This window comes from Sporosarcina sp. So3-204 (assembly GCF_058068165.1).
In genome coordinates this window covers 1,787,815-1,845,485 of record NZ_CM176485.1, presented here as the reverse complement: position 1 = coordinate 1,845,485, position 57,671 = coordinate 1,787,815, and the positions used below count along the sequence as shown (strand labels likewise).

The following is a 57,671-nucleotide window of genomic DNA, read 5'->3' as shown; positions in this document are numbered from 1 at the left end:
GAAAAGGTCTTCCTTTTTGCATTTATTCATTTACACAAGATATTTTACACTCTCTTTGACTTTCACTATATAAATATAAAATAATATTTGTATATTATTAAAGCATATTTTGTGATAGAGTAATATAGTTCATTTATTAATAGTGAAATGATTGCTTTATCTGTTTTCGGCACTATTTAAACTAGTTCTTTTTTATAGATTAAGTTTCGCAATTATATGCTACTAAAATCATAATTAAGTCACTTTAAAAACTACATAATACGTTTTTAAAATCAGTTTAATTAATAACAGCGTTGGGGATAATAGGTACACGCTTTGATTTCAACAATTTTTATTAGGAGGAATGCTGAATGACAAATAACCCATCAAATCCAGATACTAAAAAAGGCTTAAGCCGCCGTCAATTTCTTAAAAACAGTGGTCTTGTAGCTGGTGGCGTTGTAGGTGGAGGTCTTTTTGGAGGATTACTAACAAACCAGTTACAAAAACCCGGAGTAGTCGATACAGCAGCTGTTCCAGTTTTAACTGAAGCCCGTATGTTTTTTAGTCGGAGAGCAGATTTTGATGTTCTTTCTGCAGCGACAGAACGTTTTTTGCCGAAAGATAAGAATGGCCCAGGTGCAATTGAATTAGGTGTTCCTTATTTCATCGACAAACAATTAGCTGGACCATATGGTATGAACGCTAAGGAATATACGAAAGGTCCTTTTATTTCAAATGGTGGAATCGCAATCAATGCAACACCACAAGATAAAACGGGTCCGGGTTCGGAGGTTCAAGTTCCTACTCCATCAACGAGGTACCAAACAAAACTGAAGAGAAGCGAAATTATTATGCAAGGGCTTCGTAAAATTGATGCAACAGCACAAGAAAAATTCAAAATGAAGTTTATTGATGCAACCGAAGAACAGCAAGATGAAATTCTTACAATGTTCGAAGAAAATAAAGTTGCGATGAACGGAATAGATTCTCCAGCATTTTTCTATTTACTATTAAAGCTAACAATAGAGGGCGCATATTCAGATCCTGTATACGGCGGTAATAAAGATATGGCGGGCTGGATAATGAAAGAATATCCAGGTCCTGTTATGGGTTATATGGATCAGATTGAAACAAAAGAGTTCGTTAAAATGGCTCCAGTAAGTTTGAAAGATTACCAAAAGTTTAGTTAATCGGAGGTGGACTATATGGCTAAGAAGTTAGATAAAGTACAAGTACTTATTGTCGGAACAGGATGGGCAGGCGGAACAATCGCTGCCGAACTATCTAAAGCAGGTTATCAAGTTCTAGGATTAGAGCGTGGGGTATCTGCAGATAGAGAAGATTATACGGGTGTTAAAGATGAGCTACGGTTCGCAAATCGATTTGAAATGATGCAAAACCTTTCCACTGAAACAATTACTTCTCGTGTAAATATTGAGGATACAGCATTACCAGTTCGAAATCAAAATGAATTCATGGCTGGAACCGACCTTGGTGGTGGTAGTGTTCACTGGGCTGGAGCTACTTACCGTTACCATCCTTATGATTTTGAAATCTACAGTAAAACTGTTGAACGTTATGGTAAAGGTAAGATTCCTGAAGGTATGATGTTACAGGACTGGGGTATTACATATTCTGAATTTGAAAAGTATTATGACCGTTGGGAAAAAACTGCGGGAATTTCGGGTGAACCTGATCCACTTGGTGATGAGCGTTCAAGCGATTATCCAAATCCCCCACTTAAGGAATCACCTGCAATTGCTTTATTCAAAAAAGCTACAGCAGAACTAGGCTATCATCCTTATCAAGTACCTGCCGGTAACATGTCACAAACGTATACAAATCCAGACGGAGAAACACTGAATGAATGTATGTATTGTTCATTCTGTACGAACTACGGATGTGACTTCTCTGCAAAATCAGATCCTTTGGCTACAGTAATTCCGACTGCACAAAAGACTGGTAACTACGAGGTTAGAACTGGTGCTTATGTTAGCCGCGTCGTGTATGACGGTAAAAAAGCAACAGGTGTAATTTACATTGATGATGCTACGGGGATTGAATACGAGCAGCCTGCTGATGTAGTTGTTCTAGCGGCATTCTCAATAACAAATAACCGATTATTATTGCTTTCTAAAATTGGTATTCCGTATGATCCTAAGACTAGAAAAGGTGTAATCGGTAGAAACTTTAATGCCCAAACTGACATAACTTTTTTAGGCGCACGTGGATACTTTAAAGAGAAAAAGTTCAATCTATTTATGGGTGCTGGTGCACTAGGTGGCGCTCTTGGTGATTTTAACGCTGACAATTTTGACCATACAGATTTAGATTTCATTAATGGTGGCGGTATCGAACTTAGACAATATGGTGACGCAGCGATTGCTACAAATCATGTTCCTAGAGGTACAAAAAAATGGGGAGCTGAATTTAAAGAGAATTCACTTTTCTATGCTAACCGTAATCTTGTTACATGGTTTACACCGGCAATCATGTCTTGGTGGCACAACTATTTAGATTTAGATCCTACTTATACAGATGTTAATGGAGATCCACTTCTTCGTGTAACATTTAAATATACGGATCAAGACCGTAATATAGCCAAATTCGGTATTGAGAAGTGTGTAGGTATTATGGAGCAAATGGGTGCTGATATCGTTGATGCTGATATCCCTCCTGACGAATTTAACCATGTCTATCAAGGTGGACATTATGCAGGTGGCGTAGTAATGGGTGCTGACCCTGAAACGTCTGCAGTAAACAACTACCTACAAATGTGGGATGTTGATAATCTATTCGTTGTCGGCGGATCTGCATTCCCTCACTTCGGTGGACATCACCCTACAGCAACAATCGGAGCTTTAGGTTACCGTGCTGCTGAAGGTATTGACTTGTTCCTTAAAAACGGCGGACAACTAGCTGAAGCAAAAAAAGCTAGCGTTAATTCTTAATAAAAACGAGCCCGATATAGGATATCTTCTTTACAATAAATCCAAAACACTTAAAAAAGGGATTAAAACCATTACGGTTTTAATCCCTTTTTCTTTTATATCAACTATATTATTAACTTTATTCTTGATTAGTATATAAATTCCAAAATAAGTAGCTGTGTTACATTATTTGTTGTAACTTTAAATTAATTAATTAATTATTTATTTATAAAAGATTTAATTTCTTCTTCTGACATTGATGAATCGCATTTCACATTTACATTGTCACCCTTAGTAAAGATGAAACCTGGAACCGTTGGAATGTTGTATTCTTTACGGAAGGCCGAAATACCTTTCATATCAGAACTTTCTATACTATTTACATAATAGATATGTGTATCAGTGTTCTCAGCAACTCTTTTTAGCTTTTCAACAAATATTTGACAAAAGGGACATACTGACTTGCCAATATAGATTACAGCTTCGGCTTCCCCTTTTACCAATTCCTGTATTTTTGCGGAATCCACTTTATCAAAACCAGCTACATTTTCTTCATAGGTATTAATCATCGCTCATTCTCCATTCTTTTATGTAATTATTATACAACAATGTATAAGTTTTCGACTAAATTGTATTTGAATGTACAATCTTATCAAAAATAGTTGTAAAAGACAAAAATTAAACTTCATTAAAGGTGATGAGTTCATTTGACATATAAATCCCTCCAAAATAATAAGAAATGGGTGCCCAACAATAAAACCATTCGAAATGATTCTACTACTGGACACCCAAACTTTATCCTCTATTTTTTATCGTTAAACCTTTTAATAAATTTCTCGCATATCTATCGCCGCACACTCTATAATTACTATGTCCTTCTTTTCTTAATACAGCGCTTAATTCGCCTTTTGTTATGATGACGCCTGCGTCTTCCAAAATATTAAGCATATCTTCACTCGTTAATGAAAGTGCAATTTTCAATTTCTTCATAAGGATATTGTTTACACTCTCATGACTTTTGCCACTAGGTACTTGTCTTTTGGCCTCTCCAGGTTTTGGTTCTTGTACGCCCCTTTTGTAAATAATAAAACCATTTAAAAAAGCATCAATCATCTCATTGGTACAAATGATACTTTCTTCATTTCCCTCAATATCATGATTTATTTTCTTGAGTAATTCTTGTACATCTTCTTTCGTTATTTCTATGCCACCCAGTTTAAATATCTCCTGCATCTCTACATCTTTTAAATCTAACGCATACCTAAGTCTAATTAATATATCGTTGTTATTCATCGTTAAACCTCCTGTAACCTAACAATTTGTATTTCTTAAACGCTTCAAAACTTAGTACTTTAAATCCATCTTCATTGATCCTTAAACTTTTGTAAACAGTTTTCACAAATACATTTTTTTCTTAATAGCTCTGCTGGTACAAGCTCAAAAATACCGTTCGGAAAGACTTCATCATTACACCAACAAGTGCCTAATGACTTATCAAGTGAGTTGCAGCAGTTATTACTTCTATTGCAAAGCGGACAGTTCTCAGCTTCCTCTGTTCTAGTTGTCACTAATAAATCCCCTTTAAAAATCCGTCAATAACATTATACCTTGTTACAACAGTTTTTATATATATTTTTTCGCTTGCAATAAACATTGTTCATGAATGTATAGCAAATCTTTCATAGAAAAATCAAACGAGAACTAAATCTAATCTTAACACTGTTTAAACGAATACTTATAGAATTCTAGGTAATCCTTATTATTAAAAGTTTACTATAAACAATTAGATTTTAATAGTTGATTAAATTGAATGAGTTTTCATAATTAATTTCTATTTTTAGTTCTTTTGCATTTAATAAGTTTTATTGATATAGTTAATAACCGCAAAACTAAAATGTACAACAGGGGGAATTATGAGAAAAGTATCGAATGTATTTTACATCACAATTGGATTAATCATTTTGGCAGTTGGATACGGTGTACTCGCGCCGGACAGCTTTGCTGAACAAACAGGAACAATTAAAAATCTCGTTGCATCAGGATTCGGCTGGTTCTACTTATTATTATTAACTTTTTTAGTCATTATTAGTGTGTTTTTGATTTTCAGTCCTTTTGGCAAAATTCGATTAGGAAAAGACACTGATAGACCAGAGTTTTCTACAATCTCTTGGATAGCCATGTTATTCTCCGCAGGAATGGGTATAGGACTTGTTTTCTACGGCGCTGCTGAACCACTATCACATTATGCTGTTATGTCAGCTTCCGAGGAATTGAACACACCAGCAGCCTATAAAGAGGCATTAAGGGAGTCATTTTTCCACTGGGGCTTCCACGTATGGGCAATGTATGGTTTTGTCGGTTTGTCTCTTGCCTTCTTCCAATTTCGTAAAGGCGAACCTGGATTAATTTCAGCAACATTGAAGCCGATATTTGGCAATAAAATGAACGGTCCTTGGGGCGTTCTCGTTGATGTGCTCGCTGTCTTTGCAACTGCTTTTGGTGTAGCGACCACGCTCGGCTTCGGCGCTGTTCAAATTAATGCAGGACTTCATTATTTATTTGGCGTAACGATTGGGGCAAAGTCTCAATTCATTATTATAGCAGTCGTTACAATTCTATTTATTCTTTCTGCTCGTAGTGGACTTAGTAAAGGAATGAAATACTTATCTAACACAAACTTGGTGCTAGCCGTTCTGCTGCTCATTTTTGTTGTTATCTTAGGGCCAACGCTACTTATATTTAATATGTATACTGATTCACTTGGCGGATATCTAACTAACTTTATCAAGATGAGCTTTTCAACTTCACCGTTAAACGATGAAAATCGTCAATGGCTAGATGCATGGACCATTTTCTATTGGGCATGGTGGATTTCTTGGGCGCCATTCGTTAGTATGTTCATCGCCAGAGTTTCAAAAGGTAGAACAATCCGAGAATTTATGGTTGGTGTGATGATTGCCCCAACTATACTTTGTACGTTCTGGTTCACGACTTTCGGTACTACTGCTATTGAACTTCAGAAAACTGGATTAACTGATTTATCAAAGGTAGCGACAGAGTTAGTTGTGTTTGAAGTATTTAGTTCCCTACCTATGGGATCATTTATTTCATTCATCGCAATTTTATTGATCGCATCGTTTTTCATCACATCTGCAGATTCAGCAACATTTGTACTTGGAATGCAATCGACATATGGATCTTTGACGCCACCGAATAGTATTAAACTAATATGGGGAATCTTACAATCTGCTATTGCAGTTATTTTACTTTCAGTTAACGGACTGACAGCTTTACAAAACACAATCATAATTGCGGCGCTTCCATTTTCCTTCATTATATTACTGATGATTTTCTCTTTATTGAAGGCACTGAATGAAGAACTCGTTTTGATTCGTAAGAAACAGAAATAACAAAAAAAGACCAACTACTACGATGTGAATATCATAGTGGTTGGTCTCTTTTCATATGAATAATACAAAACCAATAATAAATGGAATTAACTACTTCATTTAAATCGCTCTATTTCTACATGTAATCAACTACTTACTCAACTTCCCCTGTCCAAGTCGACATACCTTCTGAGACATTTACAACTTGATACCCTTCACTAATCAATATTTCACTCGCTTCTTTGGATCGATTGCCACTTTGACAAATAATAATATAGTTTTGATTTTGATCAAGACCAACGAAATCACTATTTTTCATTACTGATAAAGGCTTATTTATCGCACCAATAATGTGGCCATTATTAAATTCATCAATTTCACGTACATCCACAACAACATAGCCCTCTTCAACCTTGGATTCAATGTCATCAAGGTTAATCGTTTCATATTTCTCGCTCGAAGATGGATTACATGCGGTTAACAAAAAGATTAATATAATTAATATCGAACTTACTTTATGCATATTAATAACTCCTTTTCAAAAATACTTTTCATGTCACTATTTAAATATAACAGAGATTGGGTAAACTTATCTTATATAAATGATATATTCATATGACTAGCGAGGGGGATTAATAATGAAATTAAGAATTGAATGGACTTATAAAACACCTAAAGGAATGGAAACTAAATTTCATTCAGATGAGTTACCTGCTGCACAAGCTTTACTTTATGCAGAGGATATAGAGAGAACTGGTCGTTTGAAGAGTTTATGGTTTATTGACAATTTAGATAATAAATGGACCGTTAAAGAGTTAAAAAGTTATTTAAAAGAAATCGAAACAGAACCACATAATATAACCGTTTATTTTGACGGTGGTTTTGATCGTCAAACAAAGAAAGCTGGTTTAGGATGCGTCATCTATTATGAACAAAGCGGTAAATCATTTCGGTTGCGAAGAAATGCGCCATCGGTTGAGCTTACATCGAATAATGAAGCTGAGTATGCAGCCCTTTATTTATGTATTCAAGAGCTCGAAATTTTAAATGTTCATCATATACCAGTACTATTTATTGGCGATTCCCAGGTTGTCATTAACCAAATAACGGACGAATGGCCTGTACTTGAAATTGTTTTAGCAGGTTGGGCCGATAGAATTGACGGTAAGCTAAAAGACTTGGACATCGACCCAGAATACAAAAGAATTCCACGTAAATTGAATACAGAAGCAGATCGACTAGCAACTCAAGCGTTAAACGGCGTAGAAATCACTGCTACGAGTGAAGTAAATTAAATAAAAACGGTTGAATGCTTATTCAACTTACATTTTATTTAGTCTGTTTATTGAAAAAATAGTTTATACTTCTTCTTCAAGAATATCCGATAAAAAGAATGGCTCAAGCCCTGTTTCAATAAAAAAGTCTTTCATGGATGGCGTTTCAATCGTCTTATTCGGCACTAAGACCTCTTCTCTTAAACGCTTAACCCAATTAGGATCCAATTCTGGAAATTCTTCCTCGTATGACAATAACCACTCATTTTCTATGTGAATGAAAAACCAAACAATGAATTCATAAAGAATCGGAAAATCTTTTTTGAATGCTTGGTGATGTGTAACGAATGCTTTAATATAATGATGCAATTCTTGAGATTTCCAATCCTCATCATTAAAACCACCATCAAATTTTCTTAAATGCTGTGGTGTGAAACTGAAACAACTCCCTGCATGCCATGTACCAAGCATCATTGTAAAAGCCGTAAGTGCAGCACGTCTCACTTCTTTATCTTCAACATTAAAATACAAATCATAACGGTCGTATCGACAACAAATTCCCGTATCGAAATAACCTACCCCGACACCATCCAAATCCGCCTGTACATTTTCAATAACCGCTTTATCTTTGCACATAATACATTAGCTCCTTGCGGTATTTCCTTATTTCTTTACTTATCGTTGGTTCTAGTAGTAGGCCCATAAGATCAACCATCGCTTCCTTTGAATGACCCAGCTTATAGTCTATAATCGTTAACATTGAACGAACAGCACCGAAATCATCGAATTCGTAAAAAGCTTTATTGAGTAGTTGTTCCGCCTTTTTAAATTCCATCTCTTCAAAGTAATTAAAAGCAAGATCCATATAGGCTTTTCGTTTCAACTCTTTTGATAAACTTTGTGCAATTGCTAGTTCATAATGATAGATTGCTTGCTGTACATTCGCCTGAATACTATAATTCCACGCACACTCAAAATGAACACGTCCATCCTTGGTTTCAATTGTTTTTAATAATACTGTAGATGCAGTAATTTGCCCATCCCGTCTCAACTCTATTGCTTGATTTATTCTTTGCAAAAATATACCTCCTTTTTAATTCGAAGTTGAATGTATGTCTTCTTTAATATTTTCAATTATAACATATAGGTCATATTACCAATCGTTACAAAAGATAGCTTCTAAAATCTATACCCCTGCGAAAAATATCGTAAGTTTAAACACTTTCTCGAATCCTGTAATAACACCGTATATCAAGTCTATTTTGCCAGATAAATATTGACTTAGTAATCTGTTATGCTATGGTTTAAGTAGTTCGAATATTCTCTCAATAATTATAAGACCAAATAGTTATAACTTACTATCTTTAAAATCGAATGAGTCAAAACGACATCAAGAGAACTGTTTTTACAACAGAAATTAAAAAAAGCTTCATTGGACAAGCTATCTATATTATTGGTTTTGAATAGTTGAGATGATTGAAAGTTTTTGTTGATCTTACTAGGCTATTTGCCTATTAATGATAAATACTGCTGAAGAAGGAGTGTTTTGATTGACTTTATCTGTTCGAGAATTGCTTGAGAACAAAGGGATTAAAGCGAAAGAAAAACATTTGGAAATACTTGAAGCCCGTTGGAAAGGAATGCAAGAATTAAGAGGTAATCTGGAAGATGTAAATATTGACGACGCAGATATTGCATTACGTAATATTCCAGGAGGCGATCATATTGAGTAAGGAACTTATTGACAAATCCGTTGAGGAACTTGCACCTTTACTTGAGAGTAAATCTCTTTCTCCTGTTGAATTAACAAGCGCAATTCTAGATCATGCGGAGGAAACGCAAGAAACACTTAATGCATATATGGCATTTTATCGTGAAGATGCTGAAGCCGCTGCAAAAAAAGCGGAAGAGGAAATTTCAAACGGTAATTACCGAGGTATGTATCATGGTATCCCGATAGCCTTAAAAGATAATTTATATTTCAAAAATAAAGTAACGACAATGTCCTCGAAAATTCATAAGGACTTTGTTTCGGATTACGACGCAACTGTAGTAGAAAGAATGAGAGATGCAGGCGTCGTCTTTACTGGAAAACTTAGTATGCATGAATACGCTTGGGGCATTACGAATAATAACCCTCACTATGGTGCTGTTAAAAACCCATGGGATCTTGATAAAATACCAGGCGGATCAAGTGGTGGTTCCGGCGCAGCAGTCGCAGCAGGATCTAGTGTTGCCTCTCTTGGGACAGACACAGCAGGTTCAATCCGTATTCCTTCATCGGCATGCGGTATTGTCGGTTTAAAACCAACGCACGGAAGAGTAAGTAAGTACGGCTGTTACCCACTTGCATGGTCACTTGATCATATTGGTCCAATGACTAAAACGGTAAAAGATGCTGCTGGGTTACTAGAAGTAATTTCGGGTTTTGATAAAAATGATCCAACTTCAGCAAATACACCTGTAGATAACTACCTCTCTCAAATTACTGGCGATGTTAAGGATTTAGTTATTGGTGTTAATGAAGAATTCTTCTTTAATCAAGTTGATTCGGATATTGATAAACTTGTTCGCGTTGGAATACAAAGTCTGGTGGACCGCGGTGCAAGAGTTGAAACAGTTAAAATTCCTACGCTGCGATATGCTGAATGGGCAGAGTTAGTCACATCTTTATCAGAAGCCGCTGCTATTCATCACTCTGATATGTTAAAGAGACCGGATGATTTTGGTGATGACATTCGACTACTATTTGAGTTAGGTGAACTCCCATCAGCTGTTGATTATTTACAAGCACAACAAGTTAGAAGACAGCTTAAGCAAGAATTCCAAAAAGCATTTGAAAAAGTTGATGTCCTCATTACGCCGACACTACCTGTTGCGCCTAATTCAATTGGTAACGATTTTGTAGATTTAAATGGCAAACAAGTAGATTTGATTGATAACATCATTAGATTTACAGGACCTGCAAATTTGACGGGACTACCTGCCCTTTCGGTACCGTGTGGATTTAAGGGGAATTTACCAATTGGTCTTCAGATTATGGGGCCAGCATTTAATGAAGGTCTACTCCTTAACACTGGTTTTGCAATTGAACAAACACAGCCTTTAAAAGGAAGAAAACCTAATTTTCTCGTTAAATCATAATATTAATTTATAAAAAACTTGTCTGCATACTTAATGCGGACAAGTTTTTTAAGTTCTTAATTTTTTTAAATAAACATTAATATTATATATATATACTTGGATATTGAAGTATACTTTTTTATGAAAAATTGTAATATTAATCTAGTGAAACATAGACGCTTTTTACTTCTGTGTAGTTATTAAGTGCATATGAACCTAGTTCGCGACCAATTCCTGATTGTTTGAAGCCACCAAATGGTGCTGCAACGTCGAAGACTTGGTAGCAGTTTATCCAAACAGTACCCGCTTTACGTTTTTTAGCTAAACTATGGGTTTTGGTAACGCCTTTTGTCCACGCACCAGCTAATAACTATTCGAAAGAATTTTAATTCCTCACACAATTTATTGAATACATATTTATATAACCAATATCTTTGCTAACATTGTAAAAAAAATAATACTTTTACATTTTGGAAAAGGTGATTTTATAATTAAGTTTTTCTCATTGACAACTACTTTCGCTCTAATACAATGGTTCTTTTTTATTTTCGCTAATATTGTTGTAGTTCCTATCTCTATTGGCTTTGCTTTCGATTTACAAGCAGATCAAATCGCTACAATTTTACGAAGTGCGCTTATCGTGACTGGTGGTGCGTGTATTTTACAAGGGATTATCGGACATCGCTTCCCTTTGTTGGAAGGCCCTTCTGGAATTGTATGGGGTTTAATTTTAAATCTATGTTTATCGGCACCATCTCTCGGGTTAAGTTTAGAAACAATCGGCGGTGGCGTTGCTACTGGAATATTATTAGGCGCATTAGTTACGATTCTTCTAGTTGTATTTAATTTAATTTCTCTAGTTCAAAGAATATTCAGTCCAATGGTCATGAGTGTTTACTTGTTTCTTCTAACATTTCAGCTCACATTTATATTTTTCAATATTAATTGGCATGATTGGCGGATGGATTATATTTGCTGTTCTTTTCCCAATTACAAAACCAGATTTGAGTGGATCCGTAGCTGCATTTTCTCTTTTCCCCCTAGGAACTCCTAATTTAGAATACGGAATTATAGCGATAACCTTTTTAGGTTGTCTAATTAATCTAAGCAATACTGTTGCATCAGTTTCAGCTGCCGCTAAGTTATTTAATGTTTCAGTATCAATGAAGCGTTATAAATTCTCATATTTTTTGACAGGAATTTATTCTATTCTTGCAGCCCTTTTTGGTTTAGTCGTATTCGCGCCATTTGCTTCTTCTATTGGATTTTTAGAAAGTACCCAAATATTTAATCGAAAACCTTTTTTAATTGGTGGGGCACTAATCATGCTGATAGGAATTATTCCTCCGTTGGGTCTTATTCTGGCTACACTGCCTATGCCTGTTGGTAATGCTGTTTTATTAGTGGCTTACTCTCAATTAATGGGAACTACATTTAGAAGTTTCAATAGCTATGTATTTAATTCAGTTACGATTTATCGAATAGTTGCCCCTGTTCTAATCGGGATTAGTATAATGACTGTAGATCAAATGTTATTTACTTTCTTACCTGCTATTATTCAACCGTTAATTACAAACGGATTTATTATGGGATTTTTAATTTCTTTACTTATGGAAAGCTTTATTAATTGGGATCGGTTGGCCATTACCTAAAAATAGGTTAGCCTGTTTCCAAATATGCCGTTTAGCTAAACGGGTCATTTTCTTAAATTAATGCACAAAAAAAGACCCTATATATAGGGTCTTTTTTTAGCTATTATTAAGCTTTTTCAACGTTTGTAGCTTGTAGTCCACGTTGACCTTGCTCGATTTCAAACGTTACACTTTGACCTTCGTCTAAAGATTTGAAACCTTCGCTTTGGATTGCTGAGAAATGTACGAATACGTCTTCTCCTTCTTCACGTTCGATGAAACCAAAACCTTTTTCTGCATTAAACCATTTAACTGTACCTTGTTCCATAATTATTGCCTCCTAGTGCGGATATCCACACATATATGTTACTATACTTGCTCAAATACCTTAGACGAATAACAAAATCTATTCTCAATCTGAAAACGAACAAAGATAATACTTCCTTAGAATAACAGATATATAATGAAATAGCAAGCATTATGATTCTTATTTAAAAAGAAAACACTAATATCTACTTTGTAACATCAATAAAAAAAACTTGTTTCCTATGTTTCAAATCAACTTCTGTAATCCTTTCCTTCTACAATAATTGGTTAAGTTTGTTGAACAATTAATATCTGCTTACTCTAATGCTAAGATTCAAATCACCTACGAACATTCATTTTTTCTTCAAAATCTTTTTTTCTGTTTAAAACTTCTTGTTTCGTAGGTGCTAGCATGACAGGTATCTCAAAACCAATGTATGATTCAATTGATTTAAGTGTTTTTCTGTCATTAAGTGTTGTAAACATAATGGCTTTTCCGAGTTGACCAGCACGTCCAGTTCTCCCTGTACGGTGCACAAAACTTTCCTTCTCTGACGGTGCATCATAGTTTATTATTAACGATAAATTAGCAACATCAATTCCTCTTGCTGCAATATCCGTTGCTACAAGATAACGAAAATTCCCCATTTTAAAGCCATCCATAATAGAGAACCGATCTTCTTGATTAATTCCACTATGGATTTTCTCGCAAGTGTAATTAAAGCTTTCTAGTTCAGCAAATACCTTATCAACTTGTCTTTTAGTTTTACAGAATATGATACAACTGTCAGGGTTTTCTACTATAGACACGTCTTTTAGCAACGCCATTTTTTCAGACTCTTTCACTTCAATTATATAATGCTCAATTTCGGCCTTTGAAATTGAAGTCGAATCCACATTAATATTTATTGGATTTCTCATATATTGCCGACAAAGGTTTTCAACTTTGTTAGGAAATGTAGCAGAAAAAACCATTGTTACCCTATTTGATGGAAGTCTTTTAATAATCGCCTCCACTTGTTTTACAAATCCCCTTGATAGCATTTCATCTGCTTCATCTATAATTAAATATTTTATTTCATCCAAAATCAGGGTTTCCCTTTCAATATGGTCCATCACACGACCAGGTGTACCAACGATGACATGTGTCCGTTCCTCTAATGCTTCTTCTTGTATATAAAAAGGTTCTTTACCGTAAACGGATACGACCCTAACTTTTTTAATGCGACCGATTTGAGCACAAGTCTCACCAACTTGAACAGCAAGTTCTCGGGTTGGTGTCAAGATTAAGGCTTGCGGTTTTTCTATATTCAAATCAATCATTTCGCAAAGCGGTATGCAAAACGACGCTGTCTTACCAGTCCCTGTTTGAGATTCCACAATAAGGTCCAGATTTCCCAATGCTTTAGGGATGACTTCACTTTGAACCTCTGTTGGCATCCCAAACTTCAATATTGCAATTGCTCTCATTATTTCTTTGCTTAAATGATAATCTTCGAAATTACTTTCATACATATAAATTACCTCATTTTCTTGATTTGAACAAACTGATCCTTTCATCTAAGTATATCCTATTTCGTAGTGAATAAATAAAAATAATGCTACCTAATAAAAGGTAGCATCTAGTATGGCCTGAATCATTTTAAATAATACAATCCACCATTAATAACGTCAATTTTGATTCTTGCCTCATATTGTTCTTGCATTGCTTTTTTTTCTACTTCATAGCTTTCCGGCTTACTTTCTAGTCCTTCATAGAAGTATTCTAAAACTTGGCTATCCTTTTGCCACCTTTTCTTCGCTTCTTCCGCCCAAGTGTGGTCATCATCTTGTATAAAGTTATCAATAACTCTATCCAATCGATCTAAGGCGCGTACAGGAGTAATGACGTATGGTAATTGAAATGTATTTCCTGTCGACTGTTCACTTAAATGGAGATTACTTAACGATTCATGAAAACCAAGCGTAACATTTCCTGTCATTAAATTAATTCCTAATGCGTACAAGACTTCCTTCGTTTGATCGCTATAATACGAAATTTTATAATTAACTGCCAACCATGGCGTTAAAATGGTTTTCTCAACTTGATTCTCGACTACTTGCTCAAACATTAGTACATATGAACCTAGCTCCCTTGTCACTTGAAACAGTTGTGTAAGTCGCGCTGAGCCAATGTGAACTACTTCTCCCCTGATGCTTTTATCTACTTTATTGTAATCTGTGATAAAAGTGACTTGTGCTGGATTTGGCTCTTCATTTATACTTTCGATATACTGCCAGTAATACGGCCGATTCATAATTCTTTTATCCATTTCAACGGTTAATTGTATTTGTATATAATGTGCTTGATCCTTTAAAATTCGGCATTTGTTTTCAGTAAAAAAGCGTCGTAAATAACTATGGATTTGTTGCGGTTGCATCTACATTCTCCTTTAAATCGATTCTTTATAAGGGGATAATATATCATCTAACTCCCCAACCACTTTTTCAAAAACACCGATTTTAACTTTTAGTAAATCTAATATATGATCTTCTATCGTATTTTGAATTGCCAAATTGTAAATATGAACGTCATGTTCTTGCCCTAATCTGTGAACACGCCCAATTCGTTGCTCTAATTTCATAGGATTCCATGGTAAATCATAATTAATGACATGGTGACAAAACTGTAGGTTAATTCCTTCACTTCCAGATTCCGTAGCAATTAACACTTGCGCATTTTGTCGGAAAAGCTGTTTAATCCAGTCTCGACTACTTTTGCTTAATTTTCCATTATATATAACGCTTCCAATCCCCTTTGAATATAAATATTCCTGTAAATAGGTCTGGCTTGCTTTGTATTCCGTGAAGATAATAACCTTATCATTTGCCTTTAATATAAGCTCATAGGCTTTCTCTGCTTTCGAGTGTATCGCTAAATTCGATAATTTTCGAATAACATGGTCTACATGATTGACTTCTTCTCCCAAAGAACAGTTCTTCCGCATTTTAGTTAGTGTTAAAAGCGTAGCTTCCTTACTGCTACACATCTCTCTTTGTAATGTAATCATTGAGAATGCACCTGAGAACACGGACGAAATATGCTTGAGCTCCGTAATTAGATCGTATACTTCTTTTTCTTCTGCCGTAAAATCAATTGGAATGATTTGTACATGTCGATTTGTCCAAGCAATTCCGGTATCTTGTCTTCTATTTCTCACCATCACTTGATTGACCAATTCTTTTAAGAACTCTTCATATTCTAAATCATGTTTACTAACGGAAAATGCAGATTTAAAAGTATCGTAATTTCCTAAATGCCCCGGTTTTAATAAAGATATTAGATAGAAGAGTTCAAAAATATTATTTTGTATTGGTGTAGCTGTTAATAATAGACAAAACTTCTTTTTTAAATTTTGTACAAAAGCATAGCTTTGTGTTTTATGATTTTTTAATTTATGAGCTTCATCAATAATGACTAAATCGTAATCTTGTTCATAAATCCTTTCTATATGTGGACTTTTCTTCGCTGTATCCATGCTCATTACGACAATTGTACAATAGTTCAAATCATAATTTTTCTTATATTGCATAGCTGGTATATGAAACTTAAAGTTGAGTTCTTCTATCCATTGATTAACAAGTGATGCTGGAACTAAAATAAGTGCTTTTTTCACAAGACCTCTCATTAGGTATTCTTTTAAGATTAAACCAGCCTCAATCGTTTTTCCAAGGCCAACTTCATCGGCTAGTATCGCTTTCCCATTCATTCTTTCAATAACGGTTTCCGCAGCTTTCAACTGATGTTCTAAAGGGGTAACATTCGGTAAATATTTTAGTGACTGAAGACCGTTAAAATTGGTAATTAAATTCTTCTTAACAATATCATAACTCATATTGTATAAAGCGCAATTATCCCATGGTTCACGATTCTCAAGTTTTTCAATAAAGCCATCTTTCCACGCTGATGAATTTTCAATTTTCATTCAAATCACCTCAGACAATATATTCTTTATTATTAGAATGTCCAATAAAGAAGTTTCTATGTAAGTTTTTTCTTATCAAGAAAACTTTACGGAAATTAAACACTTATATTGCTAAAATCAAAATCTAGATTTCGTCATAAAAAAGGACTAAATAACCACAATACACCATATTTATTCTTAGCTTTAATAATTAAGTATTTATTAATAAATAAAAGTTATGTACAAATGCAGAAAAAATTGTTGTATATAAAATACTAAATCTTTATTATATATAAAGCATTTGTGTTGTCATAACAGCATTCATTTTCTAAATATACTTTAACAAAATAATGATTTCGCAGCTTTACTTATTAGTAAATAAAGTTATAATTAAGTAGGATGAAAGTTTAATATAATAAGAACATTACTTATATATCAGAATGAAATATTTATTTACATAGGAGCATAAATAATGCAAGTACACAAAAATACTGCAATTAAAAAAATATATATGAAGAATATCGAACTTTCATTATTAGCTTCTGGGGATGGAACTGAAGTCATTCACCACAAATTATATAAAGGTTCAAGGTGGGCAATGATTCCCGATGAAGACTGGACAGCATTAGAACATTTAACCGTCTTATCCGGAAAACTAATTTATCATTCTAACAGTGGTGAAATTATTTTAGAAGCAGGAGATTCCATAAATGCCTGTCCTGTTGAAGAACATGCAATTTTCATTGCTGATACAGAAGTAGAGTTTTTATACGTAACTTCACAACCCCAATTTCATTTTTACAGCAACACAGTTAAAGATATGATGGATTTAGCTATGCAAATCGAGGAAAAAGATGGATATACAGCGGATCATTGTGACCGAATTAAAGAACTATCTATGATGGTAGGAGCTTTTATGGGATTATCAACTGAGGAACTTTATATTTTAAATTTAGCAGCCTTTCTTCATGACATTGGAAAAATAAAAGTGCCTGGTAAAATATTGAATAAACCCGGTAAGTTAACCGATGAGGAATACGAAATAATGAAAAAGCACACAACTTGGGGTAACGAGATTTTGACTGGAACAAATTTTGTCGATTTGATTAAAGCTGGTGAAATTGTTGAACAACACCATGAACGATACGATGGTAAGGGTTATCCTAATAACCTTAAACAGGAAGATATAAAAATTGAGGCAGCAATTATTTCAGTAGTTGATGCATTTGACGCGATGACGACTGACAGAGTTTATCGCAAAGGTATGGATGTGATGATTGCTCTGGAGGAATTAGAAAGAAATAAAGGTACAATGTTTAATCCTATTGTTGTCGAAGCATTTTTCACAATCAAAGATGAACTTTTTTCTGAAAAGGAGGAGAAATCATGAAAAAAATCTTATTTATATTCGCAACTGTTATTGCATTACAATCTTTTATCATCGGTAAAGCCGGTGCTGAATATGTACCAGAAGCAGACAAAACAGTATCAATTAACACTGGATTAAATTTATCCCTTCCATTTAATACTGCTAAAAAGTCTTTTAAACTTCAGGAAGCTGTCCATAATGAATTAAAGCAATCAACAGGACTAGAAATAGATTACTTTTACATCTGGATTGAAGTTGATGGACAAAAAGTTTTAGCTGTTGACCCTGCAAGAGTTATGTTTTAACATTTTTTAGACAAGAATATAAAGATGCTGAATCATTTTATCTATTCTGGCTTTTGACCAAATACTTAGAATTTCAGAGTAAGCAATACCAAGGTTAAAGAGCCAATTCGTTCAAATTCGAACGAATTGGCTCTTTTTGTTATAACCCATACTACAAATTTAAAAACCAAAAGATTTTCAGTGGTCTTCTATTTCAAAGGTTAGCTTCTTGTCATTTTCGTAGTAGAGATTTTTACTTGGCAATTATAATATCTTTCACTAAACTTAGCAACATTTTATTTTCAATGCTTTCAGTCCGAATTATTTGTTCATTTAATTCACTCATTAATTCGTCAGATGAGCTAGAATCTAAAATGTTTTCAATTCTAGTTGCCAAAAAATCAGATAAACTTTCTGGGATTTCTCGTTTCTCAATCCACATCGCCATTTCATAAATAGACATTGCTCGTGCTCGCATAGGAGCTAACCACAGTGCATCTAATTGTTTTTCATCGCTTTGCAAATTCATCTTCACTCGATCTTCAATCATAGTAGTTGCCATAAACTGATTTCGGATACTATCGCTACCCTTTTTATGCTGCAGCATATCTCGAATACTAATTAACATTTCATTAATATTGATTTGAGCCATTATTTCTAAATCATTATTTGCTTCTTCAGTATGGTATGGAAAAACAAATTTATTAAGTAATAAGGCTAATATCGTACCGATAATTACAAATAAAACTCTGTTAATTGTTAAGATTTCTGTTGTATCTGAAAGTAATGTTGCCGCTCCAATCGCTGAAAAAGTCACAATGATTGTACTATATCGATATACTTTAACGTACATCATAATATAGCCACCAACCATCAAACTTAAACTTCTAGCTGTTGTCGATTCAACAATTGAAAACACAATTAGTACTAAAACAGAACCGACAATTGTTGCGAAAATACGGTCACGTAACCTTTTGTGCGATCGTTCATAAATAGGGATTACTAATGATAAAAGCGTAAACATGATCCAACGGCCTTCGTGAATTTCAAACAAATCGACAACAAAGCTAACTAAAGTCATTCCGATTGCAATTCTTATCGCATAGGAGAATTTTATAGAATTTGTTTGATGCTTGCGATGACCAAAAGTTACTTCTTTAAACTTTTTAGGTATTCGTTCAATTTTTTTCACAAAGTTATATTTTTTATCCGTTTCGACAATCAGATCTATTAAGTTTTCTTTTAAAAAGTCAATATTACTCAACATTTCTAATGTCTGGGGCTTAATATCTTTATTTTGTCCGTATAAATTGATAAGCTCATCAACTGATTGATTTAATTCTTCTATAAATCCTTCTTTATTTAAGTTATTAGATATCAACCTCAGACAATCAGATAAATCTTTTAAAATTTCTTCATTAACTTCAGCTGGGCTTATCCTATTTATAAGCGTATAAATTTTTTCTAGTGCTGCAGATATATTTAATCTTATTTTACCTTCTTCAGTAAGATAGAAATTATCTGCGCGACGGTCAAAAATCATATTTCGGATGTTACTAATTTCCTTTGAAATTTTTTCACTCGTTTCTTCATCCATATTACCTGTTAACAGTTCATCAATTTTATCGCAAATTGCTGTACATGTTTCTTGAATACTTTTATTGCCGCCTTTTGTAATTTTCTTCTTATTAACTAACATTTGTAAAAGCATAATTGCAAATGCACCAAATACTAATGACCCAAGTCTTAAAGGTAAAAGATCTAAAGATACTGGAAATGCTAGTACGAATAAATATTGTAAAGAAAAAGGGAAAAAAAGTGGGTTTCTTAAATTGTACATGAGCGTATAACTAATGAGGAACATTATGAAGAATGTGATTGGAATGCCTGCCCACATATTTCCAGAAGCAATAAAGGCACCAATTCCGATTAGTAAATTGAGACCGACCAGCTTAACAGTATTGCTAACTGGATGAATCGTTAAATCTCTTTCTAATAACATAAGCATTGCAGTTACTGTTGAAACACCAATTAAAGTATTCTCTACGCCAAAAAGCGCATTGAAGCCTATGATGAAACCCACAATAGCAATGAACAAGATGGTATTTGAGATAATGCTTTTTTTATTCATAAAAGTCCTCCAAACCTTAAATATATCTGGTCGCACTATGCACATCATTAACTTTCTGAATTATATTTGTTTTAATAAGTATTTCCTAATTACACAAAGAGTAATCCTACTTTTATTCAAACTCTTTTAATTAATTCTTATTAGAGAAAAATAACTCCTCAAGACGAAAATTGTCTGAGGAGTTGTTTCTTATCGTGTGTATGACAATATCGCATTTTGCTCAAATTTTTCAAGCGCCTTTGTTGCTTCATTTTTATCTTCATATTCAAAAGTTCGAATATCCTTGTTGTCAAATACTGTAATAACCCACATTACGCATTCTCCTTTTAATTTATATTGTTAGATATTTATTAAAATGGTTTACTCGTTCGTTTCTTAATTCTTATACTACACCTATTCCCGATGGTAATACGAACTATGTGAAACATTTCACAATTTATTCAAATTCAAAACGCTTACATAAGAACAATTTGTGAAAATGGATAATATCATGTTTGAAATATGCTACCTGATTCAATTTCATAATTACTTTAACTTGCTACAACGACACAAGATATTGTTCGAGAACGTTCTAACTCGACTATATGTTGTGTCGGTGTAGCAATAAAACACTATTATGAAATTGATTGACCCTATAAAGTTTCAACATTTACTGATTCGAATATATAAAAAAGGATGCCCGTCGCTACTGTCTTTTATGTAATACTCAGACAGTAACAAAAGGCATCCATATTTTAATCGTCATTGAAATTTGTTTTTACAAAAATACAATCATCGAAAGCACGAACATAAACACTACTCCGGCAACCATCGGCACAGAAGTTCTTTTCACAATTTCAATTGGATCAACTTTAACAGTTGCCGCCACAATTAAGACAACTGCTGCAACCGGTGAAACAGCTCTAAATAGATTACCTGCTAATCCCATCGGAATCGAGATTGCAATTGGGTTAATTCCTGCAGCTTCAGCAAGAGGTATCATCAATGGGACCATTGCAAAGAATAACGCAATTCCACTACCACTTAATAATACGATAATCGCAGTGAATACTACAAGAATTAATGGTAAGACAAAATCTGAACCAGATCCCTGTATAGATTGCATCGTGTTTTGTAGTGAATCAATCAATCCGATTGATTTTAAGCCAGTAACAAATACGGATGCTGCTACTAAGAGGGCTACAATTGAAATTGCCCCGCCCATACCTTTAAAAAAGCTTTCCGTATCTTCAAGAACTTTTTTATTACCCTTATATCTAATAAGCTCACAAATAATCGCTACGATTAAAGAAAATAGTGTTGCGATTTCAACACTTATTGTGATTGATGTATCTGTGAAAAGTTGTATACCATAAGCGCCCAATAATAAAATAATCGGGAACACCGGCAGGATTGCATAAACTGTTTTATAAAGTTTACCACCAACAATCTCAACTTTAGCTTCAACATCATTTATTTCTTCAGTAGTTTCTGTAGTTATGAGTTGAGCTCTTTTATCCATTCGTCTTTGCCAAAAGAAATGCACTATTGCAATGAAAATTAATGTCGGTATTGATATCATTGCATGATAACTAAATACGTAATCCGTAACACTCATATTCGCAAAAGCTGAGTGTTTCGCTAATTCCTCAGCAATGGCAACATTGTCGCTTCCAAGCGGCGTCGGAATAATTGTTGCTGATGTAGCAATGATTGCTGCTGCAGTTAAAGCTGACATGCCCGCTTTTCTAAGTACAGGATACAAAGTAGCAAGTAAAATGATTGCTAAATTTGAAGCACTTGGAATGACAAGTGATAGTAAATTACCGATTAAAAATACCACTGGCACCAAGAAGTACACAGACTTTATTTTCGAAATCGGCTTTGTTAATACATTGACCGTTACATCATTTGCACCAATTGCAGACATATATGCTGTATAACCACCCAGCATCAATATAACTAATCCTGCTGAAGTTAAAGTCGATTTAAATTGTTCTACTATAACTTGGAGTGCATCTAAAACTGAAGAACCAGTTGTAACAAAATCTTTAATTGCAATGTCTTTTCCCATGGCTATTGCAATCCATATAAGAATTATACCCATTAAAAATAAGCTGATTTTTATATCCATTTTTTTGATTAGCATATATACGACAACTACTACAGAAAGGAAAGCCGCTATATATGTTATTATATCTAAGTTCATGACGTTATTCTCCCTCTATTAGCTGAATAGCTTAGATTATTCAAGCAGATTATTCTGCCAAATTAATTGCACTTAGATAAACTTTCCAAGAACCATTCTTTGAACATAACTGGGTCAATATCTATACAGACTTTAGCATTGCTTGGTTGTCCTAAATAGCCATTAAGATCAATAACAGTACATCCAGAAGTTAATGCTCCAGTAATTTCAACGTCTACAAAAGTGTCAACTACTTCAAACATCTCCGGTTTTAATAAATATGCAATCGCACAACTATCATACATTTTCAAGCCTTTTTTCAAGCCGCCGCCTCTGTATTTTTGAAATAACTGATACAACATACTTCCTGTTTCATTCATAACTTTTAATTTCGCACTATCTTCTGGATAGACAAGTGCTTTTAATCCAACATCTAATCCGACCATCACAATGGGAACATTACTCTTGAATACTATTTTAGCCGCTTCTGGGTCAGCAAATATATTGAATTCGGCCATGACACCAGCATTTCCTCGATTTGCAGATCCGCCCATTAAAACTATTTCAGCAATATTTGCTTTCACCTCTGGATAAACTTGTAATAAAAGTGCAATATTTGTTAATGGACCAATCGGTACAATAGTCATTGGTTCTTCGCTTGCCATGATGACTCGGTACATCGCATTGACGGCGTTTTCTTCTAAGATCAGATCCCTTGAAGGCTCTCCAAAATCATAACCATCCATGCCGCTTTCCCCGTGAATATCGCTTGCATCAATTGCGTCTTTTATCAAAGGCTGATTTGCACCAATTGCGACTGGAACGTCTTTCTTATAAAATTCCAATAAACGTAAAATATTCTTTGTCACCTTATCAACGTTCACATTCCCTGCAACTGTCGTAAATAACTTAACATCTAATTCATCACTATAAAGAGCAATTGCTATAGCAACTGCATCATCAATTCCTGGATCAGTATCAATAATAATCGGCTTTTTCGTCATGTTTATTCCCCCTATTTTTATGTGATCTTTGTTAAGTTCATTACCTCAAATTCTCTTGCCGGATTTATGAATAAACTCATCTAATTCTTCCTTATTCGGCATGCCGGTTTGTGCACCAAGCTTTGTTGTCGCTAATGCACCCACTGCATTTCCAAATGCGCAAGCCTCACTTAAAGAAATATCATTACTAAGCGCAAACGCAAGTCCGCCATTAAAAGAATCGCCAGCGCCGGTTGTATCTACGACTTTTACTTCATAGGCAGGTATATTCACTTCTTGTCCTTGATCAAAAAACGAAACCCCTTCGCTACCTTTTGTTAATATAACTTTCGCTAATAAATTTTGATTGTGGTCTTGCATTAATAGATTGAATTCATGTTCATTAGGTGTTAAATAATCGACTTGTTGCAGTAAATCCTCTGGAAGCTTACAAATTGGTGCTGGATTTAATATAATAGTGACGCCGTTTTCTTTTGCAATTTCAACTGCTTTTTGTACACCTTCCAGCGGAATTTCAAGTTGCAGAATAAGCACATCGCAGTTCTTAATGACTTCCCGCTTTGATTCAACAAAAGAAGCAGTGACGTAATTATTCGCTCCTGATACAATAATGATTTGATTATCATTATCTGAAACAGTAATTGAAGCTGTTCCAGTCGACTCTGTTACAGATTCAACATGACTGACATCGACACCCTTAAGTTCAAGATGCTTAAGTAAATCCTGACCAAAAAGATCTTGACCGACACAGCCTATCATCTGGACGTCCGCACCGAGCATCGCTGCTGCCACAGCTTGATTTGCACCTTTACCACCGGGATTTGTTTGGAAATACTGCCCGATGATTGTTTCACCAACTTTTGGAAGTTGATTCGTAATTGTAACCAAATCCATGTTGATACTGCCAACAACAGTTATTTTTTTGGCTTGACCCATATATAGTACACTCCTTATGTAGATTGTCTTTCTATTAATTTTACATCAAATTTCACGTAATGCTTTTCAGGTTGATTACCTTCAATCAGCTTTATTAGCATACTCGCCGCCATTTCACCTAATTCATACATTGGTTGTACAATTGTTGTCAGTTCTGGTGTGATTGCTTTCGACAATGCGATACCGTCAAATCCTATGATTGCAATATCTTCAGGTATTTTTAGACCTAATTGATGAGCGGCTTTCATTACACCAATCGCCATCGTATCATTGGCTGCAAATATGCCATCTATTTCCGGATGCAACTTTAATAATTGAAGCGTCACATTTGTCGCAGTCTCCATATCATAGTTCCCATTGACGATCAATTCTTCTCCAAACCACGGCTCCATAGAAACAACTTCCCTATAACCTTCACATCGTTCACGGGCATTTATTACATGATCCGGACCACTTATATGGGCAATTTTTTGGCATCCCTTCTCTTTCAAAAAAAGAGTAGCCATTTTTGCACCTTTTATATTTTCAACAACAATTGTCGGAATATCTTTACTTATTTCTCTATCAATACTGACAAAAGGGATATTCAGTCCAAGAATTGTTTTTTCTTTTAATGTATTAGAAGAAATAATAATGCCGTCTATATATTTTTGAAGTAAAACGTCTAAATAACGTTGTTCTTTTTCTGCATTCCCATCCGAATTGCATAGTATTACATTATATCCAAGTCTTAAAGCTGTATCTTCCACAGCTCGTGCTAATTCTGGAAAATAAGGATTCATAATATCTGGAACGATTAAACCAATTGATTTAGATTGCTTTTTAAATAGACTTCTAGCAATTTCATTTGGAATATATTTTAAGTTTTCAATTGAATTTTCTACTGTTTTTCTTGTAGCGACACCAACATATCCTTTGTTATTCAGCACTCGAGACACAGTTGCAACAGATACACCTGCATGTTTTGCTACATCTTTAATCGTTACTATTTGTCTCACCCCATCATAATGAGTAACCGGTTACACAATTTTAACTTTTTTAGTTTTCATAGTCAAGCCATAATTAAGCGTAATATTGACAATATGTAATACTACAAAGTTTTCTATAACCACAGAAAAAATCAACCACTTATAAATTGGTTGATTTCCTCTCTTTCTCTATCGGATACGGTATTTAATTTTCATATATCTTATGAACATATTTTGACGTGAAGGCCCTTAACGTTGAAAAATAACCAAGTTCAAATTTGATAATGTCTCCGACTATGTATGATTCTTCACAATCCGTCACATCTAACATAAGATGATCTGAACTTGCGCCTAATACAATGATACTAGAATCAATCGGCGTTGATGTCTCAAGATCAAAATCTTGTTTACCAAGTGCGCAAATAGCCTTTAACCGCATTCCCCTATCTGTAAATATCGGGGTTTTACCATATGAATCAACCCCGATGCTCCCCCATGGTAACGAAGGTTTTTCTTTTAGTTCGACAATTTGGCATTCCAATATGAATACATCTTTATGTGTATCAGGTAGAAATGTATAGTTTGTTCGTTCTTTGCCGAATAAAAGTGACTCCCCTAAACGCAAATTATTTATACCTACATTTATTTCAGCATTCAGCATTAAATTTAATGTTGCAGAATTACCGCCGCTTAAAATTTCTAAATCCCTACCTATTATAGAACTGATTTTATCTGCCAACTTTGATAGGATAGACATTTTCTCAACATCAGACTGGACGAATGAAAAACAAGTTAAGTTTACGCCGATACCATAAAGGTGGACGCCTTCCACTTTCTCAGTTTCTAATGCGACTTGAATAAGCTCCTCATGATCAATAAAACCTTCTCGTATATCACCAAGATCTACCATTAATATTACTTTATGGACCTTACCAAGTTTTATTGCCATGTCATTAATTGCAATAATTGTCGCTAATTCTGAATTCAAAGAAGCGTCCGCAAAGTTAACAAGATCTTCGATTTCCGAAAGCATCGGTGGTCGAATCAACCACAATTCAGCATTTAGATCTTTTAACAACTTTAAATTCTCTACTCGGGAATCGCCAAGTTTTGTAATACCACCATCTACATATACTTGTGCGATTTCAGGATCTCCACAAAATACTTTTGTAACACCTGTCACAAAAGCATTTCGGTCCTTACACAAATGCGTAACAGTAAGAACGTTTTCGAGTAGGTGTTTTTTATTCACACGAACTAATGGATACATAGCTTCTCCTCATTTCTGAAATTTAGTTCCAGAAATCTGTTTTCTCTTTAATTCCAATTGATTTTGCCTTAAATACTGGATTCTTGCCTTCCTTTTTTTGCTTCGTATAATCTTCAAGACACCTAATAGCAGGTTTCGCCAATATGAAAATGATTGGTATATTAATTAGCGCCATAATCCCCATTAATACATCTGCAGTATCCCATGCAATTGAAAAGTTGAGTTGTGCACCAAAAAATACGATAACAACTGCCGCTAATCTGAACATGACAAGCTTCGTTTTACTCAATTTGTTTTTATTTAAATACCTAAGATTTGATTCCGCATAAAATAAGTTTCCAATAATAGACGTGAATGCAAAGATAAATAGCGCAAATGTAATGAATACAACACCAAAATCACCAAAAGTAGCTGCAACAGCTGCCTGCGCATAAGGTACACCTTTTAGAGATTCTTCTGGTGCAACACCTGAACTCAACAACATGAATGCAGTAGCTGTACAAATCACCAAGGTATCGATGAATACAGACAACATTTGAACGAGTCCTTGTTTGACAGGATGCGAAACACTTGCAGCAGCAGCCGCGTTAGGTGCAGAACCAACACCAGCCTCGTTTGAATAAAGACCACGTTTAATACCGTACATAATCGCAGAGCCCGCAAAACCACCAAATGCCGCTTTAAAATCGAATGCTTGTACAAAAATCGAATTAAACATTCCCGGGACAAGCTCTAAATGTGTCACGACAATAATTAATGCGACCGCAATATATGAAAGTGCCATGATAGGAACAACTATACTAGTAATTTTACTTAAAGTTTTACCACCTTTAAAAATACTAAGGCCTGTCAGAATTGCTAAAATTGCACCAATGATAATCGGAGTAGAAGAACTATAAAAACCGTAGCTTTCGAAAGCCGATGCAATATTAAATGAAGCAACCATATTGAATCCGCCCATATAAGTTAAGATCAGAACAATGGCGAATACGACACCTAAAAATCTGCTTTTTAGAGCCGCTTGAATATAATAAGCAGGTCCACCGTAAGAACCCCCGTCTTCATCACGGACTTTGTATATTTGTGCAAGTGTACTTTCAATGAATGCTGATGCTGCGCCGATAATAGCGATAACCCACATCCAAAATACTGAGCCAGCTCCACCTAACACAATCGCAGTAGAAACCCCTGCAATATTACCAACACCTACTCTAGATGCTGTCGATACCATCAATGCCTCAAATGAGGATATTGAGTTTTTATCTTCTTTCGGTTCTGCCACTAGCTTGATTGACTCCTTTAATAAACGGAACTGTACAAACTTTGTGCGAATCGTGAAATACAAACCTACAGCTATCAATAGAATAATTAGTATATAACTATACAACCAGTTACTGAAATTCCCAATAAAACTTTCGAAAATATTATACAATTTAAACACTTCCTTTTCATAATTAAAATATAAACCTTTTATTCCTTGAATCCGTTTTCATTTCTGAAGTGTCTCACTTTTTTTATTAAGATATTAACATAATATAAGTAATGTGGATTTTATTATTTTATATTTTTCACACTCAAAAAGCAATGGTATTTATTTCATTTAACTGAAATAAAATTATTGCAACTAATTAATGTCTTTAATAATGTAGTTTAGGCATTTTCAGTCTGAAAATATCACCATCTTGATTAGTAAACATCGGATCTTTATGGGACCTTGATGGCTATTTGTATTTTTAGCACTTCAACTTTTTTCAGGTTCAGCTTGATACCCTAGTAATAATATTTTCGGAACAATTTGAAAATGTCGTTACCAAAAATGTTTCATACACGTCATTAAATGTATAATAAATAAGTGACTAGTAGAGGAGTGGGCAAATGATGATTAATGAGGAAGCGCGAGAAAAATTACTAAATGAAGTTAGTGGGTTATCTGATGAAAAATTGAACGAAAAGCCATCAGAAAAAGAGTGGTCTATTCGGCAAGTACTTGAGCATTTATACTTAATGGAAGGCGGTATCGCTAAAACGATTCAAAAACAATTGATAGATGGTCAACTGCGTACTACTCAAGATAAACCAATTGAACGAACAGTAGATCGCTCAATAAAAGTCGAGGCGCCAGATTACTTCCAGCCAGGAGAACAATTTTTAACGCTTAAAGAATTGCTAGAAAAACTTTCAGCAACACATGAAATACTTAAAAACATTACTCATACAGTTCCCCAGGAAACACTCGAAGCAAAATCATATCCACATCCAGTATTCAGTAATATGAATTTGAAGCAATGGATTCCATTTGTCGGATACCATGAACTTCGTCATATTGAACAGATTCAAGAAATTAAAGAAGCAATAAAGTAACTAAAATACTTATAAATAGTCTAGCTACATGCCATATAGTTTCAAAAATCTACAAAAAAGTCAGCTTTTAAAGTATTAAAGAATACTTCAGAAGCTGACTTAAAAGTATTCAATTTGAAGTATTAGATGAGAATAGCCTACTAAATCTGGTTTGGAATCGATAGCGCAATTCGATTAGAGATGAGTTGGTCATCATTCCACGTCAAAAAATTTTCTACATATCCAAGTGTATCCGAATTTGTCGGACCTATAATTCGTTGAAGGGCCACTAAGTCATAATTGGTGCTATTTGTATCGGTGATAATTGGATATAAAGCACCTAAAGCAAGAACAGAACCTTCTATATGTTTTTTAAGCCGGCCATTCACGTCATAAAATTGAGTTAAATAATCCTTTCCTTTACTACTAATATCTATGATAAAAGTTACTTTTAACTGCGCACTATGAACCCGCACTTTATAATAATCTTCATAATTCACTTTGAATATGTGAGTCGCATTATACAAATCCACATTGAATAGTTCTTGTAAAACGTTATTTTTGAAGGAGTAAATATAGTAAGTACCATATCCCCCACTCCCCCCCGTGTCGATGCTTATCATAACATCGGATATATGATCTTTATTAAAATCCCCAAGAAATAAACGAGCATTATAACCCGCGTTATTCTTAAATGGAACTACCGTACTTTCATGTGTCCGACCGTTTTGAATGACTAGTCTAATGTTATCAGCAAAACTCCCTGGCGGCCCATCAATTTGACCATATAAATAAACTGCATCTAAAACGCCATCTCCGTTTATATCTCCCATTTTCCAATCTAGTACCGTGTGCTTATTGAATTTCCTTCCTCCTCATTCATTTACATCATTGTTTATTGTACTATATGCACTGTGTACAAATTTGCTAAATGAACGTAACAAAAATAATTGCATATACTGTCATAGTGCCTATAGAAGGGATGATTAAAGTTTATCAATTTCACCAGGTTTCTCAATATCCTTTTTACTTTTCGGTACCTATATATAATCCCAATCATATAATGTACGGGACTCATAGGACTCCACATTCTTATCAACATCAAGACTTAAGCTATGGACCAAGCTCATCAATGCCGGATTCCCAACTAACTGATTATGGACCAGAACCTTTTGTTATCGATATTGAGAAAGCCTCTAAAGAAAACAATAATTATCGTACAACTTTATGGACAGGTAAAAACCTACAAGTTACTTTAATGAGCATTGACGTTGCGGACAGCATTGGATTAGAAATCCATCCAAACAATGATCAATTTATTAGAATTGAAGAGGGCCAAGGTCTCGTTCAAATGGGAGATTGGCAAAATCGTTTAGACTATCAACAAAAAGTATATGACGACTACGCAATTATGATTCCAGCTGGTAAATGGCATAACATTAGCAATACAGGGCATAAACCACTGAAACTGTATGCAATTTATGCGCCACCAGAGCACCCCTTCGGAACAATCCATCAAACGAAGGAAATTGCAGAAGCTACTGAGGCGGATTACTATTAGTCATATTAGTTTTAGTATGAAATAATTATTAATCGATGAGAACTTCGTAATTAAGAGTAAAAAGACATAGTTACCACTTCTATGTCTTATAATTTATGGCTCAACACCAAAGCATATTTAATGTCATAGGATACAATATAATTCTAGGATTGGAGGACGCTTTGTGTATTTTCGCCCTTACCTATATGTTTTGCCTCCCTACTACATTCCTACTCTTAAAGAAAATCAATTTTCTATAAATCAACCTCAAACACTTGTAGGAATAAATAATACAAACTCTTTTCCACATGTCGATACACAAATGTTTAGTACATCGGCCGAGCAATTTCAGGAAATGATCAAGCAAGCTGATTTACTCGTAAATAAAATTGTAGATTCTCAACAATTTGCACAACAAATTATGTCAGCCGCCCAACTTTCAAAAAAAAGTGATGTCGAAAAATTAATCGCTTCTACAGGAATCACGATGCCGTTTGACGTCAAATACACTCCAGATGGCCTTATCATAAAACTTAATGGAAAAGGGAGCGCAATGCTTACATTGGGATTTCAATGGAGAGCTTGAGCATTGTCTTCAATTAAAAAAGTAGCTTATGAATTTTTAAACTCATAAGCTACTTTTTTAATTATGTTAAACCGGATAATAAAAATTATCTACTTTACGATATAAATCGCGACTCTTGTAACCAGTACTTAGAAACATTTTCATTTCATCATGTCTTTTAGACTTTGCAGCCTCTTGTTTCGCACTCTATGCAAAACGTGCCTAATCTCTTTGATATCAGGGCGTTAACTAATTATAGAATGTAAGCAGTTCATATGTACCTTGCAAATCATTTTTTGTGTTTAAAATCCTATCAATAAAACCATCCACATAATGAAATGAATTTGTACAAAAAGTAAAAAAAGAAGCTGAGGCAGAAGCAAAAATCGAAAAAACCCTATTTTGATGCAATAAAAAGTAAAGCCACCAAGTTGGACCCTTTATCGGTTATTCAAGTTCGCTTTGCTCCATTTTCTCTCTTCTATTTACTAAATAATAGGCATTTATTAAAGAAGCAATTGGAATAATGATCGCTATTCCAATTCCTGCGAAAGATATAATGATCATTTCAGCGCCAAATATTTTAGAATTCACAATTTGTCCAACAGAATAAGATAAGTCTTTAAACCACAGAAGGAGTGCCATATACCCGCCAAAAAACGCGAAAAATAAAGTGTTCGCATTCGACCCTAAAATATCTCTGCCTATCGTTAATCCCGATTTGAATAACTCTATTCTGCTAATCAATGGATGTTGATGGAATATTTCGCGCATAGGTGATGTAATGGAAATCGCAATATCTGTAATGGCACCAATTGTACTCATAATAATCATTGAAGTAGCAATTTTAACAAAGTCTAAGCCAACGAAAAGGGAAAAAATAGTAAGCTCATCGATTTCCTCTTCACCAAAACCTTGAATCATCGCTTTTTTTGTAACGATATTAATAAAGAAAATTAAGATACTAATTGTAATCATAGTAGAAATAAAAGCTGTAATTGTTTTGCTGTTAACTTTATTAATATAAAACAAATTAATACAACTAATGGCGACACAAGCGATTATTGTTAAAACGATTGGGTTTAAGTTATTGTCTGTCATAAACAAAATCGTTAACATAATTACGCCAAAATTTAAAAATAGTGAGATAAAAGATCTTACCCCCTTTTTCCCGCCTACAAGTACCATTAATATAAATAAAATAGCCGCTAATACTACCAATACATTCATAACTTTGCCTTCTTTCGTTTAACAAAGAATATCGACGTATAGAGACCTATTGGAATGGTTAACACGATTCCGATTCCACCAGCTAAAGCGCGGGCTAATTCTAACGAGAGATTTATCGACATTGTAAACATGAAATGAGAGTTATTCAAAAAATATAAAATTAGTACTGGAATGGATCCACTTATATAAGCAAAAAATAAAATATTCGTCATTGTGCCCATGATGTCTCTACCAATATCCATTGCTGATTTTTTAAGGGTCTTAATAGATATATTATTGTTTTTTTCATATAACTCAAAAATAGATGCAGACATCGTAATCGCAACGTCCATCACCGCGCCTAAAGATCCGACGAATAAACCTGCCATAAAAACAACTTTATAAGGACGGGTTAAAAAACTCATCTCCTCATATCTAAGTCCGTTATCAGAAGTTACCCATAAAACAAGATAAGCAATTGCTAATGAAATAAATGTACCTAACAAACTTGCAACGATTGCTGCATAAGTTTTTTCGTTAAAACCATTTACTAACAACAATGAACTTAGCGTAAATAAAAGAATGCAAACACTACATATCAACAGCAAACTTATACTTGAATTATTGACGTAAATATCAAGCGCATAGGATAATATCGCGGCGTTAATAGCTAGACTAATGATGGCGAAAAAGCCTTGCTTTCTTCCAATAATAAGTAAAGTGAATATAAATGCCCAAGCGACTAGTAAAATGGTTTTATCACGCTTAACATCTGTAATTGTCCCAGTAATTTTTGTTAACTCAATTTCATTCTCATCTATCGTTATAAATAAATCATTACCTATATGATATTCCTGGTCATATGCACCAGAAGTTGAATACTCGTTCGTTAAAGTAATGAGTTGTCCCTTTTCTTCGCCATTTTTAAACTCAGCTATTATTCGCTGATTAAATAACTTATCTTCATTATTATAATTATCGGTTACTTCAATCGCTTCTTCTAAATTGGTTTCAATCACTTTAACAACCGGCCGTTCATAAAATGAATAATTATGATTAACAAAAATCATCGAGGCGATAAATAATAATATAATTATTATGTAGAAAAAAAACTGTTTTCTCGATATTTTTTTAATTAATTTTGACAACATTCAACTATAACCCTCCAATAATCTGTGTAAATTTAATTGCACTTATAACTTATCCACCATTATAAACTCATTAAATTTTATAAACCACTATTAAAATGAGCTTATGAAAGAAGTTCTGCCGGCGGAACTTCTACGAGGTGGATAAAAAATTCCGTTCAAGGTTGTGTACCGATGACTCCACACAAGGCTTACGTTCCACTTAAGACATTGGTGGAGATATTGTTTAATTGCATACTGTTATATACAACTAAAAAAGACATATAGCCTCAGACTCAGGCTATATGTCTTCTCTTACTACTGTACAATTTCTCTATCCGCTGCTAACAAATCCATTTCCTTCTTATGCAATAAATGATTCGCGCCCCACTCATGCATCGCTTCAAGAATCGGACCAAGTGATCTACCATATTCAGTCATTGAGTATTCAACTTTTGGTGGAACTTGCGGATACACGACGCGCTGAACAATATCTTCGGCCTCAAGTTCACGGAGCTGTTTTGTTAACATTTTCTGTGTAATTCCAGGCATACTACGCTTAAGTTCGCTGAATCTTTTAGTACCCTCGTGTAATAAATGAAGCAAAATAACCGGTTTCCACTTTCCAACGACAATTTCTAAAGCTTCTTCCACCTTACATTGAGCAACGGTCACTTTCATAAAAATCCCTCCCAAAGTATCTTATTGTATACTATAGCACTTTTAAGTGCGTACTTACTATAAATAACCTAATAGCATATAATTAAAGAGAAGCCTATTCTACTAATGGCTACTTAATAAAATCGGAGGTTTTACTATGACTAAAACATTTATTGAAGCAGTAGAAAATCGTCGTTCTATTTACGCAATTAGCGAAGAACCAGTGATTTCAGATCAGAAAATTGAAGAACTTGTAAGCCACGCGGTTAAACATACACCGTCTGCCTTTAATTCTCAAACGGGCCGAGTCGTCGTGCTACTTGGCGAAAAAAACAAGCGATTATGGAAGATAACTGAAGATACGTTACGTAAAATTGTACCTGCAGAAAACTTTGAGTCTACAGAACAAAGAATGAATATGTTTGGTGGCGGTTATGGCACAATACTCTTTTTTGAAGACGCAGCTGTCATTGAGTCTTTGCAAAATCAGTTTGAAGAGTATAAAGAAAAATTTCCAGATTGGTCATTGCAATCTTCCGGCATGTTACAATTCGTCATCTGGACGTCGTTGGAGAATGAAGGATTCGGTGCCAGTCTTCAACATTACAATCCATTGATTGATGAAGATGTTAAGCGTGAATGGGACTTACCTTCATCATGGCAACTTCTCGCTCAGATGCCTTTTGGTAAACCATTAGCACCTGCAGGAGAAAAAGAATTCTTACCTTTAGATGACCGTTTAAAAGTGATCAAATAATATTGGTTCACAGTTATCTCCTTATCACTATATAACCTGATACAAGAATAACAAAAGCCAGTACCGCGTAATTATCAGCGTGTACTGGCTTTTAATATCAAATCAATTAATCTTGCACTAATTGAATCGGTGTCTCTACAGGCCAAATTGAAAAATCAGAAATTATGCCATCAACTTCATATTGGTGTGCTTTATCAAGCCATAAATGACTTTTAGTTGACCATACCAACACTTTTCCGCCATGGCTATGTATTTGATCTATTACGCGTTTATTTGCGTAGGAAACGTTAAAGTTAATATAAGTCGCAAAAGATGTTAAGTCTTTTATTTTTTGTGTAGACATTTTATGAATCGAAGGTTTAACTAGAAGTGCTACTTCTAAATCAGGAAGTAGTTCTTTCATTTTTCTCATTGAGTTAAAGTCAAATGATTGTACAACAATCCCATTCATATTTTTATATTCGCTTAACAATTCAGCGACCTTCTCTTCAATTCCAGGGTATATTGACGGTTTTTTTATCTCAATTAATAAACCAATTCGACCATAAAACTCTTCTATTAATTCGTCAAGCGTAATAATCTTTTCACCTTCAAAAGAAGGATGAAACTTACTACCCGCATCTAGTTTCTTTAATTCTGCAAGCGTTAAATCCCTTACATATCCTTTACCATTCGTTGTCCTGTCCACTTTGTCATCATGCATAATAATTAGATGGCCATCCTTAGAAAGATGAACATCACACTCTAAAAAGTCAGCATTTAAATCCAATGCTTTTCGAAAAGCAGATTGTGTGTTTTCTGGAGCAAAATTTGAGGCCCCACGATGCGCAATACTTATCATCCCTTCCATCTCGGGTTGTATAAAAGACCTCGAATCGTATCCGACCAAAAACACCATGCAAACGCTTACAAAATACAGAAAAAACTTTTTTCTCTTTAACTTCCCCATAGTCATAACCTCACAATAAATGGTGAATACAGATTATTCAAACCATTCCTTTTTCTTAGTATATCATATGCAGAAGGTAATGTAACTGTTAATTTGAAACGGTAGAAAAGAGCCATAATCAGATGATTGAACACTCGGTTTCAAGCTGATCTTCCCCGCCTTTCGTTCTATAGATTTTACAGATAAAATCCAAAAGTAAGCATTAATAACACTTTAACTATCTTTTGGCTATTTACGAATAAAGTGTAAAACTTTACGCTTTTATTTACTTACTAAAATGGATTTAGTAGACAATTCATTTGAGCCATGACTGACATTTTAGTAGAAGAAATCCTATTAAACTTATTATCAAATATTAATCTAATTAAAAAAGATGTTGGATGATAAAACAATTCTAAATTGCCTTATCATCCAGCATCTTATAGGTCGATTTTAGATAACCGCTTATCTTCATACATTTTCGAATCAGCTATATGAAACAATTTTTCAAAATTATTTCCATCCATCGGGAAATAAGCGATCCCAACACTTATTTCTATTTGGATTGTAATTAAATCGAATTTGAAAGGGTTTCGCTTGAAGGCCTCACACAACCTATCTTTCCATTCAATTATAGATTCTTTAGTTGGAAATTCGCTTAAAAACACGACAAATTCATCCCCTCCCAAACGTGAGACAAGGTCATTTTTCCGAACGGATTCCGAAAGAATAATAGCTGTATGCCGCAATACTTTATCCCCTATCGCATGTCCATGTGTATCATTAATTAATTTAAATCGATTTAAATCGATTAATACTAGCGCAGATTCATTTGTTGAATTTAAAGGTGGATTAATTAATCTTTCTTTTATTTCAGGTACAAAATAAGCTCTGTTATGAAGTTCTGTTAGTGAATCGCGATAAGCCATACGTTCAATCAGTCGCTCTTTTTTAAATTCTTCTGTCACATTCCGCCACATTGAATAAAATAATACCTTTTCTTCTATTAAGACTACTTTTGCATCAACAGCATAATAAAGAATATCTTGTGTGTTAGTATTTCCGAAAGATATTGAATAGTCATTAACTTCTTGATCCTGTTTAAGCAGTTCAAAAAACTTAACTAACTCATTTTTATTGAAGCTAGTTCTCAGAAGATCTGTTAGTTTCGAATTCGTATGTCCGTGAGATAAAATAGTTCTTCCAGCCTGTTCATTAAACTCTAGTATCTCCCACTCTTCGTTCAACACAATAATGGAAACCGGACTTAGATTAAACATAGTTTGATACTTCTTCACATCTGGAGGTAACAATTGATATCTGGACATTAAAATCGCAAGAAATACCGTTAGGAGGATACCAATTAAAAGACTTGGATAAGGCGGCATGAAAACCCCGAAATTTTTAATGCTTATGACTATATTCAATATAAGTGCAACAAAAGTTCCGCCGGCTAATAATCGGATTAATCGGTATTTTGTAGTAGATGTTGTATACTTCATACCGTTTATTAAGATAAAAAATAAAAGTATCAATAAAACAGATGAAACAGACACCATCATATAAAAATAAAGTCCTTTTATCGGTGCATACCATATACCACTTTGAATAAACGTCATGTTACCATTATAATTTTTATTCAATAATTTAAATAACACAATAATAAAAACCGGTATATAGAAAATTAGTGGATAAAAGGGCATGCTAACACGACTCTGTAATTTTGTTAAATGAACATAAAAGTGAAACGCAACGGCATGTATGAGTAAGCCAATATTTAATATGACGAAATGAACAATAAACGGACTATATGATAATGGCAGTAAATGCCTTATAAACTCGAAAACAAATAGAATGCTATATAAAGAAACTAACACAGCTACCAATCTGTTTTCTATACTTTTGTAGTTACTACTAAAAATAATAGATGCCATCGATAATAAACCAAAGGCTGGAATAAGATATACAAATAAATAAAAAACCAATTGTCTAATCGTCATATTACCCACCCCCTTTATACTACTAGACAAGTTAATCTTAAATTAATACGAATTTTTCGTTACTTTAATGCCGAGTCTTGGTAATAAGGTAAATAGTCTTAATTAATAATACCCATTCACAATAAATTTAAAACTCATATGACTTATAATAAATTACAAAGTATTATATGCATATGTTTAGCTAATACAATTAGACGGATTTTTTATTAATTTGTTAAAAATATGAGAAAAACTTCCAGGCACTGACATATAATTATGTTAGTACCCGGAAGTTTTAATAATAAAAGATTTAAACTATTTTCAACTTGACTATTTATGTTAGCTAATCATGTTGTACCCTTCTCCAATAAATAAACATGTAGTTAATGTGGACACTTATTCATCTTTCAGCATTTGAAGCACTTCAGAAACTGCACGATTCGCTGATACAAGTGCGCCTTCAATATGTCCCCCATGCGCAGATGAAGTTTCTGTTCCAGCAAAAATGATCTTGTTTTCCCATTGGCCAGAATTAATCGGTTGACCATAGTTTGGGAGAGTAGTAAGCGGTTCGGAATCAGCTTCTACAGTTGTTTGGATATCACTAGACCAATCTTTAAAGAGGATTGACATCGGTTTTCCAGCTGAAGGGCCAAATAAACGAGTCAACTGTTCAACGACAAGTTCCAACACTCTATCCTGCCCTAGCTCTCGTCGATTTTGTGGGGATATCCCTAAGAAACCAAAAAGAGCCCCCGAACCTTTCAATGGTGATGCATCGTGGATTTCTTGCAAAATACCAGATCTACTAATTGCTTGACCAGAAAGTCCCTTTTCTCGCCAAAAAGGGTGGTCATAAATAGCTACTACCTTAGCTTGTCCACCCATCCATGTTGATTTGTCACGCAAACTGTCCATAAGCCGCTCAGGAAGTTCAGGTACGAATGTTATATTTTGCGCTATTATTCTGGGCGGTAAAGCTAATATAACAGCTCTTCCGTGTATACTTTTTTTCTTTCCGTTAGCCAGTTCTACTCCAACGGTAATCTTACCTTCTTTATCCAGATGAATTTCTTTCACAATAGTCGATAGTTCAATAGTTCTCTCGGGAAGTGTAGCAGCGATTGCATTAACAAATGACATAATTCCACCATCGAGCCGAACAGATTTTGGATCAGCTTCTTCTGGGAGTATATGTCTCTGTATGGGTGCATTTTTAAACTGTTCAAAAAGGATTTCTCCTTTTGTGTACTGTTCGAATGCCTTCAAATCCAATTCTTTCACAAGACGAGTCATTACAGGTTCACGTTGAGGCCAGAACCAAGTTGGTCCTAAATCATACTTCCCTAGCTCAGGACTTTCCTCAACAGACTCAGTTAACACTCTTCCCCCAACTCTGTCTCGCGACTCAAGAACAACGCAGGCAATACCCTTTAAACTTAATAATGATGCAGCACGAAGGCCACTTACACCTGCCCCAACTATGATAATAGGTTCACTCATTTTCTAATCTCCATTCTAGTATGTAGCTAAGTTCTAAAGTAGCTACCAAATACACATATAGTGCTGACCTTTTTAAAACAAAGCACTGTTTTCCTTCATTCATAGATAATTTCTAGAACTACTTTCTGACTTTTAGCACCCACCAAATAAATACGAATTGAAAAGGTAGACGCAGCCAGAGAACCACTGCTGGTAAATCATAATTCTCTGCAGTTAATGCCATATATATGTTTAACGGAAAGACAAGTACTAAAAAAACGGCAATTAAGATAGCTGACTTATTCCGTGTTTTCTTTAGGAATAATCCAACCGCTAATAAGATTTCCATAATTCCGGAAATATAAACGACCGCAGGACGATAAGGAAACCATTCTGGCATCGCCGCAATAAAGAAGGAATCCAACAAAAAGTGCCCAATTCCAGCCACTGCAAAGAAAAGACAAAATACGTATAAAGCAATTTTTTTCATTTTGCATTCTCCTAGTTTCCGTTTGTTTTGCCTATTTCCTTTTGACCAGGATTTAAACGTTGCAAGTCAAAACGTTAAAAAACGCTGAGTTATATTATAGCTTAATAAGCGTTACTATAAATACTATAAACACTTTATGTTTCACATTTTCTAGCCAAATCAAATATAGCTCTCCTAATCGGTATATCTGTAGTTTCCCAGTAGCTGTCTTACGTCAATAATCTACAAACACAACCGATTTTTGCGCTTTAAAGTGAGCCATATAAGATCGACAAGTATTATCAGATCTTTGCAAGCAACAATTGGTTATTTTGTAATTTAATAAATGCTTTTGTTGCTTCTCTCCTAAATATGAATTCCCTAACAATTTTGTTTGTCCCTCCCTCAGTGAATCTGAAATCCTTGCCAATATGTGCTAAAATTATAGATAACTTGAGGAATTCTTATCAGTCACAATATTATTATCAGCAGATACCTAATATAATTATTGAGGAGTGAGTGGAATGAATGAAAAACAATTTGACAAGGTGAAAAATGGTCAGGGTTTCATCGCAGCATTGGATCAAAGTGGCGGCAGTACTCCGAAGGCACTTGCAGCATACGGTGTGTTAGAAGACGCTTATTCAAATGAGGAAGAAATGTTCAAGCAAGTACACGATATGCGGACGCGTATAATTACATCACCGACTTTTAATGCACAGCATATTCTTGGAGCTATTTTATTTGAACAAACAATGGATCGTAAAATAGAAGGCATGTACACCGCGAATTATTTAGCAGAAAAGAAAGGTATTGCCCCTTTTCTAAAGATTGATAAGGGTCTTGCTGATGTGGCAAACGGAGTCCAACTGATGAAACCAATCACAGATTTGGATGAAATTTTAAAACGTGCAAACGATCGTCATATTTTTGGAACGAAAATGCGTTCTGTCATAAAAGAAGCAAATCAAGAAGGCATCCAAGCAGTAGTCGATCAGCAATTTGAAATTGGAAAACAAATTATTGCCGCGGATCTAGTTCCAATTATCGAACCGGAAGTAGATATTCATAGTAAAGACAAAGCAGCGTGTGAAGCGTTATTAAATACAGAAATCCTTAAGCAGCTTGATCTTTTACAGAACGACGAAAACGTCATGTTAAAACTTACGATTCCAACAGTGACTAATTTGTACAAAGAGCTAATTGATCATCCAAGAGTAGTACGAGTTGTCGCACTATCAGGTGGTTATTTAACAGAAGATGCTAATTTAAAACTCAAAGAAAATGACGGACTTATCGCCAGTTTCTCTAGAGCACTTAGCCAAGATTTAAATGCTAACCAAACAACTGATGAATTTGATAATGCGCTCGAAAAAGCAGTGAAGTCTATTTATGAAGCGTCTATTTAAATAAGTTTTATAATGTCCCCGTGCAACAATGTTTTTTGCATGCATTGTTGTACGGGTTCTTTCTGCTGTAACAAAAGTTTTACTGCGTTCCCAAACTCTTCTACTCCCAGCGAGTGTTCCAAATATGCCACTAATCTTTCCTAATAAGCCAAAAATAGTAGACACCAACTGAACTCTGAATTATCCCGCTATGCTTATTAATGACTAAATTTTAGATAATAAATAAACAAAGTCTTTATAATACCGATATAATATTTAATAGAAATAGATAGAGGTGCACAGTTGAATCAAAATTTTACGTCAATGTTTAATCATCTTAATATATATTTAGTCATACTCTCTTACATAATTGCAACGATATCTGCTTACGCTTCCATCGATTTAGCTAGAAGAGTTATGTATACGACAGGCGTAACCAAGGTTGCATGGCTTGTTTCTGGAGGCGCTACGCTTGGAATCGGTATTTGGTCTATGCACTTTATCGCCATGTTAGCACACCATTTTCCTATACCTGTTTATTACAGCACGCCCCTCGTTATTATTTCAGTCTTCATCTCAGCGATTGCCTGTATTTTAGGGTATTTTTTAATTTCCCGTAATCGCCGAAACCGTCTACGTTTTTGGTTTGCTGGAATTTTAATGGGACTAGGGATTGTTTCTATGCATTATGTTGGAACAGAGGCAATACGTCCTTTAGATATTTCATATGATACACCTTTAGTTCTAGTGTCCGCAGGTATTGCAATTGCAGCATCTTTGGTCGCTTTATGGGTTGGATTTCTTTCACCTTATTCCCAAGGTGAAATGTCCTCGAAAGTGAAACTTCTCACTTCACTAATTATGGCTATGGCAATCGCAGGAATGCATTATACAGGTATGGCAGCAACCCACTTTTCAGAAAATTCTTCCGCTGATATATCCAATACATCTAGTATCGACACGACTTTACTCGCTTGGGTTGTTGCAATTGTGACTATATTAATCTTTTCACTATTCTTTTTCTCTATTATTTTTAACAGGATTTGGGGAAAGCAAAAAATCGTGCAAAATGCCATTTTGGACTCTGCAACAGATGGTATTGTTATAACTGATAAATCAGGAATGATTATGCATGCTAATCCAGCCTTTTATGATTTAATGAAACAAGCTGGAATCGTCGAGAGACATATAAAACTACACGAGTACAATGTTGCGTTAACAGAAGATATAGCAAGCAGTCAGGAATTTCAATTAGAAACCGGCTCCGTTATTTGCGAAGTAAAAAGACAGCCTATTCAAGGCGAATCCTTAAATAATTCATTATGGTTTATACGTAATATCACAGAAAATATTCAAGCTAAACAGCGTATCGAATATTTCGCCTTTCATGATACGTTAACTAGTTTACCAAATAGACATAAACTGGATGAAACCTTACAGAAATGGCTGCAATCTTCTGCTGAAATTGGATGTATATTTCTTAATATTGACAGACTTAAGTTCATTAATGATACGCACGGACTTCAAGCAGGTAACTCAGCCTTGCAACATGTAGCAAAATTATTAACTATATGTTTAAAAGAAGGTGATTTCCTAGCAAGAATCGGTGGCGATGAATTCATCATTTTAGTAGACGGTAAACGCGTGAACGAACTTCACGAAATTGCTAGTCTTTGCATTAACGAGGTTCGTAAACCTTTCATTTTAAATGAAATTAACATAGACATTACAATGAGTGCTGGTATTTCCACGTACCCTCATGAAGCACAATCTGCAGACGAACTTTTACAATACACGGATTTAGCTATGAACGAGTCAAAAAAACGTGGTAAAAACCAGGTAACTTCCTTTAATGTAGCAATCCAAGACAAAAATAGGCGAAGACTTCTATTGGAGGAAGCTTTATCATCCGCTCTTGTTAACGGAGAATTCCACCTACTTTTCCAGCCTAAACTTTTATTAGACACCGAGAAAATAATTGGTGCTGAGGCACTTCTAAGATGGGATCATCCGATTCTAGGACCGATATCCCCTATGGAATTTATACCGATTGCTGAAGAAAAAGGAATGATCCACATGATTGGCGAGTGGGTTTTACGCGAAGCTTGCATGAAGTGGAAAGCATGGTCAGAAGAATTACATGAACCAACTGTAATAGCTGTCAATATATCCCCTCTCCAATTAACAAGGGACAATTTTTTTCGAAATTTAATGGAAATTACGAAAGATACACAAATGAATCTCAACTTTTTAGAACTAGAAATCACAGAATCTGATTCCCTAGCTTCCGAAATACAATCGAAACTTTGCGAGCTGCGCGATGCAGGCATTCAAATATCTTTAGATGACTTCGGGACAGGTTACTCTTCTTTCAGCCATCTAAAAGAATTACCGATTCATATATTAAAAATAGACAAGTCCTTCATGCACAATTTAATTGGAAATAAAGGACAAGAAGCAATCGTTCGGTCCATTATCCAACTTGGCCATAACTTAAGTTTACAAGTAATTATGGAAGGCGTAGAAGAGAAAGAAGAAGTCCAATGGCTAAAGCAAGAAGGCTGCGATATGGTTCAAGGCTATTACTTCTATAAACCTTTAACGCCCGATAAAATGATTGAGGTACTTCGACAGCAACTATTGCTGACATATTAAACTTATTGCGATGTGTTACACATTTTTCGTAATTCTTCTTAATGTATATTCATGCAAAAGTGAAGTCAGAAAAACCTTTAATATCATCGCTTTAATTTTCAAATATACAATTGTAGTGAATAGTTTAGCGCGTAGACATATGAAAATTAGTTGCAATTTTAATCACTAGAGGTTATGATAGCTGTAATTAAACATTCACTTATTTCAGTTTTTTTGAAGTAAGGATAGAGGCGCAAAGACCATCAGTATACAATCCGAGGATGATGAGATCCGAAGAAGATTGTAAAAAGGGGGATTTGCCGAAGCGCATGAGTTGCTCATTAACTCATCGCTGGTTCTGGGCTAAATAAGTGCAGAATTGTCATATAGGCGACTATATGGAGGGCTATCTGGTGCAACGAAATAATTTATTATTTCAAAGCAGCAACGAGCCCTCGTTGCTGCTTTTTGCGTTTCAGGAAGAACTGCCCTCCACCCTCTATGTTTTATTAAATAAAACAAAAAGGACGTGGAGAACAGATGAATTTTGGACAACTGATTACCGCGATGGTAACGCCATTTGACGGACAAGAAGAAATTGATTACACTGCCACCAGTAACCTTATTGAGCATTTGATTGCAAACGGATCTGATGGCTTGGTCGTAGCAGGAACAACGGGAGAATCTCCAACATTAACACATGAAGAAAAGATTAAATTATTTCAGTTTACAGTCCAGGTCGTAGCAGGAAGAGTTCCAGTCATTGCAGGTACTGGAACAAACAGCACGAAAGAGTCAATCGAGTTGACCAAGCAAGCTGTAGAAGTCGGAGTCGATGGCATTATGCTTGTCGTACCGTATTACAACAAACCCTGTCAGGAAGGAATGTATCAGCATTTCAAGGTGATTGCTGAATCAACCTCGCGACCAATTATGTTATACAACATACCAGGGCGTAGTTCAGTTAATATGAATCCTGAGACGATTATCCGACTAGCCGGTATTTCGAATATTATTGCTGTTAAAGAAGCGAGCGGAGACCTAGATGCCATGTCTGCGATTATTGAAAATACGCCGCCAGATTTTTCACTTTACAGCGGAGATGACGGCTTGACACTTCCCGTCCTCGCGATCGGTGGCGCAGGCGTTGTTTCGGTCTCTGCTCACGTCATTGGCACGAATATGAAAACTATGATAGAACATTTTAATAACGGACGTGTCCAAGAAGCAGCGAAACTACATCGCCACCTACTGCCGACCATAAATGAAATGTTCGCTGCACCGAACCCTGCACCTGTTAAAGCTGCGCTGAATTTAAAAGGAGTCGCTGTAGGCGGCGTCCGATTACCAATACTGCCCTTAACAGATGTGCAGCTAGATTCGTTAAAAAATGTGCTAAATTACGAAGAACCGATACTTATTTAAACTGTTCTTTTCTTCTAAAGTATCTGCAACACTTAAATCTAAAGCAATTCAGGTTTGTATCATTTCCTTCATTGCATAATGTCTTTGTTTATAAGTGCCTTGCTTAAGAAGGAACTAGAATTTTAAAACAAAAGTAATCACCCTACTACTCTCCAACAAGTAGTAGGGTGATTACTTTTTATATCTATACTTACGCCTGCAAGTGATTATTCTAGCTAGTACCTACATCCGAACAGATTATTTCATGACTAGTTTATGAAAATAATGCTACTTCGAAATCGCCGGTTTTTCCAGGTACCGAATCCTTACTGAATACATAATGTAAAGATTATGTAAATGTTAGTTTTTGTATTGTAAATAATCAGAACGTGTAATATGCTTTCGATATCGGTACTCAATATTTAATTTCAATATCAATGTTAGGGGTGATAGTTTGGCAGATAAAGTATTACGGAAATTATTTCTTGGTTTTATTCATATACACATATTACACCACGCAAAAGAGCATCCCATTTTCGGTGTTTGGATGTTAGAAGAACTCAGAGAACACGGTTACAGTATCAGTTCTGGCACTTTGTACCCTATCCTACATGCAATGGAGTCAGATGGACTTCTAATAAGAGAAGATAAAAACGTAGATGGGAAAATCAGAAAGTATTACACAACAACTAAAAAAGGAGATCTAGTCCTTATTGAAGCCAGGAAAAAGGCATATGAACTCTTTATAGAAATCAAAGATTAACAAAAAGGAGCCAACAATGAATCAGACTAACCCTACTAGGGGATTTAAATCACTTATGGAGATATTTTTAGTTTCAACAAGACTAGGCTTTACATCTTTTGGTGGACCAACAGCTCATTTAGGGTATTTTCATGAAGAATATGTACGAAAAAGAAAATGGATGGATGAAAAAAGTTATGCAGATTTAGTTGCTTTATCCCAGTTCTTACCTGGACCGGCAAGTAGCCAAGTTGGTATCGGTATAGGTGTTATGCGGGCAGGTGTATTAGGTGGAATAACATCTTTTATAGGGTTTACACTTCCTTCAGTTATCGCCCTTATCCTTTTTGCTTTACTGCTCACCGGATCTGATATCGGAAATGCTGGCTGGATACACGGATTAAAAATTGTGGCAGTGGCTGTAGTTGCACATGCGGTAATCGGAATGGCCAAAAATTTGACGCCTGATTTAAAAAGAAAAGCCATCGCTTTATTTGCACTATTAGGTACACTTCTTTGGCAATCAGCTTTTACTCAAGTAGGTGTCATATTAATCGCAGCATTATTTGGGTTCCTTTTGTTTAAACAACACGATGAAGTTGAAGAAGCTAAATCGAAATTTCTGATTTCCAAAAGGGTTTCAGTGATTTGTCTACTTTTATTTTTCGGTTTGTTGTTTCTTTTGCCGGTTATCAGAGAAGTAACTGGATCTTATTGGGTAGCAATGTTTGATAGTTTTTATCGTTCAGGTTCATTAGTCTTCGGAGGTGGTCATGTTGTTTTACCTTTATTAGAACAGGAACTTGTACCAACTGGCTGGATAAGCGAAGAGTCATTCTTAGCAGGTTATGGTGCTACGCAAGCAGTACCTGGTCCCCTATTTACATTCGCAGCCTATTTAGGAACCGTTATGAAAGGTTGGCAGGGTGGTTTAGTCGCAACGTTTGCAGTTTTCTTACCTGCTTTCCTTCTAATTCTTGGTGCGTTACCATTTTGGGATAGTTTACGTAACAACGCTAAAATTAAAGGTGCAATAATGGGTGTAAATGCAGCAGTTATCGGAATTTTAATCTCTGCTTTTTATTTTCCGATTTGGACAAGTTCAATTTTGGCGCCTATTGATTTTGCTTTAGCCGCAATTTTGTTTAGTATGCTTGCCTATTGGAAACTTCCACCTTGGATTATTGTGGTTTCTGGAGCTATAGGCGGTTCACTCATGACATTAATTTAAATGATTATATCTATAATCTAAAAGACTAACAATCATGTGCACCACGAAAGTTAGGGTTAAAAATCTAACCTCTAAGGGCCACATCACAAGTTGTTAGTCTTTTTTCATTAACTATTTTTAAGAAGCTTGCCCATTTAGAAATAGAGTATGTTTTGTACGACTTCTGACGTTAGCAAACTACTTCCCTCTTCCCCTTTTCAATAGATACTTCAGCATTTCCCATCATAGTATTTACTATATTGCCAAAGTGCCTTACCATATAAGATAGCAACTAGTGCGAAAGGGGTATTGAGATGAAAAGAAAGATTAAAATATCAGTAGGGATTGTACTTGTTTTGGTAACAGTTGCTCTCCTATTTGCAGGAAATTACTTCTACAATCAAGCTGTGAAAAGAGGCACTGAAGTTGTTTTACATACAGAGGAAGCCTCTTTAAACGCAATGGCTAGCAATGAGGATCAGCAGCATCTAAAAGAAGCTAATGATTGGTTTGATCAGCAGAAGCCAGAGATTATAGACTTAGAAACAGACAAAGGCTTTCAAATAAAAGCTCAGTTTATTGCACAAATAGAACCTCAGCAAAAAGGAGTTATTTTAGCACACGGATTCCGCAATACCAGCGAAGATATGGGGAAACTCGCCAAGTTCTATTATGACCAAGGCTTCGATGTATTACTACCTGATGCTCGCGGCCACGGGGAAAGTGAAGGCGATTATATTGGTTTCGGTTGGCATGACCGCCTCGATTATAAAAGATGGATTGATTTTTTAGTAAAATCTGGAGATCAGCAAGTTATTTTACATGGTAATTCAATGGGCGCTGCCACTGTGCTGATGACAAGCGGAGAAGAGCTTCCGGATGAAGTAAAAGGAATCATTGCAGACAGTTCTTATAGCAGTGTCCAGGAAGAACTTGCGCATCAATTGAAACATATTTACAACTTACCTTCTTTCCCATTATTGAACGTGACAAGCTTAGTTACAAAGATACGAGCAGGCTATACATTCGAAGAAGCTTCCGTAGTGGATCAAGTAAAAAAAAATACACGACCTTTATTGATTATTCATGGTGATGCAGATGATTTGGTCCCTACCGCTATGGCACAACAAATCTTTGACGCAGCAGTTAGCGAAAAAGAATTATGGATTGTTCCTGATGCAGGTCATACGAAATCCTATGATAATATAACAATCGAGTATGAAAAGCATGTGCAAGACTTCTTAGGCGGCATATTAACGGATTAAGTAACAATTTCACTTATATAATAAAATTTTAAACACTGAATAGCCGATTACGGTATTCAAACTGAACCGGAGGCTATTATGACGAATCGTAACAAAGCTATTATATTACTAATCATATCCGCATTTGGATTTTCTCTTATGACGCTTTTTGTCAAGCTTTCAGGAGACGTTCCAACACTGCAGAAAACCATTTTCAGAAATGGTGTGTCCATGATTATTTCATTTTTCTTTGTCATTCATTTTAAAGAACGGTTATTCGGCAAACGCGAAAACCAGTCGCTATTGCTACTCCGTTCTATTCTTGGGGCTATCGGTATTATCTTGCTATTTTATGCGATAGACCACCTTGTTATTGCAGATGCAGATATGCTCAATAAAATGAGTCCGTTTTTCACAATTCTGTTCGCGGCAATTTTTCTAAAAGAGCATGTTAAACCTTATCAGCTATACAGTATTTTTGTAGCCTTTCTCGGCATTCTATTTATTATCAAACCGTCATTTTCACTGGATTTTGTCCCCTATGCAGCGGGAATTCTATCCGCAGTCTTCGCTGGCGGCGCATATACTGTACTTCGGGCGCTAGGCCAACGAGAGCACTTTTACACAATCGTATTTTATTTCTCAGGCTTTACCACTGTTATCCTGTTGCCTTTTGTTATCTATGCATACGAACCAATGACGCTTCAGCAGACATCATACTTATTGCTCGGCGGTGTATTTGCAACAGTCGGCCAGTTCGGTATCACACTAGCGTATAAATTTGCGCCTGCTAAAGAGATTTCCGTATTTAATTACTTTACGGTAGTATTCACAGCGCTCCTCGGCTTTGCTTTTCTCAGCCAAGTACCAGATGTCTATAGCTTATTAGGCTATTTGATCATTTTCGGCGCATCATTTTACATGTTCAAGAAAAACAAGAAAGAAGAATTGATTTATCCTGTGTCGGCAAAGAAATGAATTGTGGGCTGCCTGCGCGATACATTTTTACGTCAATTCTGATTAAAGTATATTAATACAATTGGAAGTCAGGAAAAGCTATACATCCTTGACTTCCTTTTTAAAAGTATGGAGTTTTAGCAAGTAGCCTAAAAATTTATTAAGATACTTTTTCATTTTTAACAATCTAGTACAGATTTTGGTGTTGAACCGAAAAACTTTTCAATTATATTTGGATATTTAATCAGTTTCCTGTAGTGTAAGTTAGTAGGTCGTAAATAAGGGGATGATTTAAATGGATGATATTATTATTTATTCCAAATGGGCAATAATGATTAAGCTAGCACTATTCTCCTGCGCTTTTGTAGTAGCAGGCATTTTATTTATTGTTTTATCACAGGGTGAACAATTGCCATCATGGATAGGACTTATAGGTGTTGTAACAGTTGTCATTTTTGGGTTGTGTGCAATATTTTATCTAAAAGAAATATTCATACGCAAACCCGTATTGATTATTTCTCAAGAAGGAATTATGGATCGGTCAAGTTTTGTAGGAGCTGGATTTGTTAGGTGGGAAGACATAAAAAATATTGACTTAATTACTTTTGGAGGACAGCCATTTCTAGGCATCTCTACACATGATCCAGAATTAATTATTAATCGGACCAGTGGTATAAAAAGTATATTAAATAGAGCGAATAAGAAACTGATTGACGCTCAAGTAAACATACCAGTTAATAACCTCGCGTTCTCGTTAGATAATCTTTTCGATGAAATTATCATTCGATGGCAAATTCATGAAGACGAACTTGAATCTGAATATAAAAAATGAAGAAATTGCAAGCTACGAGTTTAAGAAACAGGTCTGAATCTTTCCATCTCCGGGAAATTAGTACTTGACTTTAAAAAGGCTATTAACTGTCCGGTGCCAGTGCTATACAATTTTATGATAATTCGTTTTTAGGTTCTAAGTCAAATGTTGGGGTGGAGTGAATAACACGTCACCTTTTTTTCTTGTTCAGACAAAGGGCATATTGATTTCCGCTTCAGGTGAACGCTTTCTGCGGGCACGACTTCAGCCGCTTCCCTCGCTATCGCTCAGTCCAGGGTCTTCAGTTCGCGCTGTTCCCGCCAGAGTCGTCACCTTCCGCTCCAATCAACAATCCTTTCAATCATTCAGAAAGAATGATAAAAGCCTTAACCTAAATGAACGCCAATTTCTTTATACTTGATATTTAATAATATCTTGGCTCTAGCGTGATCAAAGCGTCTAAAACCATAAGCGGTCCGCTTCATCACTTTTGTTTTATTATTGATGCCTTCTAAAAAGCCATTAGAATACCTGAATATAAAACTATTTAGAATCTCTACTTGCCAATTTTTTAACGTTCGAATCGCTTTTAAAAAAGCAGGAATCTTTGCTTCTCCTACCTTACGGTAGAAAGCTTCTAGTCTTTTTTTTCTAAGACATCATCTGTCATTTTAGCCCAATCAAACCATTCACAATAAGCTTCTTTCAGTTCATAAGCTCTTTTTAGTTCATCAGATAAACCTGTATAACGATCTAAGTACCAGCGATTCTTCTCTGTTAATTTATTGTTTCTTTTGTATAAGACAAATCGCATTCGCTTACACTTTTTTCGGTCGTATGCATGCCACTCTTTTTGAACTTTACGTCGCACTTCATCAATCGCCCAATAAATATAACGGCAAAAGTGAAAGCGGTCTGCAATAATCAAAGGCCGCCCCAATGCTTGTTTAACGGCTGCTTTAAAGCTTGGGTTCATATCCATCACAACCATTTCCACATCAGAACCATGCTTATAAAGATACTCTTTAATTGTATCTTTTCTTCGGTTAGGTAGAATATCAATCGGTTCATGGGTTTCGGCATCGGCAATAATCAATTGAAACTTTCCCGCGTCTGTATCACCTTTATATTCATCAATCGCAATCACTTTAGGCAAGTGAACGCCACCAACAAGCTGTTCTTTTGCGATTTCTTTAAAACGCCGAATAATTGTAGTACTAGAGGTACCGAGTACTTCTCCTGCTTCTTTAAAAGTTTTCGCTTTGATTGAGCGAATTCTTGCGACTTTGTTCCATTCTTTTGTGTATCGTTGGTACTTCGCTACGAAAGGGCACTCCTCAGAGAAGCGCTTTCCACACACACAAGCATAGCGACGTCGTTTATAGAACAAAATCGTCAGGCGTTCAAACCATTTCAAGTGTTTGATCTTTTGCATACGGTAATCGTGTACTTTTATCGTCATTTCACTACACCGAGGACACTTTTGTGGTTTTTTCGGTAGTGAAACATATAACGCAGTTCTTTCACCTATTTCTTCTATTTTTTCAACGCTAACATCTTTTAATCCTGGAATATTCATGTTAAAATTCATATGCACGGATCACCTTTCCTATACTTGTTTCTAGGTAACTCAAGTATAAAAGAACAGGTGATTTCGTGCATTTCTTTTTTCACGAATTGTACATGTACCCCAACAAATATTATAGAACCCGTTTTTAAGCATATCAATACAAAAGGAAGTCAGGAAAATCTTCATGTCCTTGACTTCCACTTTCGAAATATGTAATTAAAATGAATAGGCTTATACACTTGTACATGAATTTAATCTTAATAAACACATTTTCTGATACCTAGACAGGCATTACACTAACCCTGAAAAACCTTCACTTCTGCTATCGCAAACTGGATTTGCAAATTTTCATTGAATTGGGGTAATATCTTTCGTTGCAGCAAAGTTTTTACACTCGTTCCTTTCTTGTAGTTTACTAAATACCTTAAGACCAAGACAATGCCATCCGTATTTGTATCCACTGAAAACACCGGCTGTAATTTTCCTTGCCCACTAAACAAATGATTATTTTTCTCTTTCAACTCTGGAAAAACTGACTCATTGAAATACATATTACCCGTATCAGTCATAATTTTTTCCGCTGCTTGCCAGTCACTATCAAACGAAAGGACATACTTAATCTCATGCCAAATAAATGTATTTGCTACGCCAATGATTTCAATGGAATTATCGAAAATCATACTATTTGGAAGTTTAATAATACGGCCAGTGTTGGCATCTGCTGATAAACCATGCCGAACTTCTAGCAGTTTAAAATTAACGGGGTTAATGTCAATTACATCTCCGATAATGTCATTTATTTCAATACGATGCCCAATTTCAAAGTATTTCCTAGACTTAATAACAAAATAACCGATAAAGTTATTCGTTAATCCTCTGACCATGAACACAATGAACACACCAATTAGTAATGTAATTAAAATAAGTGCATTAATCGCTTGGACCCATATTAATAAGATGGCAATGACCGTCAATGTGACCATACTCTGTTTATTTAATTTGTGTAGCTGAAACTTCCTCTTATATTCCTTCACATTCCGCGTAATTAAATTTTTAAATAAGAAATGTAATGCCACAGCAATTACGATAATAGCAACGGATAATGCTAGTTTATTCAAGTAAGCATCCGGTGTTTTTAATGTAGAAGATAAACTATTGCCAAGCCCCGAAAAGTAATCCGTTAAAAATTTTGGCATTGATTCACACTCCTTATGTTCTCTTTCCTATAAGTATACCTTATAAATAACCGATTGTTCAGTACGAAAGCCAATATTAGTAGAAGATAATATGAGGAACACGCCATTATGAAAATTCGTAGTTGTTTAACCATAAAAAAATACCAGGTTCTCATTAAAACCTGGTAGCAAAACTTATTTACTTTTACCGTGCAGATATCTAAAGAATGGTTTATCCACCCAAAATTGAATTGGGGTAACCTCGACACTTGGGTCAATTGCTTTAAACCCTTCGATGACCTTCGTAGAATTTTCATTCAATGAAAATGCATGAACTGTATAAGGACTATCTTTGTCAGCGATGAAGTTATTCGTGATGACTTCATAAGAATCCATTTTTGTTTTAGAGAAATAAAGAGGCTGCCACCACGCGCCGTGGATAAGACCCGTTTGATCTACTTCATCTTTTTTAGCATATTTCATAACGATTGATTCGAAAGTATTTTTATCTTGTGCGTTTGCAAATTCGAATCCAAGATCATATTCTTTAGAGTAGTTAATAAAATTACCATTCTCGATTTGTACAACGTCTGGACCTGGGTCGCCCCACTCCGCTAAGTGAATATAAGCAGATGTTTTAGGTTCAAATTGTACCTTGGCATGGATACCTTCACTGCGCAGCAAGCCAATCAGTTGGATGGCATGTTTAATATCTGAATGCCCGTATTTAAGAGACAATGAGTCAATGAAATTAGGATCGAAACGTGAATCTTTTAAATTATAACCTGTGATTAAATCTTTTTTTAACCCTTCATTTACAAGAGTTTGTAATTTAGGTGCATCAATAATATCAGCTGTTTTATAAGCGTTATTCAACTGCGTAAATATAGCTGCATCATCTGTATAACCAAGATACTTTTTGTAAAGACCGTTTGTTTTTAATATGTAACCAAGCAACGTGTATACTAACTCATCACTTGCCTTTTCATACAGCTTAAAGTTCTTAAACAACTCAACAGGCAACAAACCCATATCAATTGCTACAGCAATTTCCTGTTTACTCTTTATACTTAATTTACTACTTTTGACATGTGATTTTGCGAGAACTTTATCAGCTTTCATTGCTGGATATGTATTAGCCAATTCTTTCAAACCAGCCGCCCTAACCGCCATGTATACCGCATTCGCATTCGTAAGTACTTTATCACTTTGAACTGTTGTGCTCGATAAAACCCCGTTTTCATACAATGCAGCTGCAGATGAAAATAAAGCGTGGTCTACTGGTAAATCTGTAAATGTAACTTCCTCACCTGACGGCACATAGTTTAAACTCGTAGCAACCGCTTCAATAAAATTACCTTTTGTGATTGTTTTCGTAAAACCAATGTCAAACATCTCTTTCAGAAACAACTTATACTGTGGTGCTCCGTCCGTTTGCTTTGTAGTAACTGCCTTCGACTCCGTAGCAGCTGGTGTCGCCGCAAATGCGACTGATTGTGTAAATGCCAAAGATAAAGATAAAAGCAATGCAACAAGTACTTTCGAATAAAAACTTGGTAACTTCTTCATTAACAAACCCCTCATCAGGACTATTCCTATCAAAATAGTCAGTATAGTATAACAAGTATTACTATAACAATTATTTAATAGTAATGTCAATATGTGTAATGAAATATCTTTCTTGTGTTCACACTGGCATTACATACGATAAATAGGCGGAAAACTACATGTTCAACTATTAAGTGTTTGCATAATAAAAAAGTCTTTCCTGTAAAAATGAACTGAACCCCGAATGGTAGACACTTTAAATAAGTGTTCCCATTTGGGGTTCAATTTTTCTAATCATTCACTTATCATATAATCTTATTAATTCACAAGTTCCGCGATACACGCATTTCTCCCTAATAGATACATCTTGTTTTTAATAAAAGTAAATCAATTATTAAAAAATGCAGTCAGCCAATTAATATAAGTTCTGAATAAGTCTTAAACTAGTAGCCCTTCTAATTAACCTTCCTACCTGTCTTACCAACCTTCTCCCAATAATCATCTCGAATCTGCATTTTTTGAATTTTCCCAGAAGCGGTTTTTGGAAGCTCTGCTACAAAAGTCACGCCAGTCACAGCTTTAAAATGGGCCAACTTAGATCTCGAAAAGTCGATAATTTCCTGCTCTGTCACCTCTCCACCGCCGCGCAATACAATAAATGCATAAGGTGTTTCGCCCCACTTTTCATGCGGCACAGCAATCACGGCAGCCTCGAGTACCGCAGGATGATCATACAATACGCCTTCTATTTCAATAGAAGAAATGTTTTCTCCACCGCTGATTACGACATCTTTTTTACGGTCTACGATATTAATATAGCCATACTCGTCTACCGTCCCCATATCACCAGTCATCAAATAGCCATTCCGCAAAACTTCATCCGTTGCTTGTTTATTTTTCCAATAACCTTTCATAACACCATGGCTGCGGACAGTAATCTCTCCAGGCTGCTTGCCATCATGAACGACCTCAACTCCGTAATCATCGACTACCTTTACATCTGCGCCAATCATCGGATATCCAGCTTTTGCTTTAAGCTGAAGTTTTTCCTCCTCCGACAAATCAGCAACAGTCGAACGAATCGTAGAGAAGAGGCTAAGTGGTGATGTCTCCGTCATACCGTATACTTGGATGAAATTCCAGCCAAGTTCTTTTTCTACTTTGGAAATAAATGCCGGTGGCGGTGCTGAACCTGCGATAATAACTCGAATTTCATGATTAAACGTTGGATGATGCTCTTCACAGTACTGAAAAATCGAATTCAGTACTGCCGGCGCCATATGCAATATCGTTACTTTATACTTTTGAATCGCCTCAATAATCGATTGCGGAGACGTTTTACGGAAACAAATTTGAGAAGCCCCGTTCGCCGTATAATAAAACGGTGACCCCCAGCCGTTTACATGGAACATTGGTAACACATGAAGCAACACGTCTTCATCTGTCACGCGCAAATGATGCATCGCACTCATTGCATGCAAGTAATTATTTCGATGCGTCAACATAACTCCTTTTGGATTACCAGTCGTTCCGCTCGTATACAGCAAACTACAAACATCGTCTTCCTGAACATCTGCACGTTCAAACGGCTCATCAGCGTAGTATCCAAGCCATTGATTGTAATCCAGCGCATCAGTGTCACCCTCTTTATAATGAACAATAACTTTTTCAACCGTTTCAAGTTGCTGCTCTATCGGCTGAATAAACGCATATAACTCTTGATCAACAAATAATATTTTCGATTCACTATGATTTAAAATGAATAAATAATCTTTAGGCGTCAGACGCGTATTAAGTGGCACCATGACCGCTCCTACTTGGTAAATGCCGTAAAACCCTTCCAACATTTCAATAGAGTTACCACATAAATAGGCGATGTGATCTCCTTTTTCAACTCCTAAGCTACGAAGCCCACGCGACAGCTGGTTCACTCGCCTGTTCAACTGTGCATATGTAAAAGACCGGCCTTCTTCTCCGAAAACAGCTTCCTTGCTGCCGTATAGTGATACAGCTCTATCAAGAAATTGTGTTAATACTAATGGAACATTCATATGAATACCTCCCTTTGTTATTTCATTATATAGGAGTGCTAGCTATCTCTCCATAGTTTTAGAATATTGAAACTGACGTAAAGATAAAATACACCCCAAACATCAGAAGTAACTTGCCGTTCGGATTATTAAAATAGAGAAAACGATTTATTAGATCGACGCCGGTAAAAGAGATGCCAATTAACATAAGGATGTGAACGGAAGAAGAGAAACAAGGATTCGTTGCTACTATTTCTATAATTTTGATTGTCATTATCTATTATTCATTCATGACCAAAATTAATCTACAAACGTCCTCAACAGCAATAACTGAAAGACTTAAATTCGTTGATAACTTTTACTACTATCTTGACAAAGGAACCCCTGAAATTGGCAAGAATATGAAAGCAATGGAATTGGTAATCATTGAACCTATTGAGATGCATTCTTCCTATAAAAGGGATGCCCAAGAAAATGGAACACTGATCTATGTATAAATTAATGCGATGGAAGGGGAAAAATGGAACGAACGATAATTACCTTATTTGTTAAATAGATATAAAAACACAAAAAAACGCGATTACATATTGATAGTGTAATCACGTCTTAATTATATTCCCAAGTAAAAGATTCCACCCACTATGAAAGACAAACCAATTGAATTTCCTCGCTTAATTTCAGAATTTTTAGAACTTGGAAACAGTCAAAAGAATTAGCGAACAACACGCATAATCATTTTTGGTCCTTCCTCTACAGAATTCACTTTGAGTGTTAACTCGATTCGATTGCCTTGAGGCGTAAACCAAAATGCATAGAGTAAGTCTTTAGTGAAATCTGAATGCATCCACTTGTATTTTTCATTGTAAGTAACATCACCAAACTGCGGTTTAAAAGTTGTACTTACAATATTATTGAAGAAAGCTTCTGTTGCTGCTTCAGTAGCAGGTATGTGACTTAAGTCATACTCAAAATCAATAATATCTAGCTGACCGTAGAAAAAAGTGTAAGTAATTTTCGCATTAAGTGGATTTCCTTTAACATAGTCGTATACCAAGTACTTTTCATTTTCTAATGATGGGATACCTTCAATGACTCTTACTTGAGCTTTAGACATTTCTAGAAATACATTCCGGTACTCATATTTACTTTTGTCATAACTATGAATACCTCTACTGACAAATGCTGCAATTTGCC

50 protein-coding genes, 3 pseudogenes and 1 riboswitch (1 of these 54 running past the window's edge) are annotated in these 57,671 nt (G+C 35.2%); of the genes and pseudogenes, 21 read left to right on the top strand and 32 right to left on the bottom strand.

The genetic code is table 11. The features are described 5' to 3' along the window. Positions 1–350 precede the first annotated feature (350 nt). Both AC3RV6_RS08940 and AC3RV6_RS08935 read left to right on the top strand, forming a co-directional pair. Entirely contained in the window at positions 351–1,172 is an 822-nt protein-coding gene (locus AC3RV6_RS08940; protein WP_489749091.1) for a gluconate 2-dehydrogenase subunit 3 family protein, read from the top strand. A gap of 15 nt (positions 1,173–1,187) precedes the next feature. Then, complete coding sequence (locus AC3RV6_RS08935) at positions 1,188–2,933, top strand: GMC family oxidoreductase (RefSeq protein ID WP_489749090.1); 1,746 nt, start codon at positions 1,188–1,190, stop codon at positions 2,931–2,933. A 197-nt stretch (positions 2,934–3,130) separates the two neighbouring features. Here AC3RV6_RS08935 and AC3RV6_RS08930 read toward each other — a convergent pair whose 3' ends face one another. The 3 genes from AC3RV6_RS08930 to AC3RV6_RS08920 form a co-directional block, all read right to left on the bottom strand. Beyond that, positions 3,131–3,481 carry a DUF6568 family protein gene (locus AC3RV6_RS08930; RefSeq protein WP_489749089.1) on the bottom strand — a complete coding sequence of 117 codons (351 nt, stop codon included), beginning with the start codon at positions 3,479–3,481 and terminating at the stop codon, positions 3,131–3,133. A 226-nt stretch (positions 3,482–3,707) separates the two neighbouring features. Next, on the bottom strand, positions 3,708–4,205 hold the full coding sequence (locus AC3RV6_RS08925; protein WP_489749088.1) for a YehS family protein: 498 nt from the start codon (positions 4,203–4,205) through the stop codon (positions 3,708–3,710). A 71-nt stretch (positions 4,206–4,276) separates the two neighbouring features. Further along, a complete protein-coding gene (locus AC3RV6_RS08920) occupies positions 4,277–4,480 on the bottom strand; it encodes a cysteine-rich CWC family protein (protein WP_489749087.1) in 204 nt (67 codons plus the stop codon). Between the two features lie 345 nt (positions 4,481–4,825). Between AC3RV6_RS08920 and AC3RV6_RS08915 the strand changes: the two genes are divergently transcribed. After that, a complete protein-coding gene (locus AC3RV6_RS08915; protein ID WP_489749086.1) occupies positions 4,826–6,322 on the top strand; it encodes a glycine betaine uptake BCCT transporter in 1,497 nt (498 codons plus the stop codon). A gap of 133 nt (positions 6,323–6,455) precedes the next feature. On the opposite strand, the gene AC3RV6_RS08910 is transcribed toward AC3RV6_RS08915, so the two are convergent. Continuing rightward, positions 6,456–6,824 (bottom strand): rhodanese-like domain-containing protein, encoded by a 369-nt coding sequence (locus tag AC3RV6_RS08910; protein WP_489749085.1) that lies wholly within the window; start codon positions 6,822–6,824, stop codon positions 6,456–6,458. Between the two features lie 115 nt (positions 6,825–6,939). On the opposite strand from AC3RV6_RS08910, the gene AC3RV6_RS08905 reads away from it, so the two are divergent. Next, positions 6,940–7,596 (top strand): ribonuclease H family protein, encoded by a 657-nt coding sequence (locus AC3RV6_RS08905; RefSeq protein WP_489749084.1) that lies wholly within the window; start codon positions 6,940–6,942, stop codon positions 7,594–7,596. A gap of 63 nt (positions 7,597–7,659) precedes the next feature. Here the strand turns inward: AC3RV6_RS08905 and AC3RV6_RS08900 are convergent, their stop codons facing one another. Further along, a complete protein-coding gene (locus tag AC3RV6_RS08900) occupies positions 7,660–8,211 on the bottom strand; it encodes a hypothetical protein (protein ID WP_489749083.1) in 552 nt (183 codons plus the stop codon). Continuing rightward, the gene (locus tag AC3RV6_RS08895; RefSeq protein ID WP_489749082.1) at positions 8,198–8,653 is read right to left on the bottom strand and encodes a hypothetical protein; all 456 of its coding nucleotides are present in this window, start codon (positions 8,651–8,653) and stop codon (positions 8,198–8,200) included. Before AC3RV6_RS08895 ends, AC3RV6_RS08900 begins: the two co-directional genes overlap by 14 nt. A 472-nt stretch (positions 8,654–9,125) precedes the next feature. Here AC3RV6_RS08895 and AC3RV6_RS08890 point away from each other — a divergent pair, with 472 nt between their 5' ends. Both AC3RV6_RS08890 and AC3RV6_RS08885 read left to right on the top strand, forming a co-directional pair. Further along, on the top strand, positions 9,126–9,308 hold the full coding sequence (locus tag AC3RV6_RS08890) for a hypothetical protein (RefSeq protein ID WP_489749081.1): 183 nt from the start codon (positions 9,126–9,128) through the stop codon (positions 9,306–9,308). Continuing rightward, positions 9,301–10,719 (top strand): amidase, encoded by a 1,419-nt coding sequence (locus AC3RV6_RS08885; protein ID WP_489749080.1) that lies wholly within the window; start codon positions 9,301–9,303, stop codon positions 10,717–10,719. The genes AC3RV6_RS08890 and AC3RV6_RS08885 overlap by 8 nt, the downstream gene beginning before the upstream one ends. Before the next feature lie 136 nt (positions 10,720–10,855). Here the strand turns inward: AC3RV6_RS08885 and AC3RV6_RS08880 are convergent. Next, positions 10,856–11,068: pseudogene (locus AC3RV6_RS08880) on the bottom strand (aldehyde dehydrogenase family protein); the annotation flags it as partial. A gap of 135 nt (positions 11,069–11,203) precedes the next feature. Between AC3RV6_RS08880 and AC3RV6_RS08875 the strand changes: the two are divergent. Next, positions 11,204–12,350 (top strand): annotated as a pseudogene (locus tag AC3RV6_RS08875) (purine/pyrimidine permease). Positions 12,351–12,456: 106 nt separating this feature from the next. Here the strand turns inward: AC3RV6_RS08875 and AC3RV6_RS08870 are convergent. The 4 genes from AC3RV6_RS08870 to AC3RV6_RS08855 all read right to left on the bottom strand — a co-directional run bounded on the left by AC3RV6_RS08870 (position 12,457) and on the right by AC3RV6_RS08855 (position 16,600). Beyond that, a complete protein-coding gene (locus AC3RV6_RS08870) occupies positions 12,457–12,657 on the bottom strand; it encodes a cold-shock protein (RefSeq protein WP_489749079.1) in 201 nt (66 codons plus the stop codon). A gap of 317 nt (positions 12,658–12,974) precedes the next feature. Further along, positions 12,975–14,195, bottom strand: coding sequence for a DEAD/DEAH box helicase (locus tag AC3RV6_RS08865; RefSeq protein ID WP_489749078.1), 1,221 nt, complete (start codon positions 14,193–14,195; stop codon positions 12,975–12,977). A gap of 77 nt (positions 14,196–14,272) precedes the next feature. Next, a complete protein-coding gene (locus AC3RV6_RS08860; RefSeq protein ID WP_489749077.1) occupies positions 14,273–15,055 on the bottom strand; it encodes a YqhG family protein in 783 nt (260 codons plus the stop codon). A 12-nt stretch (positions 15,056–15,067) separates the two neighbouring features. Beyond that, complete coding sequence (locus AC3RV6_RS08855) at positions 15,068–16,600, bottom strand: DEAD/DEAH box helicase (protein WP_489749076.1); 1,533 nt, start codon at positions 16,598–16,600, stop codon at positions 15,068–15,070. Between the two features lie 451 nt (positions 16,601–17,051). On the opposite strand from AC3RV6_RS08855, the gene AC3RV6_RS08850 reads away from it, so the two are divergent. Together AC3RV6_RS08850 and AC3RV6_RS08845 are read left to right on the top strand one after the other, a co-directional pair. Continuing rightward, entirely contained in the window at positions 17,052–17,969 is a 918-nt protein-coding gene (locus AC3RV6_RS08850; RefSeq protein WP_489749075.1) for an HD domain-containing phosphohydrolase, read from the top strand. Further along, a complete protein-coding gene (locus tag AC3RV6_RS08845) occupies positions 17,966–18,253 on the top strand; it encodes a hypothetical protein (protein WP_489749074.1) in 288 nt (95 codons plus the stop codon). Before AC3RV6_RS08850 ends, AC3RV6_RS08845 begins: the two co-directional genes overlap by 4 nt. A 232-nt stretch (positions 18,254–18,485) precedes the next feature. Here the strand turns inward: AC3RV6_RS08845 and AC3RV6_RS08840 are convergent, their stop codons facing one another. The 8 genes from AC3RV6_RS08840 to AC3RV6_RS08805 all read right to left on the bottom strand — a co-directional run bounded on the left by AC3RV6_RS08840 (position 18,486) and on the right by AC3RV6_RS08805 (position 28,140). After that, positions 18,486–20,363: an FUSC family protein gene (locus AC3RV6_RS08840; protein WP_489749073.1), complete on the bottom strand. Its 1,878-nt coding sequence runs from the start codon at positions 20,361–20,363 to the stop codon at positions 18,486–18,488. A gap of 189 nt (positions 20,364–20,552) precedes the next feature. Then, positions 20,553–20,675 (bottom strand): hypothetical protein, encoded by a 123-nt coding sequence (locus AC3RV6_RS08835; protein WP_489749072.1) that lies wholly within the window; start codon positions 20,673–20,675, stop codon positions 20,553–20,555. Positions 20,676–21,120: 445 nt separating this feature from the next. Then, positions 21,121–22,551, bottom strand: a complete 1,431-nt coding sequence (gene dcuC, locus AC3RV6_RS08830; protein WP_489749071.1) for a C4-dicarboxylate transporter DcuC — start codon at positions 22,549–22,551, stop codon at positions 21,121–21,123. A gap of 62 nt (positions 22,552–22,613) precedes the next feature. Continuing rightward, positions 22,614–23,534, bottom strand: a complete 921-nt coding sequence (rihC, locus tag AC3RV6_RS08825; RefSeq protein ID WP_489749070.1) for a ribonucleoside hydrolase RihC — start codon at positions 23,532–23,534, stop codon at positions 22,614–22,616. 45 nt (positions 23,535–23,579) lie between these two features. After that, complete coding sequence (gene rbsK, locus AC3RV6_RS08820) at positions 23,580–24,470, bottom strand: ribokinase (protein WP_489749069.1); 891 nt, start codon at positions 24,468–24,470, stop codon at positions 23,580–23,582. Between the two features lie 14 nt (positions 24,471–24,484). Then, entirely contained in the window at positions 24,485–25,459 is a 975-nt protein-coding gene (locus AC3RV6_RS08815; protein ID WP_489749224.1) for a LacI family DNA-binding transcriptional regulator, read from the bottom strand. Positions 25,460–25,643: 184 nt separating this feature from the next. Then, a complete protein-coding gene (locus tag AC3RV6_RS08810) occupies positions 25,644–26,708 on the bottom strand; it encodes an alanine/ornithine racemase family PLP-dependent enzyme (protein ID WP_489749068.1) in 1,065 nt (354 codons plus the stop codon). A gap of 22 nt (positions 26,709–26,730) precedes the next feature. After that, positions 26,731–28,140, bottom strand: coding sequence for an alanine/glycine:cation symporter family protein (locus AC3RV6_RS08805; RefSeq protein WP_489749067.1), 1,410 nt, complete (start codon positions 28,138–28,140; stop codon positions 26,731–26,733). Between the two features lie 443 nt (positions 28,141–28,583). Here AC3RV6_RS08805 and AC3RV6_RS08800 point away from each other — a divergent pair, with 443 nt between their 5' ends. Continuing rightward, positions 28,584–29,069, top strand: coding sequence for a DinB family protein (locus tag AC3RV6_RS08800; protein ID WP_489749066.1), 486 nt, complete (start codon positions 28,584–28,586; stop codon positions 29,067–29,069). A 140-nt stretch (positions 29,070–29,209) separates the two neighbouring features. Here AC3RV6_RS08800 and AC3RV6_RS08795 read toward each other — a convergent pair whose 3' ends face one another. Continuing rightward, on the bottom strand, positions 29,210–29,881 hold the full coding sequence (locus tag AC3RV6_RS08795; protein WP_489749065.1) for a VCBS repeat-containing protein: 672 nt from the start codon (positions 29,879–29,881) through the stop codon (positions 29,210–29,212). Between the two features lie 149 nt (positions 29,882–30,030). Between AC3RV6_RS08795 and AC3RV6_RS08790 the strand changes: the two genes are divergently transcribed. Together AC3RV6_RS08790 and AC3RV6_RS08785 are read left to right on the top strand one after the other, a co-directional pair. Then, positions 30,031–30,609 carry a cupin domain-containing protein gene (locus AC3RV6_RS08790; RefSeq protein ID WP_489749064.1) on the top strand — a complete coding sequence of 193 codons (579 nt, stop codon included), beginning with the start codon at positions 30,031–30,033 and terminating at the stop codon, positions 30,607–30,609. 163 nt (positions 30,610–30,772) lie between these two features. Continuing rightward, positions 30,773–31,174 (top strand): YuzC family spore coat inner layer protein, encoded by a 402-nt coding sequence (locus AC3RV6_RS08785; protein WP_489749063.1) that lies wholly within the window; start codon positions 30,773–30,775, stop codon positions 31,172–31,174. A gap of 426 nt (positions 31,175–31,600) precedes the next feature. Here AC3RV6_RS08785 and AC3RV6_RS08780 read toward each other — a convergent pair whose 3' ends face one another. The 3 genes from AC3RV6_RS08780 to AC3RV6_RS08770 form a co-directional block, all read right to left on the bottom strand. After that, positions 31,601–32,383 carry a YibE/F family protein gene (locus AC3RV6_RS08780; protein WP_489749062.1) on the bottom strand — a complete coding sequence of 261 codons (783 nt, stop codon included), beginning with the start codon at positions 32,381–32,383 and terminating at the stop codon, positions 31,601–31,603. Next, positions 32,380–33,513, bottom strand: coding sequence for a YibE/F family protein (locus tag AC3RV6_RS08775; protein ID WP_489749061.1), 1,134 nt, complete (start codon positions 33,511–33,513; stop codon positions 32,380–32,382). Before AC3RV6_RS08775 ends, AC3RV6_RS08780 begins: the two co-directional genes overlap by 4 nt. Positions 33,514–33,807: 294 nt before the next feature. Then, positions 33,808–34,170, bottom strand: a complete 363-nt coding sequence (locus AC3RV6_RS08770; RefSeq protein ID WP_489749060.1) for a winged helix-turn-helix transcriptional regulator — start codon at positions 34,168–34,170, stop codon at positions 33,808–33,810. A 136-nt stretch (positions 34,171–34,306) separates the two neighbouring features. On the opposite strand from AC3RV6_RS08770, the gene AC3RV6_RS08765 reads away from it, so the two are divergent. Next, the gene (locus AC3RV6_RS08765) at positions 34,307–34,906 is read left to right on the top strand and encodes a nitroreductase family protein (RefSeq protein WP_489749059.1); all 600 of its coding nucleotides are present in this window, start codon (positions 34,307–34,309) and stop codon (positions 34,904–34,906) included. A 106-nt stretch (positions 34,907–35,012) separates the two neighbouring features. Here AC3RV6_RS08765 and AC3RV6_RS08760 read toward each other — a convergent pair whose 3' ends face one another. From AC3RV6_RS08760 to AC3RV6_RS08745, 4 genes are all read right to left on the bottom strand, one after another. After that, positions 35,013–35,855 carry a glycerophosphodiester phosphodiesterase gene (locus AC3RV6_RS08760; RefSeq protein WP_489749058.1) on the bottom strand — a complete coding sequence of 281 codons (843 nt, stop codon included), beginning with the start codon at positions 35,853–35,855 and terminating at the stop codon, positions 35,013–35,015. A 419-nt stretch (positions 35,856–36,274) separates the two neighbouring features. Then, entirely contained in the window at positions 36,275–37,834 is a 1,560-nt protein-coding gene (locus AC3RV6_RS08755; protein ID WP_489749057.1) for a GGDEF domain-containing protein, read from the bottom strand. A 375-nt stretch (positions 37,835–38,209) separates the two neighbouring features. After that, entirely contained in the window at positions 38,210–39,316 is a 1,107-nt protein-coding gene (locus tag AC3RV6_RS08750; protein ID WP_489749056.1) for a flavin monoamine oxidase family protein, read from the bottom strand. Positions 39,317–39,434: 118 nt separating this feature from the next. After that, positions 39,435–39,785 carry a DoxX family protein gene (locus tag AC3RV6_RS08745; protein ID WP_489749055.1) on the bottom strand — a complete coding sequence of 117 codons (351 nt, stop codon included), beginning with the start codon at positions 39,783–39,785 and terminating at the stop codon, positions 39,435–39,437. 503 nt (positions 39,786–40,288) lie between these two features. Here AC3RV6_RS08745 and AC3RV6_RS08740 point away from each other — a divergent pair. From AC3RV6_RS08740 to AC3RV6_RS08705, 8 genes are all read left to right on the top strand, one after another. Beyond that, positions 40,289–41,173, top strand: a complete 885-nt coding sequence (locus AC3RV6_RS08740; protein WP_489749054.1) for a fructose bisphosphate aldolase — start codon at positions 40,289–40,291, stop codon at positions 41,171–41,173. Positions 41,174–41,455: 282 nt separating this feature from the next. Next, complete coding sequence (locus tag AC3RV6_RS08735) at positions 41,456–43,807, top strand: bifunctional diguanylate cyclase/phosphodiesterase (RefSeq protein ID WP_489749053.1); 2,352 nt, start codon at positions 41,456–41,458, stop codon at positions 43,805–43,807. Between the two features lie 217 nt (positions 43,808–44,024). Beyond that, positions 44,025–44,203, top strand: a riboswitch (Lysine riboswitch). 123 nt (positions 44,204–44,326) lie between these two features. Beyond that, positions 44,327–45,211, top strand: coding sequence for a 4-hydroxy-tetrahydrodipicolinate synthase (dapA, locus tag AC3RV6_RS08730; RefSeq protein WP_489749052.1), 885 nt, complete (start codon positions 44,327–44,329; stop codon positions 45,209–45,211). Between the two features lie 433 nt (positions 45,212–45,644). Then, the gene (locus tag AC3RV6_RS08725) at positions 45,645–45,953 is read left to right on the top strand and encodes a PadR family transcriptional regulator (RefSeq protein ID WP_489749051.1); all 309 of its coding nucleotides are present in this window, start codon (positions 45,645–45,647) and stop codon (positions 45,951–45,953) included. Positions 45,954–45,969: 16 nt separating this feature from the next. Beyond that, a complete protein-coding gene (gene chrA / locus AC3RV6_RS08720) occupies positions 45,970–47,163 on the top strand; it encodes a chromate efflux transporter (RefSeq protein WP_489749050.1) in 1,194 nt (397 codons plus the stop codon). Between the two features lie 293 nt (positions 47,164–47,456). After that, entirely contained in the window at positions 47,457–48,407 is a 951-nt protein-coding gene (locus tag AC3RV6_RS08715) for an alpha/beta hydrolase (protein ID WP_489749049.1), read from the top strand. Positions 48,408–48,485: 78 nt separating this feature from the next. Then, the gene (locus AC3RV6_RS08710) at positions 48,486–49,364 is read left to right on the top strand and encodes a DMT family transporter (RefSeq protein ID WP_489749048.1); all 879 of its coding nucleotides are present in this window, start codon (positions 48,486–48,488) and stop codon (positions 49,362–49,364) included. 274 nt (positions 49,365–49,638) lie between these two features. Next, positions 49,639–50,175, top strand: coding sequence for an STM3941 family protein (locus AC3RV6_RS08705; protein ID WP_489749047.1), 537 nt, complete (start codon positions 49,639–49,641; stop codon positions 50,173–50,175). Positions 50,176–50,540: 365 nt separating this feature from the next. Here AC3RV6_RS08705 and AC3RV6_RS08700 read toward each other — a convergent pair. The 5 genes and pseudogenes from AC3RV6_RS08700 to AC3RV6_RS08680 form a co-directional block, all read right to left on the bottom strand. Continuing rightward, a pseudogene (locus AC3RV6_RS08700) lies at positions 50,541–51,751 on the bottom strand (ISL3 family transposase). Between the two features lie 269 nt (positions 51,752–52,020). Then, positions 52,021–52,920: a mechanosensitive ion channel family protein gene (locus tag AC3RV6_RS08695; RefSeq protein WP_489749046.1), complete on the bottom strand. Its 900-nt coding sequence runs from the start codon at positions 52,918–52,920 to the stop codon at positions 52,021–52,023. Positions 52,921–53,094: 174 nt separating this feature from the next. Beyond that, entirely contained in the window at positions 53,095–54,468 is a 1,374-nt protein-coding gene (locus AC3RV6_RS08690; RefSeq protein WP_489749045.1) for a hypothetical protein, read from the bottom strand. A gap of 434 nt (positions 54,469–54,902) precedes the next feature. Beyond that, entirely contained in the window at positions 54,903–56,498 is a 1,596-nt protein-coding gene (locus AC3RV6_RS08685; protein ID WP_489749044.1) for a long-chain-fatty-acid--CoA ligase, read from the bottom strand. Positions 56,499–57,189: 691 nt separating this feature from the next. Continuing rightward, positions 57,190–57,671, bottom strand: the final stretch of a protein-coding gene (locus tag AC3RV6_RS08680; RefSeq protein WP_489749043.1) for an S-layer homology domain-containing protein. 556 nt of this gene lie beyond the right edge of the window; only the last 482 of its 1,038 coding nucleotides appear in the window; its start codon lies off the right edge, out of view; it ends in the stop codon at positions 57,190–57,192.

Excerpts from the sequence above, each read along its gene's own strand:
- chrA (WP_489749050.1), top strand. The coding sequence starts at position 45,970 with ATGAATCAGACTAACCCTACTAGGGGATTTAAATCACTTATGGAGATA.
- AC3RV6_RS08755 (WP_489749057.1), bottom strand. The coding sequence starts at position 37,834 with ATGACGATTAGACAATTGGTTTTTTATTTATTTGTATATCTTATTCCA.
- AC3RV6_RS08695 (WP_489749046.1), bottom strand. The coding sequence starts at position 52,920 with ATGCCAAAATTTTTAACGGATTACTTTTCGGGGCTTGGCAATAGTTTA.
- rbsK (WP_489749069.1), bottom strand. The coding sequence starts at position 24,470 with ATGGGTCAAGCCAAAAAAATAACTGTTGTTGGCAGTATCAACATGGAT.
- AC3RV6_RS08750 (WP_489749056.1), bottom strand. The coding sequence starts at position 39,316 with ATGAGTGAACCTATTATCATAGTTGGGGCAGGTGTAAGTGGCCTTCGT.
- AC3RV6_RS08780 (WP_489749062.1), bottom strand. The coding sequence starts at position 32,383 with ATGAATGTATTGGTAGTATTAGCGGCTATTTTATTTATATTAATGGTA.
- AC3RV6_RS08910 (WP_489749085.1), bottom strand. The coding sequence starts at position 6,824 with ATGCATAAAGTAAGTTCGATATTAATTATATTAATCTTTTTGTTAACC.
- AC3RV6_RS08775 (WP_489749061.1), bottom strand. The coding sequence starts at position 33,513 with ATGTTGTCAAAATTAATTAAAAAAATATCGAGAAAACAGTTTTTTTTC.
- dapA (WP_489749052.1), top strand. The coding sequence starts at position 44,327 with ATGAATTTTGGACAACTGATTACCGCGATGGTAACGCCATTTGACGGA.
- AC3RV6_RS08810 (WP_489749068.1), bottom strand. The coding sequence starts at position 26,708 with ATGTATCCATTAGTTCGTGTGAATAAAAAACACCTACTCGAAAACGTT.
- AC3RV6_RS08940 (WP_489749091.1), top strand. The coding sequence starts at position 351 with ATGACAAATAACCCATCAAATCCAGATACTAAAAAAGGCTTAAGCCGC.
- AC3RV6_RS08705 (WP_489749047.1), top strand. The coding sequence starts at position 49,639 with ATGGATGATATTATTATTTATTCCAAATGGGCAATAATGATTAAGCTA.
- dcuC (WP_489749071.1), bottom strand. The coding sequence starts at position 22,551 with ATGAACTTAGATATAATAACATATATAGCGGCTTTCCTTTCTGTAGTA.
- AC3RV6_RS08905 (WP_489749084.1), top strand. The coding sequence starts at position 6,940 with ATGAAATTAAGAATTGAATGGACTTATAAAACACCTAAAGGAATGGAA.
- rihC (WP_489749070.1), bottom strand. The coding sequence starts at position 23,534 with ATGACGAAAAAGCCGATTATTATTGATACTGATCCAGGAATTGATGAT.
- AC3RV6_RS08800 (WP_489749066.1), top strand. The coding sequence starts at position 28,584 with ATGATGATTAATGAGGAAGCGCGAGAAAAATTACTAAATGAAGTTAGT.
- AC3RV6_RS08855 (WP_489749076.1), bottom strand. The coding sequence starts at position 16,600 with ATGAAAATTGAAAATTCATCAGCGTGGAAAGATGGCTTTATTGAAAAA.
- AC3RV6_RS08740 (WP_489749054.1), top strand. The coding sequence starts at position 40,289 with ATGAATGAAAAACAATTTGACAAGGTGAAAAATGGTCAGGGTTTCATC.
- AC3RV6_RS08715 (WP_489749049.1), top strand. The coding sequence starts at position 47,457 with ATGAAAAGAAAGATTAAAATATCAGTAGGGATTGTACTTGTTTTGGTA.
- AC3RV6_RS08760 (WP_489749058.1), bottom strand. The coding sequence starts at position 35,855 with ATGGGGAAGTTAAAGAGAAAAAAGTTTTTTCTGTATTTTGTAAGCGTT.
- AC3RV6_RS08745 (WP_489749055.1), bottom strand. The coding sequence starts at position 39,785 with ATGAAAAAAATTGCTTTATACGTATTTTGTCTTTTCTTTGCAGTGGCT.
- AC3RV6_RS08710 (WP_489749048.1), top strand. The coding sequence starts at position 48,486 with ATGACGAATCGTAACAAAGCTATTATATTACTAATCATATCCGCATTT.
- AC3RV6_RS08930 (WP_489749089.1), bottom strand. The coding sequence starts at position 3,481 with ATGATTAATACCTATGAAGAAAATGTAGCTGGTTTTGATAAAGTGGAT.
- AC3RV6_RS08840 (WP_489749073.1), bottom strand. The coding sequence starts at position 20,363 with ATGAATAAAAAAAGCATTATCTCAAATACCATCTTGTTCATTGCTATT.
- AC3RV6_RS08770 (WP_489749060.1), bottom strand. The coding sequence starts at position 34,170 with ATGAAAGTGACCGTTGCTCAATGTAAGGTGGAAGAAGCTTTAGAAATT.
- AC3RV6_RS08865 (WP_489749078.1), bottom strand. The coding sequence starts at position 14,195 with ATGAAAGGATCAGTTTGTTCAAATCAAGAAAATGAGGTAATTTATATG.
- AC3RV6_RS08795 (WP_489749065.1), bottom strand. The coding sequence starts at position 29,881 with ATGGGAGATATAAACGGAGATGGCGTTTTAGATGCAGTTTATTTATAT.
- AC3RV6_RS08765 (WP_489749059.1), top strand. The coding sequence starts at position 34,307 with ATGACTAAAACATTTATTGAAGCAGTAGAAAATCGTCGTTCTATTTAC.
- AC3RV6_RS08935 (WP_489749090.1), top strand. The coding sequence starts at position 1,188 with ATGGCTAAGAAGTTAGATAAAGTACAAGTACTTATTGTCGGAACAGGA.
- AC3RV6_RS08850 (WP_489749075.1), top strand. The coding sequence starts at position 17,052 with ATGCAAGTACACAAAAATACTGCAATTAAAAAAATATATATGAAGAAT.
- AC3RV6_RS08845 (WP_489749074.1), top strand. The coding sequence starts at position 17,966 with ATGAAAAAAATCTTATTTATATTCGCAACTGTTATTGCATTACAATCT.
- AC3RV6_RS08690 (WP_489749045.1), bottom strand. The coding sequence starts at position 54,468 with ATGAAGAAGTTACCAAGTTTTTATTCGAAAGTACTTGTTGCATTGCTT.
- AC3RV6_RS08860 (WP_489749077.1), bottom strand. The coding sequence starts at position 15,055 with ATGCAACCGCAACAAATCCATAGTTATTTACGACGCTTTTTTACTGAA.
- AC3RV6_RS08900 (WP_489749083.1), bottom strand. The coding sequence starts at position 8,211 with ATGTGCAAAGATAAAGCGGTTATTGAAAATGTACAGGCGGATTTGGAT.
- AC3RV6_RS08915 (WP_489749086.1), top strand. The coding sequence starts at position 4,826 with ATGAGAAAAGTATCGAATGTATTTTACATCACAATTGGATTAATCATT.
- AC3RV6_RS08835 (WP_489749072.1), bottom strand. The coding sequence starts at position 20,675 with ATGTGGGTTATTACAGTATTTGACAACAAGGATATTCGAACTTTTGAA.
- AC3RV6_RS08685 (WP_489749044.1), bottom strand. The coding sequence starts at position 56,498 with ATGAATGTTCCATTAGTATTAACACAATTTCTTGATAGAGCTGTATCA.
- AC3RV6_RS08870 (WP_489749079.1), bottom strand. The coding sequence starts at position 12,657 with ATGGAACAAGGTACAGTTAAATGGTTTAATGCAGAAAAAGGTTTTGGT.
- AC3RV6_RS08925 (WP_489749088.1), bottom strand. The coding sequence starts at position 4,205 with ATGAATAACAACGATATATTAATTAGACTTAGGTATGCGTTAGATTTA.
- AC3RV6_RS08790 (WP_489749064.1), top strand. The coding sequence starts at position 30,031 with ATGATTAAAGTTTATCAATTTCACCAGGTTTCTCAATATCCTTTTTAC.